This window comes from Haloarcula sp. HT12 (assembly GCF_055271655.1).
Genome location: NZ_JBUXKW010000002.1, coordinates 434059 through 489880, shown reverse-complemented (window position 1 = coordinate 489880; position 55822 = coordinate 434059). Strand labels below are relative to the sequence as shown.

The following is a 55822-nucleotide window of genomic DNA, read 5'->3' as shown; positions in this document are numbered from 1 at the left end:
CATCTTGTTGACGGCGACGATGAGTTCACCGATGCCCAGGGTGCGGGCCAGGAACACGTGCTCCTGGGTCTGCGGCTGGACGCCGTCGTCGGCGGCGACGACCAGGACGGCGTTGTCGGCCTGGGACGCGCCGGTAATCATGTTCTTCACGAAGTCGCGGTGACCAGGACAGTCCACGATGGTGAAATCGTAGGCGTCGGTGCTGAACTCCTGGTGGGCGATGTCGATGGTGACACCGCGCTCACGCTCTTCGGCGAGGTTGTCCATGACGTAGGCGAACTCGAAGCCGCCCTTGCCCTTCTCCTCGGCTTCTTCTTTGTGCTGTTCGATGACGTGCTCCGGTACCGATCCTGTCTCGTACAGGAGTCGGCCGACGAGCGTGCTCTTCCCGTGGTCGACGTGGCCGATAATGGCCAGGTTCTGGTGTTGTTCGTCGCTCATTGTTATCTCTCACGCGCAGAGGCGCTGTATCGGGTTTATTAGCTGGTGGTTCATAAAACGATTTCGAAAGCGTGTAAGCGTCAGGCCGTCGCTTTCTTGCGATTCGGCACGCCATGGCATGGTAGTGTGGCACCCGATAGCTCGACCGCCGGAGCGGCCGGTACCGACAGTCACAGCCGGGTTTGTGTCCTTCGGAGTGAGAAACGGGACTGGTGGCTGGGAACCGTGAGGAATACGAAGAACGACGCGGTCGCGTATGAGATCCTGCTGGCCCGTTACAGTCGGCCGATGTCGGCAAGCACCGCGCTCGCCGTCTCCGGGCCGCCGGCACCGCGCCCGGAGATATTGAGCTGGCCGGCGTGTTCGGTCTCTAGCTGCGCGATGTTGCGGGTCCCCGAGACGGCAAGCGGCGCGTTGTCCGGAACGAGCCGCGGGCCGACGCGGACCGATCCCTCGACGACCTCGGCGATGAGCCGAACGGTCCGCCCGTCGGCCCGCGCGAGTTCGAGGGCACTGCCGGATATCTCCTGAATCCCCTCGACTTCGGCGTCATCAAGCGTGTACTCCGTCCCGTTGCCAGCGAGGACGTTCGCGATAATGACGCCTTTCAGCGCCGCGTCGGTGCCGTCCACGTCGAAGGTCGGGTCGGCCTCGGCGACACCGAGGTCCTGTGCTTCCGCGAGGACGTGCTCGTAGTCGAGGCCTTCGGTCGCCATCCGCGAGAGGATGAAGTTCGCTGTGCCGTTGAGCACCCCGCGGACGGCGGTGATGTGGCTCGGGTCGAAGTCGTCGATGGTCGAGAGGACCGGCATCGCGCCGCCGACGGTCGCCTCGAACAGCACGCTCCCCTCGCTTTCGCGTTCGAGCGCGCGAACGTCGGCGTAGCGTTCGGCGACCGGTCCTTTGTTCGCCAGCACGGCGTGGCGGTCCCGTTCGAGCGCGGCCTGGACGTGGCTGAAGCCTGGTTCGGCGTCGCCGAGCGTCGTCGGCGTCGCCTCGACGAGCACATCGTACTCGGCCGAAAGCGCGTCCTCGGGCGCGTCACTGCCGACGACGCCGTCGGTTCGCTTCCTGTCGAGCACCTCGGCGGCGTCGATACCGTTGCTTTCGATGACAGCGCTGCTGGAGTCGGCAAACGCCGTGACGGAGTGCCCGTAGTCGCTCGCCAGTTCGGCGACGGAGGACCCGACCGCACCGGCTCCGATGACGGCGAGTCTCATGCCTCACCTCCCGCAGCGAGCGGTTCAATGACACGGAGGTCCTTGTCGTCGGCGACGGCGCGGATGGAATGCATCGTCTCGTCGACCGCACCTTCCTCGGTCGCCAGTCGGATGCGCGCGCTGGAGGCATCGTCCGTCCCCTCCGGTGCTGACAGCGAGAGATCGGTAACGGTTGCGTCAGTCGATTCGTGAATCCGAGAGAGTGTATCAGAGAGGTCTGTGTTGACGAGGTGGCCGGTGAGGATGATCGTCAGCGCCTCGCTGTACTGCTCGGCCCCGGCCTGGATGACGTTGATGCCCGCGTCCCGGAGTGCGTCGACGATTCCGTCGAACCGCTCGGGGGTCGCCTCCAGGTCGACCTCCACGGGGATGTGACCCCGCGGGGTCACGTTCCCCCGCTCGTGGAAGATAGAGAGGAGGTTCCCGCCGTTGGTGGCGATGGGCTCGAGCGCCCGCAGCAGTTCGCCCGGTTCATCGACCAGTTCCAGCCGAACTGTGTAGGACCGTACCTCGTCGGTCGAGTCGCTCATCGCCCGCTCACCTCCTGGGTATCTCGGCTCATTGTGGGAGACTCAGCAGGGGCACGTATAAGAAACCGTCCGTTTGGTCGCATCTATGGCAGAAAGCGGTCGTACAGGTCGTCGATCCACTCGTTGTACGCCTCGCCGCGGGTCGACCCCCAGGGATTGCGCGAGAAGTAGTACATCGCCGCGAACATCCCCGCGAGCGTCAGCGCCAGCCCCGTCGGCAGGACGAAACTCCAGATGAACGTCGACGTACCGGCGATGACAGCAGCCACGAGAAGATCCACAATCTGGTGCATGCGGTCGCTCATACCGCCCTGTTCGACGTCGGTGGACCTAAGCGTGGGGTCCAGCCCCACTCGTGAGAGACGCTGGCAAGTGAGCGCTACGTTTTTTTGGCTGACTGCGGAGGGGTCCACATGTGTACGCCCTCCAAGCTACATCGCTGTCGACAGGCGCAGCGCTGCTCGTCTTCGGTATCCTCACCGTCCTCGGAGCGGTCATCGGCGCACTCGGGAGCGCAGTCGCACGGCGGCTCTCGAACCCCGTCGCCAAGTACCGACAGCTGTATCTCGGGGTCGTGCTCCCGTTCGCCCTGCTGTCGTACGTCGTCTTCCGGCTGCTGGGATTCGGCTATGTAGTGGTCGGCGGGGGGACCGGGATACTCGAAACGCTGCTGGCGACGTTTGCGGAACTGTTGGCCGCCGGCGTCATCGGACTGGTCGCCTACGCACCAACCGTCCCGGGCGTCCGCAGCGTCCGGGACATCGGACTCTCGACTGGCCGGGCGCTCGTCCGGATGGGGCGATACGTCCTCGGGCTGTCCGTGATCGTGACCATCGTCGCCGCGCCGCTTGAGACCGGCCTGTCACCGGCCGCACTGCTGGCCGTCGTTGCCGGCCTCATCGTCGCCAGTCAGGCCGTAGCCCCCTGGCTCATCCCGTTCGTGCGGTCCGTCCAACGGCCGGATGACTCAACGACAGAGACGCTGGACCGCCTCCGGGACCGCGCGGGGCTGACCGTCCGCGACGTTCGGGTTCTCGATACCGAACAGGAGGCGACAGCGAACGTGACCGTCCGCGGACCGCCCGGATATCGCCGGCTCTTCGTGACGAGCACGTTCCTCGACGTGTTCGACGACGAGACAGCGACGGCGCTCCTCGCGGTCCAGGCCGGCCGTCAAAATGCCCGCGTGCTTGCCAGGATCGTCGGCGGCCTGCTGATCGCGCTAATCCCGCTGTTCGTGGCACTGGCCGACCTCGGTCCGCTGTGGCCGCTCGTCGGCGCGAGTCTCGGACTCGTCGTCGCAAGTCTGTGGGTCACCCGCCGCGGCGTCCGAGCAGCCGACAATTACGCGGCCACACGGGTCGGCCCGGACGCCGTCGCTGACGCCCTCAAACAGTACGCCGCCGTCCACAACATGGAGCCGTCCCGACGACGACTCGCGAACCCGTTCGCACGGTCGCCGCCGCTGGGGAACCGAATCGACCGGTTGCGGGAGCAAGCAGGTAAATAAGGCGGTCCCGTAGCGAAGCGAAGACAAGAGAACGGCGGACAAGCATACCGCGCGCCGCCGGCGCGCGGTTTCACTTCTCGCGACCAGCGGGAGCGAGAAGGGAGTTTTTAGCGTAGATTTTTACGAACCCGCTCCCCGCAGCGCACTCAAAGCGCGCGCGAGGAGAGGGGGTGACCTAAAAAGGTACTTAGAAGTAGTCGATAGCCGGGTTCAGTTCCTGCTTCATGCCCTTCCGCTCGCGGATCTCGCTGATCTTGTCAGGCTGCAGGTTGTCTGCGAGGACCTGGAAGCCGGCGTTCTCGGTGTTCCAGGAGGCACGACCTTCGGTGGCCGAGCGGATGTCGGAGGAGAAGCCGATCATCTCGTCGACCGGGGCGACGCCTTCGACAACCATCAGGTCGCCTTCCTGGTACATGTCGTCGACGCGGCCACGGCGGCCCTGGATCTCGCCGCTCGCAGCGCCCATGTGGTCGTTGGGCACGTCGATACGGACCTGCTGAATCGGCTCCAGCAGCTTGATCTGGGCGTCGATGAGCGCGTTGTGGACGGCCTCACGCACCGCAGGGATGACCTGGGCCGGACCGCGGTGGATGGCGTCCTCGTGGAGGCGAGCGTCGTGGAGGCGGAGCAGGGATCCCTGGACCGGCTCGGACGCGAGCGGGCCGTCGTCGAGCGCCTCTTCGAGGCCCTCGATGACGAGCTCCATCGTCTCGTTGAGGTGCTGAATCCCCTTCGTCTCGTCGAGCAGGATGTTAGTCCCGTGGATGTGCTCGATGTTCTGGGAGTCGTCCTTGTCCATGCCGGCCTCCTGCAGCGCTTCGCGGCGCTCCAGTTCGGGCATGTCCATCGACGCCTCGCCCATCTTGATGGTCTCGACGATGTCGTCGCCGAGCGGCTCGACGGAGATGTAGAAGCGGTTGTGGCGGTTCGGCGAGATACCCTCGACCTCGCGGCTGTTGCTCTGTGGGGCCTCTCGGTAGACGACAATCGGCTCACCGGTGTTGATCGGGATACCCTGGTTGCGCTCGATACGCTGGCCGATAACCTCCAGGTGCAGCTCACCCTGCCCGGAGATGAGGTGCTCGCCGGTGTCCTCGTTGATCTCGACCTGGATGGTCGGGTCTTCCTTGGCGACCTGCTGGAGCGTCTCGATGAGCTTCGGCAGGTCGTCCATGTTCTGTGCCTCGACGGACTTCGTGATGACCGGCTCCGAGATGTGCTCGATGGACTCGAACGGCGTCATCTCGACGCTGGAGACCGTGGAGCCGGCGATGGCGTCCTTGAGGCCCGTGACGGCGGCGATGTTTCCGGCGGGGACGCGGTCGACTTCCTCGCGCTCGCCACCCATGTAGATGCCGACGCTCTGGATGCGATTCTTGCCCGCGGTCCCGGAGACGTACAGCTCCTGGCCCTTCTCCAGCGTGCCGGAGAAGACACGACCGGCGGCGATCTCGCCGGCGTGGGGGTCGACACCGATGTCGGTAACCATCAGAACGACTTCGCCGTCCTCGTTGACCAGTCGCATGTCCTCTGCGAGCTCGGACTCGGCGTCGCCACGCCAGATACGCGGCACGCGCATCGGCTGGGCGTCGACGGGGTTCGGGAAGTGTTCACACACCATGTCCAGAACCACGTCGGACAGCGGCGTGCGCTCGTGGAGTTCCTGGCGCTTGTCGTTGCGCTCCAGTTCCATGATTTCGCCGAAGTCCATGCCGGTCCGCTGCATCGACGGCATCGAGACGCCCCACTTGTACAGCGCGGAGCCGAAGCCGACGGTCCCTTCCTCGACGGAGACCGTCCAGTCCTCGATGTCGTCCATCTCCTCGGTCATGCCGCGGATGAGGTCGTTGACGTCCTGGATGACCGCGAGCAGGCGCTCCTGCATCTCTTCGGGGCCTTCCTGAAGCTCGGAGATGAGGCGGTCGACCTTGTTGATGAACAGCGTCGGCTTGACGCCCTCGCGGAGCGCCTGCCGGAGCACCGTCTCGGTCTGGGGCATCGCGCCCTCGACGGCGTCGACCACGACGAGCGCGCCGTCGACGGCACGCATCGCGCGGGTCACGTCGCCACCGAAGTCCACGTGGCCGGGGGTGTCGATGAGGTTGATGAGGTGGTTCTGGTCCTCGTACTCGTGGGTCATCGAAACGTTGGCCGCGTCGATGGTGATCCCACGTTCCTGTTCGTCTTCCTCGGTGTCCATCGCCAGCTGTTCGCCGGCGGTGTCGTCGGAAATCATGCCGGCACCGGCCAGCAGATTGTCCGTCAGTGTCGTCTTTCCGTGATCGACGTGAGCAGCGATGGCGATGTTCCGGATGTGCTCCGGATCGTCCATCAGTGTCTCACATTCTTGGACGATTTTCTTACGTCGGCCCATTATACAGCTTTCTATCAACAGCAGGGTCAAAAGGATAGTGTTTCACTACGGCCGCGACCGCTCGAAATCCGCCCGTTCGCGTGGGATAGTCTCGCAATCCGCACGGACTCAGTGGCTTGCCGTGAGACCAGGGTCGGAGTCGGCTGCTGGGGACGAACACTGCCCCGAACCATGGATTAATAGCTGTGCAACCCATGAGAAGGTTACACATGGACGTGCACGTGCAGGGTGGGCCGGCCGAACCGTTTCTCGGGGCGAGGGACCTCTTCTCGACGGAACACGATCTGAACCGACCAGTGACTGTCCGGGTCCGGGAGGACCCCGACGAGCGCACCCGCGTCAGCCACAGCGACGACGCCCATCGGCTGACGATCTCCCGCCAGGCGGCAACGAGCGCGATGGCCCGCGAGCTGGCGTTACACGAGTACGCGCACATGCACCACCACGAACGCGGGCATCCGTCACACACCCAGTCGACGCGGGAAGCCATCTACCTCGCACTGGCAGGGCATTCGGTCGAACAGCGAAAGCTCACACACTGCTACCAGATCGCCAACCACATGAAAGACGTCTACGCCGACGACATCTGGATGCCGGTGGTACCCGGCGACAAGCTGGTGCCGTTTCTGGAAGCCAGCCTCGCGGCCGCGGTCGCGGACCGGCCCGGCGATCCGCCGACCTGGGGTCGCTCGACATCGCCGACCCGGATGCGCCACCCCAGCGAACCGGCCGCGCGGCTGACGCCGGCCGCGGACCCGGACATCACGGCCGTCAACGCGGCGTTTGCCCTTGCGCTGTGTGAGCGCCACGACCTGGTCGAGGCGGACCACCGGCTGTACGACCTCGCCCACGCCGCGGGGCAGGACGCCGAATCGGTCGATCTCGCGGAGTTCAAGCGCCACTTCGCGTCGCTCTCGCCCGAGCCGGACGAATCCGAGTTCCGGAAGGCGCTCGTCGACGTGACCCGCGCGTACGCTGGCGGCGGCGGCCGCGCGGCGGACTGACCCCACGATTACCGGCTCCCCTCGCCCACAGCGACGAGTCAATCAACAGAAGTGTTTTTGCAGTAACCTGTGAACCGGTCCACTATGACCGAGGCGCTTCGCGGCCGGCATCTCGACGGCGAGGCGGATGTCGTCGGCGAACAGATCCGGGTGTTACACGTCGACGACGACCCGGACTTCGTCGCTGTCGCGGCGGATTCCCTGGAGGCCGCGGACGACCGGATCACCGTCGAAACCGCGACCAGCGCACGGGACGGGCTCGACCGACTCGCCGAAAACGGGTTCGACGCCGTCGTCTCCGACTACGACATGCCGGAGATGACCGGCATCGAACTGCTCGATGCGATTCGGGAGACGGACCCGGACCTACCGTTTATCCTGTTCACCGGCAAGGGCAGCGAGGAGGTAGCCAGCGAAGCGATCTCGATGGGGGTGACCGACTATCTACAGAAGTCCTTCGGGGTCGAGGTGTACGAACTCCTGGCCAACCGAATCGAGAACGCGGTCTCCGAGTACCGCGCGAAGCGACAGGCCGCCGAATCCGAGCGCCGCGTCCGCGAACTCACCGAGGCGACCCACGACATCCTCTGGGAGTTCACGGCCGATCTGAGCGAGGCGCTCGTCATCAACTCCGCCTACGAGGATATCTGGGGGCGGTCAGTGGCCGACCTCCGGGAGGACCCCCACGACTTCCTGAACGGCATCCACCCAGAGGACCGCGAGCGGGTGAAAGACGCGATGCGGTGTCTCATGGACGGCGAGTCGGCCGACGTGGAGTGTCGCGTCAACGCCGACGAGGAGTATCAGCGCTGGGTCTGGATACAGGGCGAACCGATCACGAACAGCGACGGCGAGACGGTTCGCGTCGCCGGGTTCGCCCGCGACGTCACCGAACGGCGGAACCGCGAGCGCGAACTCGAAACCACCAAAAACCAGCTCGCGGAGCACAACCAGACGCTCCGGGAACTCTACGAGATCAGCGCTGACCCTGCGGCCTCGTTCGACGAGAAGATCCAGGCCGTACTGGATCTCGGACGACAGCGACTGAGGACCGCTGACGCGTTCCTGTCCTCGAACAACACCGACACCGACGAGTTCTCGATCCTCTATTCGAGCGGGGACGATGAGCGGCTCGCACCGGGAACTGTCGCGCCGCTGTCGGAGTCCTACTGCCGAGAGATGATCGATTCCGGGGGTGTCAAGGCGATCGCGGAAGCCTCCGAAGAGGGGTGGGCGTCGGACCCGGCGTACGAACGGTGGGACTACGAGACGTACATCAGCGGCGAGGTCCGGGTCTGTGACGCGCATTCGGGGACGCTCTGTTTCGTCGACCGGTCGCCCCGCGAGACCCCCTTCACCGAGGACGAGAAGACGTTCGTCCACCTCGCGGCACAGTGGGTGAGCTACGAACTCGAACGCCAGCAGCGCGAGCAGCGCCTCGAACGGTACAAGGAGTACACCGACGACATGCTGGACGCCATCGACGACGTGTTCTACGTCCTCGACAGCGACGGTCGCTTCCGGCGCTGGAACGAGAGCCTGCTGAACGTGACCGGCTACTCGGCCGCGGAAGTGGCCGGGACCCACGGGGCCGAGTTCTTCCCGGAGGAGCACCAGGACCTCGTCGGGGCCGCTATCGAGTCCGTGTTCGAGGACGGCATCACCCGTGTCGAAGTGCCGTTTATCACGAAATCGGGCGAGCAGATCCCCTACGAGTTCACGGCGACTCGCGTCGAGGATCCCGACGGGAACCTGATGCTGGCCGGCATCGGCCGGGACATCACCGAACGGAAGGCACGGGAACAGGAACTCACGCGGACGAAGGAGCTCCTCGACCAGGCCCAGCGGATCGCGAGCGTCGCCGGCTGGGAGATCGACGTGACGACCGAGCCGCCGGAGATGACGGTGACAAGCGAGTTCTACCGGCTACACGGGCTGACGCCGGACGACCAACTGAGCGTCGACTCTATCTTAGACCTGTACCACCCCGACGACAGGGAGATTGTCATGACCGAGTTCCAGCGGGCGATAGAAACAGCCGAGGGATACGACATGGAGGTGCGTATCGGCGACGACGACCAGTACCGGTGGGTCCGCGCACTGTGTGAACCGGTCAGCGAGAGCGGCGATGTCGTCAAACTCCGGGGCTCGATCCAGGACATCACCGACCGAAAGCTCCGCGAGCGCGAACTGGAGGAGACACGGGAGCGGATGGAGATCGCACTGGAGACCACCAACACGGTCGTCTGGGACCGCGAGTTCGAGTCCGGCGACCTGTCGTACTACCCTAATTCCGAGACGCTGTACGGCACCGACATCGACACGCTGGATGAGTTCTTGCCGCTCGTCCATCCGGAGGACCAGTCGGAGGTGGCGGCGCGCATCGAGACGGCGACCGAGACCGGGACGTACGAGGCCGAGTTCCGGATCATCCGTGACGGCGAGGTCCGTTGGATGGAGGCGAAAGGCCGCGTCGAATCCGACGGCGACGGGACGCCGGTTCGGGCAATCGGTATCGACCGCGATATCACCGAGCGCAAGCGCCGCGAGCGGGAACTCGAGGACACGAACGAACGACTTGAGGAGTTCACCAGCATCGTCAGCCACGACCTCAGGAACCCGCTGTCCGTCGCCGAGGGACGCATCGAACTGGCCCAGCAGGAGCGCGACAGCGAACACCTCGACAACGCCAGCGACGCGCTCGCGCGGATGCGGACACTCATCGACGATCTCCTCTCGGCGGCACAGGACGGGCAGTCGGAGGTCAACGCCGGCGTAGTGGCGCTCGCGGACACTGCCGAACAGTGCTGGCACAACGTCGAAACCGACGACGCCGAACTCACTGTCGAGACAGACGCCGTCGTTCGGGCCGACAGAAGTCGGTTAGAACAACTGCTGGAGAACCTGTTCAGCAACAGCGTGGAGCACGGGTCCACGAGCAGTCGGACTGCATCCAACGACGTGACGGTCACCGTCGGCGGCCTCGACGACGGGTTCTACGTCGAGGACGACGGCGACGGCATCGACGCAGAAGACCGGTCACGGGTGTTCGAGACCGGTTACTCCACGTCGGACGCTGGGACGGGGTTCGGGCTCTGGATCGTCGCGGAGATCGCTGACGCCCACGACTGGACGGTGACAATCGACGAGAGCAGCGACGGCGGCGCGCGGTTCGAGTTTACCGGCGTCGATATCGTGGAGTGACGGGCTGGCGCGTACGCGGTCCCTCTGTGGCCCGCCGAAGACCAATTAAAGCGGACGTTCGAAGGCCCGTCCGTGCAGCCCCGCTCACTCGCTGTCGGACTCGCCCTGGTGGGACTCGTCGTCCTTGGCGGCTGTAGCGCCTTCGGCACGGCCGGCCCGGACGCTGGCCCGCGGACCGTGACGCCAGCACCGGTCCCTACGCCGGACCCGAGCCTGCCGCCGGGTGTCACCGCCGACAGCGTCAGTGACCCCGGGCAGCTCGGGAACGCCCACGAGCGGCGACTTACGAACAGGAGCTACGCCGTCACAGTCGTCCGGGCAGTCAAGTTCGCCAACGGGACCACGGTGCGGCGGCTGGAGCGGGGCCGGCTGGTCGGAGACGACGGCACGGTTCGCTCGTGGCGTCACCGGACAGCGCGTGAGCGGGCCGGCGGCAATGCCATCGTCAGCAGACACGCGTGGACCAACGAGTCCGTCGGCGTTCTGCGTCTCCGGTATGCGAACGGGTCCACGCGGTACACCGTCGTGGAGTCCCGACAGCGGTATCCGTACCGCCGGACCGCGTACAACGTCGCGGAGACGTTATCGGACGAGAACGCGGCCGTCGTCGCCAGCGACACCGACGCCGATCCGCCGACGTACGCACTCGAGTCACGGAACCTGAGCGAGGAGTGGGCAACGAGCACCGACCTGGACCGCGTCGAAACGAGCAGTATCCGAGCGGTCGTCACCGGGACGGGCCTCCTCAAGCGGGCGTCGGTGCGCTACACCGGGACGCGCGACGGCGCGCCGGCCGTCGCCAACAGCACCGTTCGGTTCGACACGGACCCGGGAGCGGTCACGCGGCCGGCGTGGGTGGCGACGGCACTCGAACAGGAGAGCCGCGAGAACGGAACAAACACCGAGCGGACGCAGGCGACCGATTAGACCGGGACGAGCGGCGACAGCGCCAGTGCGACCCCGACGACGAGCACCGGGTAATCACGACGGTCGAAGGAAAGCGGCGGGAGCGTCGGGTTCCACGCGAAACAGCGGGCCCGCAGGGCAACCGAGAGCCGGTCCGAGCGGTCGAGCGTGCGTTCGAGCGACCGAACGGTGAGCAGCCTAGCACGGTCCCACAGCGGGCGAGCCTCGCCCCCGCGAGCGTGGATCGCGTCGCGCACCTCCCGAACGTCCGCAAGCACCAGCGGGAACAGCCGAACCACCAGCGCCATCCCGACACCGAGGATCTGACCGGGCTTGCCGGGAATCAGGCGCTGGACCGCCGCCCGCGTGTCCCGAACCGGCGTCGACGTGAGGTAGGCAGCGCTGACGAACAACACCGGGAGGATGCGCCCGACGTGTAGGGCCGAGCGCAGCGCCGGTTCGACCCGAAACCACGGCGGGCCGAGCGCCACGCCGGCGATGACCGGGGCCAGCGCCAGCACGGCGAGGACGACCCGATAGGATCGCAGGACGGCCAGCGGCGAGAGTCGCGCCGCCGCAAGCGTGCCCAGCGCGAACACGGTCGTCCCGACGAGCCACGGGAGCGTGGGATGGGCGACCGCGGCGATGGCGAGCCCGAACTGGACCAGGAGCTTCGATCGCGGGTCCAGCCGATGCGCGAACGTCGACCCGGGCCGATAGCTCAGCATCGCGGGTCTCGGACGCCGAGGTCCGGGAGCGCATCGAGCGCCGCCGACGGCGATTCGTCGAGAACGACCCGGCCCTCGTGGAGGACGACGAGGCGGTCGGCCCGCTCGTGGAGGTCCCGGAGGTCATGAGTGACGACAATAATGCCCGTCCCGTCGGCGGCCAGCGCGTCGAGGTGGTCGAGAACCGACTCCCTGGCCGGCCAGTCGAGGCCGGCGAGCGGTTCGTCGAGCACGAGGTAGTTCGGCGCCATGGCGAGCGCCCCGGCGATGGCGACGCGAGCCTGCTCGCCGCCTGAAAGGGCGTCGATCCGCCGGTCTCTGGCCCCATCGAGACCGACAGCCTCCAGCGCCGCGTCGACCCGGCGGTCGATCTCGGCCCTGTCGAGGCCGAGGTTCTCCGGGCCGAAGGCCACGTCAGCGCCCACGGTCGCGGCGACGAACTGGTCGCGGGGGTGTTGAAACACCATCCCGATTCGTGTCCGGGCGACGACGGGGTCGTCCGTCACGTCGGTGCCGTCGACGGTGACTGTCCCGGAATCCGGCGTCAGCAGTGCGTTGAGATGCCGGACGAGCGTCGTCTTGCCGCTCCCGTTCGGGCCGACGAGCAGGCAGTACTGGCCGTCCGGTACCGACAGGGTCACGCCGTCGAGGACATCCACGTCGTCGTACCGATGGCGCAGGTCGTCGACTGCGATCATCGACTGGCGAGGTAGCCGCCCTGCACGACGGCGACCGCGATACCGAGCTTCAGGAGGTCGAGCGGCACGTACGGGGCCATCACGGCGGCGGCGCGAGTGAGCGGCAGGCCGGTTACCATCGACAGCCACGGGACGCCGATGGCGTAGACGACGGCGACGGCCGCGACGAGCGCGACGGCCTGCACCGGGACGGAGAGGTCCGCGACCGACCGGGGCGTCGTGCTCCGGTGTGCGATTGCGCCAGCGACGACCGCCCCGACCAGAAAGCCGACGAGGAAGCCGCCGGTCCCCTGCCCGGCGATGACGTAGCCCAGACCCGCGTTCCCGTTCGAGAACACCGGGACGCCGGCGATACCGACCAGGATATACAGCAGCAGGGCGACACCGCCCCACAGCGGCCCCAGCACCAGGCCGGCGAAGAACATCCCGAAGGGTTGCAGCGAGAACGGCGGCAGCGTCCCCGGGAGCGGAATAGATATCTGTGCGAGCGCCGCGGTCAGCGCCGCGATCAGCACCGCCTTGGTGAACCAGCCGACGGTCTCGTCGTCGACGAGGTCGACGGATTGCTCTGTTGCCATGGGTCACCCTCTCTCGTCAACCGAAATATAGCCAGTGGTTCACGGGGCGGGATTCCACAGGTTGTCCATAACAGTCATTGTGAATACGAGACTTCCATTCATGGGATTGTCGCGGACAGTTGGTCACTGCAAGGAATGAACTGACCGGAGTGAGTCTCAATCTAGCCCTCCGATGAGCGTTGCTGCCTCTCGGGCGATAGTATCAACAGTGTCTCCTCTCAGTTGCCCTTCAATTTCAGCAACGTCAGCGTGTTTAATCGTGACCAGAACCCACGGATTGACGTAACTTTCACGAGGGAGTCCGCCACTTGTGAAGTCTGTTTCGGCAAGCGGGATTGCAGCAGAACGACGTGTTGTCGTGACAACCGCATAGACGGCTTCTTTATCACGAAATGGTGGCTCTTCTGTGCTCAGACAAACGTATGGGCGATATTCGTGGGGTCCCAAGAGGTCTGGACCTTTCACGACGGTGCCCCGGGCGTATTACTCAGTCATGCGTCTGTGTCAGCGTAGTAGTCGTCGGTTGTTGATGCCGAGCTTGCAGCCTGCTGTGCTGCGAACGAGGCGAGTCGGTCGTCGTCTGCAATAGCCCAGTAGCGGCCACGGTGGCGGACTAGTCCTCGATCTTCCAACCGTGACAGCACGACACCGACGCTCCCACGAGGAATGTCGGTCGCCTCGTAGATTTCAGTCTGTGTGAACGCCTGCTCGTCATTGGCTGCTAAAAAAGTGAGAATCCTGTGGGGCTGTGTTCCCTCCGTAATGTCGAGAGTATCTTCGGACTCATCCTCGAACCGGTCAATGTTGATTGGCATGTGTAGTGATATGTTATAGAATGTAATAAACTGTTTGGTGCGGTCAATCCACAGGCAAACTGAGCGGCTGTTTCAGCTATATAAGTGGATAAATAAACTGAATTCACAACGGCTGATAATACTCACTCGGCCGGCGTGACCCGAACGAGCACGTCGTCGCGCTCACGCGGGAACCCGTCGCCGGCCCGCCCGTCGCGGTTCGACGTGACGAGATACAGCCCGCCGTCGGGCCCCTGCTCGACGTGGCGAATCCGACCGAGTTCGTCGGCCAGCAGGGAGTGGGTCGTCGCGGTGTAGCCGTCGTCGGTCCAGTCGGCGTCGTACACCTCGGCACCCTGGGCCGGCGGACGGTCCTCGCCGGCCGGCGTCAGCGTCGTGACGAGGAGTTTCTGGCCTTTCAGGCCGCCAGTGAGCAGTCGGTTCCGCAGCGACGGCACGGCATCGCCGGTGTAGAACAGCGAGCCGGAGGGTGCCCACCCGCCGGCGTTGCCGGTGTTTGCGAGCGGTCGGCGGACCTCGGGGCCGGCATCGAGGTACTCCCCGTGTTCGCGGGTGTCGGGCCACCCGTAGTTCCCGCCGGCTTCGAGGCGGTTGAGTTCGTCCCGCCCGGTCGGGCCGTGTTCCGAGGCGACGACGGTGCCGTCGGGGAGCCAGGCCAGCCCCTGTGGGTTCCGGTGGCCGTAGGTGAACACCCGCGGGTCCCCGCCGAGGTCCGGGTTTCCGGGTGCGGGGTCGCCCGCGGGCGTCACGCGAAGGACCTTTCCACCGAGCGAGTCGGTGTCCGCGGCCAGGTCGCCGGCACCGGCGTCCCCCGCCGTGATCCAGAGGTAGTTCTCGGGGCCGAAGGTGAGCCGCCCGCCGTTGTGTATCTTGCTCCCGGGGATGCCATCGACCAGGACGGACTCCGTGGCGGCGGGGTCCTCGGCCGAGACGTCCATGGCGACGACCCGGTTGAACCGCTCGTCGTCGTCGGTCATCGTCGTGTAGTAGACGTACACCACCGGCGGGTCGGGGTAGGTCGGGTGGGCGGCGACGCCGAGCGTACCGCCCTCACCGCCGGTCACCCACCAGCCGTCGTCGCTCGATTCCGCGTCGATGACCGCGGCCGGTTCGGTGACCGTCCGGACGCTACCGTCCGCAAACGAGAGGACGCGGCCGACCCGCTCGGTGAGAAACAGCGTCCCGTCGGCGGCAAACGAGAGGTCCCACGGGATTTCGAGGTCCTCGATGAGCGGTTCGGTATCGAGCGACGTGTCTGTCGGCGACGTGGTCGGAGCCGTCCAGTCGGTGTCCGGTGCCTGGCTCCGCTCGTGGCTGACGGACACGTCGTACCTGTCCAGCGTCCGAGCCGGGCCTGTCGTCGTGGCTGTCGGCGTCGGGTCCGAAGAATCGGTCTGTGTCTCGGACTCACCGCGACAGCCGGCCAGCCCGGCCGCCCCGACGGTCGCGAGTGCGGCGAGATACTGACGGCGGGAACTGGCGTCGCGGCTGGGATTTCGCATAGATTTCACTGACGAGTAAAGAAGAATAAAGATGTCGGAGACGGCCGGGTTAGCGAGCGGCAGCCGCGACGCGTTCTTTCTCTTCTTTCTGGTTGACCGCGTAGGTCTGGACGTCGTCGTTGGCGGCACCGACCAGCTGCTGGGCGAGCGCCTCGGCGGCGCTCGTGGTGGTCTTGAACGAGCCACCGTAGACGCCCTCGGCGAGGAACTTCAGGGCCTGGTCGACGCGACGCTGTGGCGCGACGTCGACGGCCTTCGGGACCGAGATACCACCGTATTTCAGGCGGACGGTCTCCTCTCGGGGGGCGCTGTTCTCGACGGCACTGACGAGCACCTGAATCGGGTTCTCGTCGGTGCGCTCGTGAACGATGTCGAACGCCTCGGTGACGATCGAGGTGGCGAGTTGCTTCTTGCCCGTGTTCTCGTCGGTCTGCATCAGGCGGTTGATGAGCCGCTCGACGATGCTGATCTCGCTTTTCTTGAACTGTTTGTCGGCGTGACGCCCCATCGTGTGGGCGATCGGTGTGACGGTGATGTAGCGCTCGGTGGAGGGGTCGGAGTACTCGATGTCCGTAACCGTCCACTCGCCGAACAGCTTCGCGCGGGCCGTCTCCGGCTCGCTTTCCTCGGCCGCGTCAGCATCAGCGTCAGGTGTGTCTTCGGCACTCATGGTTATCGGACCGGTTTCTCCGCGTTCCCGCGAACGAGTTCGATGAGGGAGACGCCGTTGACTTTCTCGACCTTGTAGTTGACACCGGAGAGGTCGCCCATCGCGCGGCCCTTGGCCCCGCCGATACCCGCGATCGTGACCTCGTCGTGCTCGTCGATGAAAGAGATAGCGCCGTCACCGGGACAGAACGCGGTGACCTGCTTACCGTTCTTGATGAGCTGGACGCGGACACACTTCCGGATAGCGGAGTTGGGCTGTTTGGCCTCGATTCCGACTTTCTCCAGTACGATACCTCGTCCCTGGGGCGCACCCTCGAGCGGGTCGGACTTCTTGCCCAGGCCGCGTTCGCGACGCGCGTAGTCAGTGTCGGACCACCGGTGTTTCTGGCGGTCCTTCTTGAGCTTGCGCGCGGCGTACTTGCCGTTCGCCATAGTAGGCACTGGTACCTTTCGGAGGTACTTAAGACTCCTCTTTCGGACTCGGCCGGTAGCGCCGGCGTGTGTGGCGTTCTGTGCCATAGGTGTGACACGGGAAGGTGGTGGAGAATTACTTTTGATAATGAGGGGGATGGATTTACACCAGCAGTAAAGAAAGCGGTCAGCAAGACGCTACAAGCGATACATGAAGCTCACAACAGTCCTCCCAGCGGCGATTCGGAAGAGCTACCTCCGGAAGTTCGGCCTCGCTGTTGCGGTCATCGCGCTCGTCGTAACCAGTGCGGGGCTGGTGGCAGTGGACGCTGTCGGCGCGGACCTGACCGAACAGCGACAGAACGAACTGGAGACGACTACCCAGCAAGAGGCGAACACGATGGCCGGATGGATCGAACAGTCCCGCCGGACCACCCGATATCTGTCGAACCATTACCAGGTGGGCAGTTCGTCGACACAGGCCATGCGGGCGTTTCAGACGTCCGAGACACGGATCGGTGGCTCGCTCCACACGATCACGCTCGTGAACAGTTCCACGGGGGCCATAGAGGGCTCGACGAACGAATCGTACCAGGGCCGGACACTCGACGACCTGGGCATCCAGTGGCGAACGAGCAGCGGGACGCTCCTGTTGAGCGGCGAAGACGCGGTTTCGCAGTCACGCGTGTTCGAAGAGAACGGGGCACACTACATGGCGTTTATCAGCAACGTCCCTCGGACGAGTTACCGGACAATGCTCATATACGACGTTAGCAAGCGCTCCCAGTCGTTCGAGAACTCGATCGACGGGGGCGAGACCCACGTCATCGAGTACGACAACGACGGCAACGAAGTGATCTTCGCGGACAATACCTCGCGGATCTTCGACCGCTATGACGGCGAGACCGAACGGCAAGTGATAAACAATGGAGCAAACAGGACGACCGGCACGCTACAGGCGAACGGCGAAGTGTGGGGATACGCCAAGGTGGAGGCGATGAACTGGGTCGTCGTCAAGCGCGCACCAGTCGAGAGCGCCTACGCCCTGCGCGATACGATCCAGCGGGACACCTTCGCGCTCATCGGCCTGGCACTGTTCAGCTTCCTGGCGTTCGGAGCCTTCGTGGGCCGTGATATCCGCAATTCGCTCACGGCCGTCGCGTCGAGTGCCGAGGCCCTCGCCCGCGGCGAACTGGACGACCACAGGGAGACCAGCGAGCGACTCGACGAGATCGGTCAGGTCCAGAACGCGTTCGTCGACATCCAGTCGTACCTCGGGACCGTCGCCGCGCAGGCCGACGCGCTCTCCAGACAGGACTTCGACGACGAGGTACTGGACGACGACGTGCCCGGTCGACTCGGCGACTCCCTCGAAGCGATGCGCGGCGACCTCCGGCAGTTCATCGGCGACATCGAAACCGCAAAGCGCGACGCCGAGACGGCACAGGCGGAAGCCGAGGCGCTTGCTGATTCGCTCGAACAGCAGGCCGAGGAATTCTCGGCCGTGATGCGGAAGGCGGCCGAGGGCGACCTCACGCAGCGGCTCGACGCCGACACGGACAACGACGCGATGGCCGAGATCGCCGCCGCGTTCAACGACATGCTCGCCGAACTCGGCCAGACCGTCGTCCACATCCGGGAGTTCGCCGACGACGTCGATGGCTCCGCCGACCAGATCACCGCGAGCGCCACGGAGGTCCGCGACGCCAGCGAGGAAGTCAGCGAGTCCGTCCAGGAGATCGCGACTGGCGCGGAGACCCAGTACGAGAACATTCAGGAGACTGCCGACGAGATGTCCAGCCTCTCCGCGACAATCGAGGAGGTCGCGGCCCAGGCCGACGAGGTCTCGGCCACGTCGAACGAGGCCGCCGAGATCGGCGAGACCGGCAGCGAGCGCGCGACGGAAGCCGCGGAAGTGATGAACGATATCGAAACACGGGCCGACGAGACCATCGACCGCGTCGAGTCACTCGACGCGGAGATGGCGCAGATCGGCGACATCGTCGATCTGATCGACGACATCGCAGAGCAAACGAACATGCTCGCCCTGAACGCCTCCATCGAGGCCGCCCGGGCCGGTGAGGCCGGCGAGGGCTTCGCCGTCGTCGCCGACGAGATCAAGGGCCTCGCGCAGGAGACGACCGAGGCCACCGAGGAGGTCTCGTCCGTCATCGAAGACGTGCAGGACACCACCGGCGAGGCCGTCACCGACATCAGAGAGATGGGTGATTCAGTGACGGACGGCATCGACACTGTCGACGACGCCATCGAGTCGCTCGAACAGATCGTCGACCGCGTCGAGGAGGTCAACGACGGTATCCAGTCCATCAGCGACGCCACCGACGAGCAGGCGGCCTCGACCGAGGAGACCGTCGCCATGATCGACGAGGTCGGGACGATCAGCGAGGAGTCGGCCAGCCAGGCGGAGGGCGTCGCCGCGGCCGCGGAGGAACAGACCGCGACGATCAACGAGGTCACCGGTGGCATCGAGTCCCTCTCGGACCAGGCCAGCGATCTCAGCGACCTGCTGGCACAGTTCGACGTGGAAGCACACAGCGACACGGACGTGTACGAACACGACGACGGTGTGACCGACGACTGAGTGACAGGGTCCACAGCCCCCCGGCACTGCAGTCCGTCATGATTAAAAATATACCCCCGACCGCCTGGAATCAGGCGTGATAACTGGGGAGTTGGATTCTAGTACCGGCGCTTGAGTTGTTCAGACAGACCTGCGGTAGTATCTATGAACCTCGAACAACGCCTCCCAGACGTCGTCCGTCGAACGTATCTCCGGAAGTTGACGCTCATCGTTCTCTGTATCGCCCTGCTCGTCGCGGGTGTCAGCGTCACCGCGGAGCGGACGGTCGCAAGCGAACTGACCGAACAGCGCGAGAACGAACTGCAGACGGGCACCGTCCAGACGGCGGCCACGACCGAAGACTGGGTCCGCAGTCAGCGAAACGCCGCCCGTACCCTTTCGACCCTCTCCGACATTGAATCCGGGAGCCAAACGATGGTCAGGGGTGCGTTACAGCGCCAGGCGTTCTACCAGCCGGAATCGGTGTACGCTATCCACTACGTCGAAGAGGGGACGTTGGAAATCAAGCAGTCGTCGCTGAACGACCGACGCGACACGTCGCTCCGGACGGACGATTTCGAGTGGGAGGGCGGTAGCACCTCCTTCGCCGGGTCGAACTCGGTCGCGATGTCGACGGTGTACACCTACGACGGGCGCAAGCACATCGCCTTCGCGAGCCCGGTCGCACGGAGCGACAAGATGGTCGTCGTGGTCCACAACGTCACCGCGCGGACGGCCCAGTTCCGCAACTCCATCGACGGCGGTGAAACCCGGATTATCCGACAGGACGGCACAGTCCAGTTCGCCGAGGACGCCTCGACCATCGGCACGCAGTACGACGTGTCCACCAACCTGACCGCACTCGCAGCAGGAGACAGCGGGGTGGCCCGGAGCGGCGCATATCTTATCGCTGCGGAGCCCGTCGGTGACACGTCGTGGATCGTCGTCAAGCAGGCCCCGAAGTCGGCCGCCTTCGCACTGCGTGACAGCATTCAGGAGAGCTTCATCGCCATCATCGGCGTCTCACTGGCCGGGTTCACCCTCATCGGCGTCCTTGTCGGGCGCGGCATCATGCAGTCACTCAGACGGCTCTCCACGCAGGCGGAAGCGCTGGCGGTGGGGAACTTCGACACCGACATCGAGCAGTCCGACCGCCTCGACGAGGTCGGCGACGTCCAGAACGCCTTCTACGAGATGAAGACCTATCTCGACACCGTCGCCGCACAGGCCGACGCGCTCTCCAGACAGGCCTTCGACGACCCGGCGCTGGAGAAAGACGTGCCCGGCCAACTCGGAACGTCGCTGTCGAGCATGCACGGCAACCTCGAATCGTTCATCAGCGACCTCGAACAGGCCCAACAGGAGGCCGAAGAGTCCAAAGAGGAGGCGGAGCAGTTGGCCGGGACGCTCGAACAGCAGGCCGAGGAGTTCTCGGCCGTGATGCGGAAGGCGGCTGACGGCGACCTCACGCAACGACTCGACGCCGACACGGACAACGACGCGATGGCCGAGATCGCTGCCGCGTTCAACGATATGCTCGCCGAACTCGGCCAGACGGTCATGCGTATCCGGGAGTTCGCCGACGACGTCGACGGCTCTGCAGACCAGATCACCGCGAGCGCTGCGGAGGTTCGCGACGCCAGCGAGGAGGTCAGCGAATCCGTTCAGGAAATCGCTGACGGCGCGGAGACGCAGTACGAGAACATCGAAGAGACGGTCGACGAGATGTCAGACCTCTCCGCGACGGTCGAAGAGGTCGCAGCACAGGCCGACGAGGTTGCAACCACGTCGAACGAAGCCGCCGAGATCGGTGAAACCGGCAGCGAACGCGCGTCGGAGGCTATCGAGGTGATGAACGACATCGAGGCGCGGGCCGACGAGACCATCGACCGCGTCGAGTCCCTCGACGAAGAGATGGAGCAGATCGGCAACATCGTCGACCTCATCGACGACATCGCCGAGCAGACCAACATGCTCGCGCTGAACGCCTCTATCGAGGCTGCTCGGGCCGGTGAAGCCGGCGAAGGATTCGCCGTCGTCGCCGACGAGATCAAAGGTCTCGCACAGGAGACGACCGAAGCCACCGAGAAAGTCTCGACAGTTATCGAAGACGTGCAGGACACCACCGGCGAGGCTGTCACCGACATCAGACAGATGGGTGACTCCGTCACAGACGGCATCGACACTGTTGACGACGCCATCGAGTCGCTCGAGGCCATTGTCGACCGCGTCGAGGAAGTCAACGACGGTATCCAGTCCATTAGCGACGCCACCGACGAACAGGCCGCGACGACGGAGGAAGTCGTCGCAATGACCGACGAGGTCGGGACGATCAGCGAGGAGACCGCGTCCCGCGCGGAGAACGTGGCCGCGGCCGCGGAGGAACAGACCGCGACGATCAACGAGGTCACCGGCGGCATCGAGTCCCTCTCGGACCAGGCCGGCGACCTCAGCGAACTGCTCCAGACGTTCGATGTCGAGAGCGAAACGACGCACGACGCCGGAACGACACACAGCGACACCGACGTGTACGAACACGACGCGACGGATGTTCCGGTGAACGACGACTGAGACGGGCTGTCGGAGCGGGGTTCCCCGCGGAATGACTGGCCTGGTCAGAGACTGCGACAGTCCGTCCGAACGCGTCGCTCTCCAGTGAGCGCTCACGAAAGGTGAACCGAGCGAAGCGCCCGCTCAGGTCAGTTCGATGCCGTCGATCTCGAAGTGTCGTTTCGCCAGTTGCCGCGCGGCGTCGATGTTCCGCCCCTCACGGCCGATAGCGGCCCCGCGGTCTTCCTGTGCCACTTCGACGTAGGCGACGGTGTCGTCGTTCTCCGAGACGGTGACGTTGTACACCGCGGCCGGCGCGAGCGCGTTGGCCACGAAGTCCTCGGCTGTCTCGGCGGCTTCGACGAGTTTGACCTCGCGGCCCAGTCGCTCTTCGACGCGCTCGACCGTCTGGCCGCCCGGGCCGATGGCGTCGGCCATCTCCCCGCGCTTGACCAGATACACCACCTGGTCGTGGTCCTCGTCGACGACGCAATCCCGGACGGTGACGGCTGCCTCGTCCTCGAAGAGGGCGACCAGTCGACGCGCTTCGTCCGAGAGTTCGACCCGCATCAGTCCTGGGTCGTGCCCATCCGGAGGTTGACGTCGCCGGTGCCGAGCTTGATCGGCTTGCCGACGATGACGTTCTCCGTGACGCCGTCGAGTTCGTCGACCTCGCCGTGGATGGCGGCGTCGAGCAGGTGATTGACCGTCACCTCGAAGGCGGCACGGGCGAGCACGGAGTCTTTCGAGCCGGAGATACCGTGGCGGCCGATGGACTCGATGGTCCCCTCGTTGGTCATGATGTCGGCCACGAGCATCAGGTGCCGGACGTTCACGTCGTCGAGCCCCTGCTCTTCGAGCGTGTTCATCGTCTCGTTGATCAGGGTCTCGCGGGCCGCTTCGACGCCGAGTTCCCGGTAGATCTCGTGGATGTTGTTACACGTCGTCCGGGAGGCGTCGACGCCCTCGATGTCGAGCACTTCGCCGAAGTCCGACCCTTCGGTGTAGAGGACGAACTCCTCGCCGTTGTCCGTCTCCTCCTTGCGGATGACGACGCGGGTGATCTCCTCGATCCCCTTGAAGACGATCTCCCGCAGCTCCTCGACCAGCTGTAGCAGGTCGCGGTAGCTGGGCTCCTCCGGCCCGAACTCGATGACCGTGCCGGCCTGCCGGGTGGAGACTCCGAGGTTGGATTCGATGGTCTCGGCGATCTCCTCGGCGATGGCGTCCGTGTCGTTGACCGTCGGCCACCGCTCCAGCAGCGTGTCCTCGTTTAAGTCGATCTCGACGAGCATGTCCGCGACGTTCGTCGAGATGTCGCCCAGCGCGAGGATGCGCGTCGCCTCGATCTTCCAGACGACTTCGTGGGCGCGCTCGCGGTCCGTGGCGTATTCCTCGTCTAAGTGGACCGTCATCATCGGCGTGTCCGGCGTCTTCCGGGCGTCCACCAGCTCGATGAGCCGCGGCAGGCCCTGGGTCACGTCGATCTCGGCGACCCCCGCGTAGTGGAACGTGTTCATCGTCATCTGCGTTCCCGGTTCGCCGATGGACTGGGCCGAGACGGTCCCGACCGGGTCCAGCGGATCGACACGGGTGTCGAGGTAGCGTGACTCGACGGCCTTGGCGATGCGGTCGGCGTCGTCGACGCCGACGCCCCGTTCCTCGACGGTGCTGTACACTTCGTCTTTCAGCCGTCGGGGCAGCTCAGTGTCCTCGACGACGGCCTCGATGTCTGCTGATACGTTGTGCGCTGTCATTGTTAGTCGTCACCCTCGGCCATCCACCAGTCGTCCGCGTGTTCCGAGAGGTTGGTCCGCTCGGTCCGCGTGCCGAGGAAGCTCTCTTTCTGCTTTTCGCTTTCGAACTCCTCGTCGAGGACGCTGTCGGCGATCTGCTCGACGTCGACGATGTCGCCCTCCTGGTTCGAGGACACGTCGACCGGCGACGTGCCGTCCTCGCCGAACTCGAACTGGACGATAGTGTCCGAGGTGTCCCGGACGGTCCCGTCGTACTGTGTTTCGAGTTCGGAGAGCGCGTTGATGAGCCGGCGCTGGAGGTAGCCGGACTTCGACGTCCGGACGGCCGTGTCGACCAGCCCCTCGCGGCCACCCATCGCGTGGAAGAAGAACTCCTTCGGGCCGAGCCCGGAGCGGTAGGACGCTTCGACGAAGCCGTGGGCGTCCGCCGAAAGGTCGTTCTCCTCGAAGTGGCTAAGCGTGCGGTTCTCGTAGCCGCGGTTGATCCGCTCGCCACGGACAGCCTGCTGGCCGACACAGCCGGCCATCTGAGTCAGGTTCAGCATCGAGCCACGCGCTCCGGACTCGGCCATGATGACGGCCGGGTTGTCCTCGCCGAAGTGGTCCTCGGCGATGTCACCAGCGGAGTCACGCGCCTTGCCCAGTGTCTGCATGATCTTCATCTCCAGCGTCTCGTCGACGGTTCGACCGGGCAGCGATTCCAGGTCGCCCCGTTCGTAGGTCTCGATGAGCTCCTCGACGCGGTCGTACGCGCTGTCGATGGCGTCGTTGATCTGTTCTTCGGCCTCTCGCGGGATGGACTCGTCGTCGATGCTGATGGAGAACCCGAAGTGCATGATCGACCGCATCGCCAGCGCCGAGACCTCGTTGACGAGAATCCGGGCGCGGGTCCGGGAGTACTCCTTGGCGATGGTGTCGACGATCTCGCCGCCGAAGGCCCCGACGGCGTCCTCGTCGATGGTGCCGCCGGTCATCTGGCCGTCCTCGACGACGACGGTGTCGCCAGCCGAGGAGGTGAATTCGAGATTCAGGTCGTCGGGCAGCAGTTCCGAGAACAGCGAGCGGCCGGTCCAGTACTCCTCGCCGTCCTCGTCGACGCCGTCCGCCTCGGGCAGTTCGTCGATGCGAGTCGCCCGGAGGAGGTCAAGCGCCTGCGTCTCGTTGAACTTCGGATTCGTGTGTGTCAGCAGGTAGGTCCCGCTGATGTGGTCCTGAATCGCGCCGATGATGTTCTCGCCGAAGCGCGGGGAGAGCATCTGTTCCTGCACGCGCATGAGGACGCGGGCCTCGGCCCGGGCTTCCTCGTTCTGGAGGGCGTGCATGTTCATCTCGTCCCCGTCGAAGTCAGCGTTGTACGGCGGACAGACCGTCGTGTTCAGCCGGAACGTCTTGTACGGCATCACGACGACCTCGTGGGCCATGATGGACATCCGGTGCAGCGACGGCTGGCGGTTGAAGATGATGATGTCGCCGTCGACCAGGTGGCGGGACACTTCCCACTCCGGTTCGACCTTCTCGGCCAGTTCCTCACAGTTCTTCTCTGTCACCTTCAGCCGGCGGCCGTCGGGTCGCTTGACGTAGTTCGCGCCGGGATGGGCCTCGGGCCCGTTGGAGACGTAGCGTCGGGCCTCTTCGAGGTTACGTTCGGTGACGTTCATCGTCTGGGTCATCTCCTTGGCGACCCGGTCCGGGACGCCGACCTCGTTCAGCGACAGGGTCGGGTCCGGCGAGATGACGGTACGAGCCGAGAAGTTCACACGCTTCCCGGACAGCGAGCCCCGGAAGCGACCCTCCTTGCCCTTCAGGCGCTGGGAGAGGGTCTTCAGCGGGCGGCCGGAACGGTGTCGTGCCGGCGGCGTCCCCGAGATCTCGTTGTCCATGAACGTGGTGACGTGGTACTGCAGCAGTTCCCAGAGGTCCTCGATAATCAGCTGTGGCGCACCCGCCTCGCGGTTCTCCATGAACCGCTGGTTGATGCGGATGATGTCCACGAGCTTGTGGGTGAGGTCGTCCTCGGAACGCTGGCCGTTGTCCAGCGTAATCGAGGGCCGGGCCGTCACCGGCGGCACCGGCAGCACCGTCAGAATCATCCACTCCGGTCGGGAGCGGGCCGGCTTCATCCCCAGCACTTCGATGTCCTCGTCCGGGATGTCCTCGAACCAGTCCCGGATGTCGCTTGGCATCAGCTTGTTCATGTCCTCCTCGGTCAGGTCGACCGACAGCGCCTTCTCCAGGGCACGGCGGTCCTCCTGCCGGGGCCGGAATTCGCCGCTGAGGATCTCCTGGACGCGGCTGCTGTCGATGCCGGTCTCCTCGGAGAGCTCGATGGGCGAAATGGGGTCCTCGGATTCCTCCATCGCGGCGGCGATCCGCTCGGGGTAGTCCGAGGCCAGCACGTCCTGGACCTCGTAGTAGGTGGTCGGCTTCTCGTGTTTGATGTCGTACTGCTTCTCGCCACAGAAGGGACAGCGGTCCTTCTTGCGGGCCTGTCGGATAGCGGCCTTGGTCACGTCGTTGAGGTCGCGACCGAGGTCCTGGGTCCGGGTCAGTCGGTCGGCGAACTCCTCGCGCTCGTGCTCGTCGAGACAAAGCCGGGAGCACTCCCGGCAGGTCCCGCGCAGCAGCCGTCGGATGAGCTTCGCGAAGCCGACGTGGATGACGGGCGCGGCGAGTTCGATGTGGCCGAAGTGGCCGTTGCACGACCCGCTGTGTTTCCCGCAGGTCTTGCACTCCAGCCCGGGGTCGATGACCCCGAGTCGCGGGTCCATCAGCCCCATGTCGATGGGGAAGCCGTCGTCGTCGTACGTGTCGGCCGTGATCACTTTCGTGGCCGACATCTCTCGGTACTCCTCTGGGTCCATCAGCCCGAAGCTGAGCTGACCGATTTCCTGGGGTGTCTGTTGTGAGCTCATACTGCGTCCTCCAGTTCGATCCGCGGCGCGATACCGAGCGCCTTCATCTCGTCGAGCAGGAGCTTGAACGCGTAGGACATCTCGACCTCGTGGATGTCCGTCTCCTCCTCGCAGTTCGGACAGTAGATGCGCCGTTGCTCGACGTTCTCGACGGCGGTCATCCCGCACTGCCCGCAGACGTTGATCCACTCGCGGTCGGACTCATCGAGCAGGCGCTCCTTGAGCGCCATCGCCGCGCCGTGCCCGATGAGCACGTCCCGCTCCATCTCACCCACGCGCAGGCCACCTTCGCGGGCCCGCCCCTCGGTTGGCTGGCGGGTGAGCACCTGCACCGGCCCGCGCGAGCGGGCGTGCAGCTTGTTCGAGACCATGTGGTACAGCTTCTGGTAGAAAATGTCGCCGACGAAGATTTCGGCGTCGATCTTCTCGCCGGTGACGCCGGAGTACATCGTCTCCTTGCCCGACGAGTCGAAGCCGTGCTCTTCGAGCGAGCCGCGGAGTTCCTCCTCGTCCTCGCCAGTGAAAGCGGTGCCGTCGACGCGGCGGCCTTCGAGTGCGCCGACCTTCCCGCCGATCATCTCAAGGATGTGGCCGACGGTCATCCGCGACGGCAGCGCGTGCGGATTGATGATGAGGTCCGGGACGACGCCCTCCTCGGTGAAGGGCATGTCTTCCTGGGGTGCGATGTGGCCGACGACGCCTTTCTGGCCGTGCCGGCTGGCGAACTTGTCCCCGAGTTCGGGGATGCGTTCGTCACGCACCGAGACCTTCGAGAGCTTCGAGCCGTCCTCGCCCTCCATCAGCGTGACCGTGTCCACGACGCCGGATTCGCCCGAGCGCATCGTGACGCTCGTCTCCCGGCGCTTCTGGGGCGAGAGACCACCCATGTCGTCCGGCTCTTCGAGGAATCTTGGTGGTGAGGTCTTGCCGAGCAGGACGGCGTTCTCGCCGACCTTCGTCTCGGGGTTGACGAGGCCGTCGTCGTCGAGGTGTGTGTACGCTTCCTCGCCGCGTGCGCCGCGGACCTCGTCGTCGGGGATCTCGAAGCGGTCCTCCTGGCCGCCGGGGTAGCGCCGCTCCTCGCCCTCGTAGGTGCGGAAGAAGTGCGAGCGGGCGAGCGCGCGGTCGACCGACCCCTGGTTCATCACGAGTGCGTCCTCGATGTTGAACCCCTCGTAGCTCATGACGGCGACGACGAAGTTCTGTGCCGCGGGGCGGTCGTCGTAGCCGATCTGTTCGGTGGTCTGTGTCTTGACCATCGACAGCTGCGGGTAGTGCAGCAGGTGCTGGCGCGTGTCCGGGCGGATGCGGTAGTTCGCCGACGGCAGGCCGAGCGACTGCTTGATCATCCCCGACCCCATCGTAATCCGGGGCGAGGCGTTGTGTTCGGGGTAGGGAATCATCCCGGCACCGATACCGAACATCAGCTGCGGGTCGACTTCCAGGTGCGTGTGTTTCTCCGTGAGTTCGTCCTCGTCGACGCCGACGAGGATGTCCTCCTCTTCCTCGGCGTCGATGAACTCGACGAGGCCGCGTTCGACGAGCTCTTCGAACTCCAGCTCGCCGTTTTTGACCTGTTCGACCTCCTCGTCGGTCATCAGCGGCTCGCCGTCCTCGACGACCAGCAGCGGGCGTCGGGCACGGCCGGCGTCGGCGTTGATGATGACTTCCCCGGTCCGGTTCTTGACCGAGACGTTGACCATCTGGGAGACGTCCCCCCGTCGTCGCGCCTGTCGTACCTGTTCTGCGAGCTGTTCCGGGTCGGGGTGTGTGCCGACCAGACTACCGTTTACGTATACTTTGGCTTCGCGTCCCTGACTCATGTTAATCGTCCGCGGGCTGCTGTTCGATCGACTCGATACCGGGGATGCCCTGGACCCCCATCTCTGCGAGTTCCTGTTTGAGACCCTGTGGGTCCGCAACGTCCTGTGACAGCTCCATCGCCTGGGCGAAGTTCTTCACCAGCCCACAGTTGGGGCCTTCAGGCGTCTCGGAGGGACAGATGCGACCCCACTGGGTCGCGTGCAGATCCCGTGCTTCGAAGTGTGGCTGAGAGCGACTGAGCGGCGAGCGCAGTCGGCGGAGGTGTGACAGCACCCCCATGAAGTCGGTCCGGTCGACCAGCTGGCTCACGCCGGAGCGGCCGCCGACCCAGTTCCCCGTCGCAATCGGGTGTTCGAGCCGCTCGGTCAGCACGTCCGAGCGGACCACAGTGGAGACGGACAGCTGACGGTTCCGCATGTTAGCCCGTTCGAGCTGGTATTTCACGTCCCGGGCGAGCTTGTTCAGCGCCGTCCGGAATAGGTCGGTCATCAGGTCGCCGCTGACCTTCAACCGCTTGTTGGCGTAGTGGTCCTTGTCGTCGGATTCGCGACGGCCCAGTGCGAGTTCGAAACACGCCTCGGCCATCCGGCAGAGGTAGAACGCCTTGTTGATGCGGACCTCCTCTTCCTCGACGCCTTCCTCGTGCAGATGCGGGAGGAGATAGCGGTCGATGACGTAGTTGGCCCGTTTGAGCTGGTAGTTCTTGCCCTGTCCGGAGGCGACACGCTTGCCCAGCGTCTCGATGGCTTCCTCGGTCGTCTGGACCTCGGCCTCCTCTAAGTTCTCCAGCATGAACTTCACGATTTCCGGGTCCTCGCTGACGCGGTGGACGATCTCCTCGTCCGACTCCAGGCCCAGCGCGCGGACCAGCGTCACGAAGTCGATACTACCGGAGACGGACGGGAACGAGACTTCCAGCAGTCCGTCCCGCGTTCGTTCACACAGCACCAGCGCGCGGTACCCACGGCGCTGGGAGAACGTCTTGGCGACCTGCACTTCGTCGCCGTACTTGGTGTCGTACTCGGCCAGAATCTTGTTCGGGGCGAGGTCCTCGCTGGTCATCAGCACCCGCTCGGAGCCGTTGACACAGAAGTAGCCACCGGGGTCTGCGGGGTCCTCGCCGATGTCGATGAGCTCCTCGTCGCTGAAGCCCGCGATGTTGCACTTGTTCGAACCGACCATGATGGGCATCCGCCCGATCTTGGTCTCGGTCCGGTCGACGACTTCCTCCGGTTCCTCCTCGCCACCGCGGACGATGGCCATCTCCATGAACACCGGCGCGGAGTAGGTGATGTTGCGCAGCCGGGCTTCCTGCGGGTACAGCAGTTCCTCGCTGCCGTCGGCCTCACGAACCCGTGGGGTGACGACGCGAACGTCGCCCAGTTCGACCCACACCGGTTCCTGCCCCTCCTTGTCACCGATGTCGGTTTCGATGGTCTCTTTCTCGTCGACGACCTGCTGCATTCCTCGGTCGAGGAACGCGTTAAACGAGCGGAAGTGGTGTTCGGCGAGCCGTTCCTTGGCGAAATATTCACGCGATATAGCGCGGCGGTCTTGTGTGTCCATTATTCTACCACCAGTCGATAGACAACTGCGGTGTCGGTCGTCCGGGAGTCACGTTCGATCCGAACCACGTCACCGACTTCGGCGTCACCGGGCAGCGCCTTGTCGGTGCGCTTGATCTTCGGAAGGTCCGTCTTCTTGATTTCATACTCCGTGAGTACTGCTTCGAGGTCGTCCTCGTCGACGACACTGTGGTCTGGGACGAGGTCGTGTTGACTTACATCTACCATGTGTGTGCGTGTGCGTTTGGCCTGCTGCTGGAGAAGGTGGCTGTCACGAGATACTACAGGGCCGTACTGTCGGGGCGCATATAACACTTACCAAGTCGCTCTGCCGTGGCTATTGGACCCGCCCACCCTCGCGGGCTGCGAGCGTGTTTGCTCCTACCAATCACATGAAGCAGACCGGACATAGAACTTTGGGTCCCGTCATGTGCACTCATCCCGAGGCGGGTTTCTTTGGAAAGTCTTAATACTAACACCGGGATACGAAGAAGTGCAGCAAGGTGCCCGGATGGTGTAGTGGCCCATCATACGACCCTGTCACGGTCGTGACGCGGGTTCAAATCCCGCTCCGGGCGTTTTCTCTCTAACACAACTCCCCAGCGAGGCGTCTTGTCGCCGAACGACGGCGAGTTTGAGGAAACGTCGAAAAGGGATTTGAACCCCGGGAGACGAGCGCAGCGAGTCTCCAGACGGTTCAAATCCCGCTCCGAGCGTTTCTCTGAATTCAACTCGACAAGCGGCGCGTTTCATCGTGCTGCGTTGTGTTTTTGCTGTGTGGCCGTGAGATACTGAGCCCGATAAGTCACAGCACTGAACGGAGTTAGGAACCGCCTTCGGTCGTCGCAAATACCGTCCGGGTGCTCAGTGCATTACGGCTACGCTTCAATCACTGTCCAACACCCTAGTAAACACCGTCTACTAACCGAGAAAACGACACATACTGATGTTACAAGCGCGGTACAGCGTCAAATGTCCGGGGGGATTTCCCCAGACCTGTCATAGTGTCCGTCCACCGGAGTGGACGTGCTATCACTCCACGCGGTGTGGCATATGTTTTGTGTTGCGTGTAAGGCGTGCCGGCTGGTCGGTCCCAGCGACAAACTGTTTACGAGCCCCCGCAAAAGAAGGCCCATGGAGGACGTGGATGGCGAGGAAATGCCCGGCGCGATCGTCGAGGCGTTCCTCGAACGCGAGGAGGGCGTCCGGGCGCTGCTTGAGGAACTGGAGAAGCTCACTATCGAGGGTCGCCACGGGGAGGTCCGCGACCGCGTTCGCAATCTGGCCGACAGCGACGAATCGGTGTTTTACACCGTGGCCTTTAGCCTCACCAACTCACGGCAGTTTTTCGGTGACGTGGAGGCACAACTGGACGTGACTGCCGCGGACCGGCTTCGAGACCTCGCCGACACGTTTCCCGCGCTGGCCGAGCCGTTCAACATCGTCCGCACGGAGCGGGCGGACGACCGGCTGAACCCGGTGACGGACACGAGCTACGCGGTGAGCTACCACCGCGGCGTCGAGTCGCCGATGGTGACCTACAGCCCGCTGTCGGGTGAACAGGAGCTGTACGAGTCCCGCGGGACGCCGAGCGAGGTGTTGCGGGTCGCGTCCGATCTCACGGGGGCGACGACCGACGCGCTGGACGTGGCAATGGACAACGACTACTCGGTCAATACGGAGGAGCTGAGCGCGCTCATCGACCGCCGCGAGGAACTGGAGACGGAGCTGAGTAAACTCCGGGACCAGCTCGACGAGCTTCGCCGGACGCCGGTCTCAGACGAGTAGCGACTGCCGGTTCGGAGGTATCGATGCCCAGCGGTACGGAGAGCGAACCCGAGCCCCAGTGCCGCAACTGGGGCGTTTATGTGTCGCGACGGTAAAAGCACAGATACGATTTGCTATGGGAATGGACCGACTGGAAGATCAGGTCGAGAAGGAGGGGCGGGACTTGTCGATCCTCGAAGCCGTCATCGAGAACGGGCCGATCGGTATCGTCCGGCTCGCCGAGGAGACAGGGGTTCCGAAACACAAGGTACGGTACTCGCTGCGGATGCTGGAAGACGACGAACTCGTCGAGCCGACGCCGCAGGGAGCGGTTCCGGCTGAGAACATCGAGGAACGGGTCGCAACGATCAACGACGGCATCGACCGACTGATCGAGCAGTTGGACGGCCTGCGAGACGTGTTTTCGTCTACAGAATAGCGCCGCCGGGACGAGCAGTCGGCACCCGTTTCCGTGGCAAGAACCTTTTCGAGCGCCGACGTAATGCATCGGTATGGAGGTCGCTCTCATCAGCGATTCGCACATCCCGTCCCGGGAGCACGAAATCCCGCCGTCGTTCCGGGAACGCATCGAGGTCGCCGACCACGTCATCCATGCCGGTGACTTCGACAGCAAGGGCGCGCTCTCGGACATCCGCCACATGGCGACGACACTGACCGCCGTCTCGGGGAATATCGACCCGGAGATCGGGTTGCCAGAGCGGGCGATGGTCGAACTCGGTGGGGTCACGTTCGTCGTGACACACGGAACCGGATCACACCGGGGCTGGGCGGACCGCGTCGCGAGAGCGGTTCGGGAAGCGGCCGACAGCAGCGCCGTCGGCGTCGCCGGCCACACGCACGAACTGACGGACACTGTCTACGAGGGGGTACGGCTCCTGAATCCCGGTAGCGTCACGGGCGCATCGCCGGCCAGCCGCCCGACGATGATGACCGCGACAGTCGAGGACGGGACGCTCGGCGTGGCCAGACACGAACTGTAGCAAAACGCGGCAGGCGAGGGAGGCTGTGATCGGCCACCGGGGGATACCGGCAGCTGTTGCCACTGTTGGCCGGCTTTGCAGCGAACGCGGGTCTTTTTCCCGCAGGGACCGCAGGAACGGTATGGAAGTGTTCGCGGTCAAGGGGTTGCCCGAGGTCCGCCCCGGCGACGACGTGGCGGAACTGCTCGTCGAGCGGACCGACCTCCGTGACGACGACGTGGTCTGTGTCGCCAGCACCATCGTCTCCAAGGCCAACGGACGCGGGCGGTCGCTATCGTCGTACGAGCCAGGCGAGCGCGCCGAGCGCATCGCGGCGACCATCGAGGACATCGCCGACGAGGAGAAGGACCCGCGGATGGCCCAGGCGATTATAGAGGAGTGCGAGGAGGTGCTGGTCGAGGCTCCATTCATCCTCGGCGTGACGGCGTTCGGGCACATCACGGTCAACGCGGGTATCGACCGCTCGAACGTGCCCGGTGCGGACCTCCTCTTGCTCCCCGAGGACCCGACCGCAGCGGCCGAGGCCATTCGCGCCGGCATCCGCGAACGGGCGGGCGTCGAGGTCAGCGTCATCGTTACCGACACCTCGGGCCGACCGTTCCGCCTCGGCCAGCGCGGCGTCGCGCTGGGCTGGGCCGGCCTCCCCGCCTCGCGGGACTGGCGGGGCGAACACGACCGCGACGGCCGCGAACTCGAAGCCACGGTCCAGGCCGTCGTCGACGAACTCGCCGCCGCGGCCAACCTCGTCACCGGCGAGGGCGACGGCGGGACGCCCGCCGCAGTCGTCCGCGACTTCGACTTCGGCGACCACGCGGGTAGCGACCAGCTGTACCGCGACGAGGAGAAAGACGTGGTCAGACACGCACTCAGAGAGTGGTCACATGTACGCGATTGAACTCACCCCGGAACACCCGGTCGATCAGCTCGCCTCCTTCGCAGCACAGGCCGAATCAAACGGACTCGACGCCGTCTTCGCCAGCCATCACTACAACAACCGCGACCAGTTCATGTCGCTGTCGTCGATGGCCGAGCGGACCGACGACGTGTTGCTCGGTCCCGGCATCGCTAATCCCTACGAGACACATCCGGTGACGCTGGCCTCGCGGGTGGCGACGCTGGAGGAACTGAGCGACGGCCGGGCCGTCTTCGGCATCGGGCCGGGGGATAAGTCGACGCTCAGCAACCTCGGCTTCGACCACGACGACGCCCTGCGCCGCGTGCTTGAGACGTTCAAAACCGCGCGGAAGCTCTGGGACGGTGAACGTGTCGACCACGACGGTACCTTCGAGGCGGTCGACGCCGGGCTCAACTACGAGGTCGGCGAGATCCCGGTGTACGTCGGCGCACAGGGGCCGCACATGACCCGGATGGCGGCGAAACACGCCGACGGCGCGCTGTACAACGGGGCGCATCCGAAAGACCTCGCGTGGGCACGCGAGCAGGTAGCGGAGATGGCCGACGAGCGGCCCGAGGAGTACGGCGAGTTCGATCTGGCGGCCTACGCCAGCGTCTCGGTCGCCGAGGACGAGGCAAAAGCGCGGGAGGCCGCCCGCCCGCCGGTCGCGTTCGTCGCCGCGGGGTCGCCGCCGCCGGTGCTGGACCGCCACGGCATCGACCACGACGCCGCCGAGGACGTCGGGCAGGCGATTTCGGCCGGCGAGTTCTCGGCCGCGTTCGAGGGCGTGACCGAGGCGATGCTGGACGCGTTCTGTATCGCTGGGACGCCGGAAACAGTGGCCGAGCGGACGGCGGAATTAGAAGAACACGCCGACAGCGTGGTGTTCGCGTCGCCGCTCGGCCCGGATGTCGGGACGGCTATCGATTTGCTTGGGGCGGCCCTCGACCGCCGGAACCGCTGAACAGCGAGAGCACGGCCCCCAGCGTGAGGTACCCGAAGAAGGCGACCGAGACGGTCGTGATGACGGCACCGACGGCGAGCATGAGCGCCGCCAGCGGGTCGTTCAGTGCGACGTCGAGGAACCAGCCGGGCATGTCGATGACGCTTTGAAGCAGTTCCGACAGGAGTCCTTGCATTACCTGAACGTTAGCGTGGCCCTACTTTGCGTTTGCGTTCCCGGCGGGCGGTGGGCCACTGGCGCTGATACTGTCGGCTGTACCTTCGTGAGGATATTCGCCACCCCGATTTGGCGATATTCGCCACGTGATTACAGCCGACAGTATGAACAGCGAGGGTTTTGGGCCTCCCGATACTGGGACGAGATATGAGCGTTCGCGAGGAGTTCGACGAGTGGGCGGCCGAAGGCAAAGACAGAGGGATGGAGGACCGGCACTGGCACACCGCAAAGCACGTTCTCGCCCGGATGCCGGTCGAACCTGGTGATACGGTGCTCGACCTCGGGACGGGCTCGGGCTACGCGCTCCGCGCACTCCGGGATACGAACGACGCCGGCCCCTGCTACGGGCTCGACGGGTCACCGGAGATGCTCCGGAACGCCCGCGAGTACACCGATGACGACGGTATCGGGTTCCTGCGTGGAGACTTCGACGCGCTGCCGTTTGCGACCGACAGCATCGACCACGTGTTCTCGATGGAGGCGTTCTACTACGCCAGCGACCCGCCGCACACGCTCGAAGAGATCGCGCGGGTACTGCGCCCCGGCGGGACCGCCCACATCGCGGTGAACTACTACGAGGAGAACGTCCACTCCCACGAGTGGCAGGAGTTCATCGACATCGAGATGACACGCTGGAGCGGCCCGGAGTACCGCGCGGCGTTCCGCGAGGCGGGGCTGGCCGTGGCCGCCCAGGACACCATCCCCGACCGCGAGGTCGAGATTCCGCCGGCGGACGCGTTCCCCACGGACGAGTTCGAGACCCGCGAGGCGATGGTCGAACGCTACCGCGAACTGGGGACGCTGCTGACCGTCGGGGTCGCCACCGAATAGCGGTCGTTGCGAGTGCGGGTTCGTTATTCTTCGGAGGGAGATTCGCCGCCCGGGGTGGAGAAGTTCGTGAAGGGGCCCCGTGCGACAGTATGAGGGTTTGATTCCCGGAAAGTCAGGAGTCGCGCCACTTGTGGCCGCACTCGATGCAGGTGAACAGCCGAACCTCGTAGGAGCCGCCCGGCTTCGGCATCATCTCGTAGCGGGCACGGTCGCTGTCGCAGTCCTCGGCCGGACAGGGCTCTTGCATCGTCTCGGTGGAACCCTGAGTCGCATCGGCCACGGCGGGTGCCCCGTCGTCCCGCTGTCCGTCCTGGATCGCCATCGCCGCTTCCGCTTGCGAGTCCCGCGACGCTTCGTTCTCACAGGAGCGACACAGCCACGCGTCGCCCTCCGTGTGCATCATCGAACCACACTCGTCACAGAATTGCATGTTGCGTAGGAATACACGGTTTCGGATATATCTATCAACTTCCGATCCGTCATGGGTTTCAGGTACCTGCTCATGCTGACTGTATCGACCGGTTCTCCGTGCCCGCTCTTCGAGCAGATCGCGTTCAAGACTCACGCCCTGTGATGCCCGAATGTCCGCTACAATCCGCGATAAAAACTTCCGTATTCACAACAACAGATAGCGGGCGGAAAGCGGCCCGTCAACACGGAGAGGATCAGAGCGACCGGCAGGGTATTTGTGGCCCCAGGAGAAACCACGCCTATGGTCGAAGACGCCTCGCTGGACGACTTTCTCGACGCGAGCGACGAGAGCGAGGACGAGGGCGACGGCGGCGCTCCCGCGAGAGATGATACTGCAGAGACTGAAGACGGGGCTCCCGTCCCTGAAGCCTCAGCTGGCGCGGTCGAGCCCGCCGTGTCGACGTACGCGTGGTCGCCCGAGGGAGCGGCCTGTGCCGAGTGTGGCGAGGTCGTCGAGCGGCGGTGGACGCAGGACGGTCAGCTCGTCTGTGGGGCCTGTAAGTCCTGGTGAACCCCGCTACCGGGCGGAAATCGGATGTGTGTCGTTCTCACTCATCCACAGAGTTACATGCGCTCACGCCGTAGACGTGGCTACAACTGAACGGCCCGGAGCATGTGGCACCCCACACAAGATACTTACTGGTCGATAGGGCAGAATATTCCATCAGTCCCCGTGCCAAGCCGTCGTCCCACGAGACCGCGACTATGACAGACACTGACACCTCACGCAGTCAACAGTCGGACAGTCCCCTCCACGACGCGACACGCGTCGCCAATCAGGTGATCGAGAACGTCGAACAGGTCATCGTCGGACAACACGACGCTATCGAGCACATCGTGACGGCAGTGCTCGGCCGTGGCCACGTCCTGCTCGAGGACGTCCCCGGAGTCGGCAAGACGATGCTGGCCCGCTCCGTCGCCGCTTCCTTCGACGGCGAGTTCAAGCGGGTCCAGTTCACGCCGGACCTGCTGCCGACCGACGTGACCGGCGTCAACGTGTACAACCAGAAGACCCAGGAGTTCGAGTTCCGGCCCGGCCCAATCTTCGCCAACGTCGTCCTCGGCGACGAGATCAACCGCGCACCGCCAAAGACCCAGTCGGCCCTGCTGGAAGCGATGGAGGAGCAGCAGGTATCCGTCGACGGGACCACACACCCCGTGCCACAGCCGTTTACCGTCATCGCGACGCAGAACACGGTCGAGCAGAACCGGGCCTACGACCTGCCGATGGCCGAACTCGACCGGTTCATGACGAAGCTCCATCTGGGCTATCCAGACGAGGCGGCCGAGACGGAGATGCTGGGTGACGTAGTGGGCCACCATCCCATCGAGGAGCTCACCTCGGTCGCCACCCTCGACGCGCTCTCCGCCGCTCGGGAGACGGTGGCCGGCGTGACTGTCGAGGAGCCCATCCGCTCGTACGCGACCCGACTGGCGCGGTACACGCGGGAGAACGCGCAACTGGGCGTCAGCCCGCGGGGGAGCATCTCGCTGCTGCGGGCGGCACAGGCCCGCGCCGTGCTCGAGGGGCGCAGTTACGTCATCCCCGACGACATCCAGACGGAAGCGCCGGTCGTCCTCCCGCATCGCATCCGCACCGAGAGCAGCGAGCAGGACGCCCGGGCGCTCGTCGCGGAGGCACTCGATACCGTCTACGTCGAATGAGACCGACACGCCGCGGTTTCGCCGTCCTCGCCGTCGCCGTCGCCGCCCTTCTGGTCAGCGCCAGGTTCGGCCAGCCCGGGCTCACCGCCGTCGCCGGCCCGCTGTTCGTCGGCGTGTTCGCCGCCGCCGTACAGCTTCGCTGGAACGGTGCGCCGACCGTCGAACGGAGCCGACTCCGCCGTGGCTTCCCCGGCGAGACGAAACCCGTAGAGTTCCGCGTCGACGGCAGCGGCATCGCGACGGTCACCGACCGGCTCTCCGAGGGGTTGGAGGGGGAGACGACGGTCACCAAGTCCCTGCCGGCGACGGTGAGCTACCGGGTCACCTACACGGCCCGGGGCGAGCAACAGGCCGGTCCCGTCGAGGCGACGGTGACGGACGCGCTGGGACTCGTCGCGGAGCGCTACACCGTCGAAAGCAAGACCAACGTGCTGGTGTATCCGCCCGTCTACCGGCTGGGCGGGCAGGAGGCGTTCGCGCGAACGTTCACGCCGGAGCACGAGGACCGGCAGTCGTTCGACCGGCTGCGGGAGTACGTCAGCGGCGACTCGCTGCGGGACGTCCACTGGAAATCAAGCGCCAAACGCGAGGACCTGCTGGTCAAGGAGTTCACTGACAACCGCAGCGACAGGAGCCTGCTCGTCGCCGCGGAAGCCCAGCGGGGCCACGCCGACGCGATGGCTGCCGCGGCGGCGACCATCACGATGGCCGCCCTGGAGAACGGACTCGCGGTCGAACTCGCCGTCCCGAACGGCGCGGTCGACCAGGGGTACGGCGACACCCATCGGACGCGGCTACTCGAACTGCTGGCCCGGGCTGATGCGGGTCAGACCGACCGCGTTGACGACGCCGACGTGGTCGTCACGGCCAGCGGCGACGGCGTCACGGTGTCGGTCGACGGCCGCCGCCGGTCTTTCGCTGACGTGACCGCCAGCCGCGACAACCCCCTCGCGGGCGAGGTGAGCGGATGAGCGCCGCCATCACAGAGCGAATCCGCGACCGGGTCCCCTGGAGCGGGTCCCGGGTACTGGCGTTGCTCGCGGCGGCACTGGCCATCGGCGCCCCGCTGCGGACGATGTTCTACCTCAGCGACGTGGTCGGCGACCCGACCCTGTTTCTGGCACTGACCGCGCTCTCGCTCGTCGGTGCGACGCTGCTAGCCCGCGTGCTCAGACCGACCTTCGCGGTCGGTGTCGGCGCGGTGCTGTTCGCCGGCGGGCTCGGCGCGTACATCCTGAACCTCTCGACGGACCCCGCGGTGACGGAACTGCTTGCCGACACCGCCGCCCTGCTGACCGGGCGGTCACTGCTCCAGATAGCCCAGGTCAGGCTGTGGGTGCTGTCGTTCGCGCCGGCACCGGTGTTTCTGACCTGGTACTTCGCCCTGCGACGCTGGTACGTGACGGCGACGGTGGCGGCCGGCACGGCGCTCGCGTTTTTCGCCCTGACGACCGACGCCGGCGTGGTGACGACGCTGCTGGGCGTGGTCGGTATCGCGGCGACCATCGGCTTCGGGACGCTCGATACGCTGTCGGCGGACGAGCCGGCGGATCTGACGAAGCGACCCGGTGCGGTAACCGGCAGTGGCGAGGCGGGACACGCAGGCGACGACAGCGAGGGCATCGACACCGGACGACGCGCCGTCCTCGAACAGCTGGCGGCGATAATCGTCGTCCCGGCGGTGCTCTCGCAGGTACCGATCACCCGGGGCAGTTGGCTGTCGTACGACGACGGGTCGGAGGGCCAGACCGTCGAGGGCAGCCTCTTCGACGCCGGGGGGTCCCTCTCAGTGCTCGGGAGCATCTCGTTGACGCCGGAGATACGGTACACGGTCGAAAGCGAGGAGCCGCGCTACTGGCGGGTCGCTTCCTACGACCGCTACACCGGCGACGGGTGGGTGCGGACGGGCAACCCCCGCCCATACGACGACGAGCGCCTCGACAGCCCGGAGGGGGAGACCCGGACGCTCCGACAGGAGTTCCAGGCCGAATCGACCATTGGCACCGTCCCGGCCGCCTGGCGACCCGTCCGCTACTCGGGGGAGCCGTCGGTATCGGTCTCCAGCGAGGGCGGGTTCCAGCCGGACGGCACGCTGTCGACGGGCGACAGCTACGAGGTCAGAAGCGAACTGCTCGTGGCGACCCCAGACGGGCTGCGTGAGGCCGGCACTGACTACGACGAGGGGACCGCGGAGCTGTACACCCAGCTCCCCGACAGCACGCCGGACCGGGTCACGGAACGGACGGCTATCCTCACTGCGAACGCCGAAAACCCCTACGAGACGGCGCTGGTCGTCGAGCGGTGGCTGCAGGAGAGCAAGGGCTACTCGCTGGAGGTCGACAGACCCGACTTCAACGTCGCCGACACCTTCCTCTTCGAGATGGACGAGGGGTACTGCGTCTACTTCGCGACGACGATGGTGACGATGCTCCGGACGCAAGGCATCCCGGCGCGCATGACCGTCGGCTACACGTCCGGCCAGCGCATCGAGGAGAACCGGTGGGTCGTGCGCGGGCTCAACTCCCACGCATGGGTCGAGGTGTACTTTCCCGGCCAGGGCTGGGTGCAGTTCGACCCGACGCCGTCCGGACCGCGCGAGGAAATCCGACAGCAGCGTATCGAGGAGGCGAGTTCGGACGAATCGTCGCCCACTGTCGGCGACGGCGTCCCGGTTGAACGGTACACGCCGCCCAACACGTCGACGCCCGCCCCGCTGACCGAGACCAACGGTACCGAGGCCGAGCCGACTGAGACGCCAACAGCCACAGAAACCGGCACTGCAACTGGCACTGCAGGGGAGCCGGGATCGGGCAACGATGCGGGGCCGAGCTTGCCGGCGCTCCCGTCGCGCGAGGAGATGACGCTCGGTGTCGTCGCGCTGCTCGGCATCGCAGCGGGCGCACGCCGGTCCGGACTCAGCGAGCGGGCCTACCGGACGGTGTGGCTGCGCTACCAGCGCCGCGTGGACCCCGAGACCGATGTCGAGCGGGCGTTCCAGCGGGCCATGTACGTCCTTGCGAAGGAACACCGGGGCCGCAACGACGGTGAGACGGTCCGGGCGTATCTCGACGCGATAGGGGCCGACGACCGTGTCCATCGGCTGGCGACGCTACGGGAACGGCTCCGGTACGGCGGTGAGGTCGACGAAGCGATTGCCGACGAGGCCGTCGAAACCGCCGATGGAATCGTCTCCGACCGGTAGTCCCCGACAGTGTTTAATAGGTCGTGTTCGTAGGCGCGATTGTAATGTCGGAAGTCTGCTCGACGTGCGGGCTGCCTGAGGAGCTCTGCGTCTGTGAGGACGTCGCTAAGGAGTCCCAGGAGATTAACATCCGCATCGACGAGCGCCGTTACGGGAAGGAGGTAACGATTATCGAGGGATTCGACCCGAAAGACGTCGACATGGACTCGCTGTCCTCGGACCTCAAATCGAAGTTCGCCTGCGGTGGCACTGTCGAGGACGGGCAGATAGAGCTCCAGGGCAATCACACGGGCCGCGTCGAGGATTTCCTCCGCGACAAGGGTTTCAACGTCGCCTGAACTCCTGACTGCCAACGGTTCTCGTGAGAGCGGCGTGGCAAGCGACTGCTACGACCTGATTCCTGGTATCCGTGTGGGTGATTACGTGTGAGGCACATCCAGACCGGGTTTTGTGCCGTCGTGAGAACTTTCGGCAGTGACCGGCCGAGATAGGTGCTGATTCGTGGTAGCACGGCCCATGGTTGGCGGTCAACTATTTCAACCATGCGGCGGTAACTGTTCGCAATGTTCGTTGTACCCCGGCGGGTGGTGGCCGTCGGACTCGTGGTTCTTCTCCTCGGTGGGGGAATCACGCCGCTCCCGGTAGCGGCGACCCCGGACCACGCCGTGGCGACCGGTGCCAGCGCCGACACGGCGGCTGGCGGAGCCGGCGAGAACTGCAGGTATAACCCCGACACAGCGTCGCGGCAGAGCGACCCGACAGGCGAGTCGGGGCAGACACGGACGGCCACGGAAGCGTCGAATGACTCGATGGTCAGGAGCGGAAGCGCCGACACGCATCGACGCCAGCCGCGAGGGCAGGGCGGGGACACGTCGGGAGCGGACGCCGCGACAGCGGCCGGCATCAAGGCGGGAGGGGCCACATCGGGTGCGACACAGACCGGCGACGGTGACGTGATTCGACAGACACAGACGTACGCGCGTGTACCGGAACAATCGGGTGAAGTAGCGGTGACGCTGACCTACGAGGTCCCGGACCGGGTCGTCGACCTCGAAGCACACGTTCCAGCGGCGGCGACGGTGACCGACACGAACGGGTTCGAGCGCGTCAACGAGTCCGTCTACGAGTGGGACGAGACATCGGAATCGGCGACGATCAGCTACCGGATCAACCCGAACCAGACAATCGAGAAAAGCGGTCCCGAGGGTGCCGAGGGTCGGTACATCAGTGCCGATGCGGGCGAGTGGGCGCTGCTCACGCGGTCACTGACGCCGACCCGCTGGCGCTACACCGGTCGGGAGCCCGTCAGGTACAGCCGCACGGTCGAGACGGCGGGGCCGGGGGCCGCGGGCGAGGAGATCGTGTACCTCGGCGACGTGGCGACCTTCGAGGAGACGGCCCACAACCAGACGTTCACGCTGGTCGTCCCGGAGCGGGCGACGATGACAGCCTCGCCGATTTCGGTCCTCGATTCGATGGCGAACGCGTCGAACGCGCTCCGGGTCGGCGACCGTGACGAACAGGTGTTCGTCGTCGCCGCGCCCTCCGGAGCTGTCGAGTGGGGCGTCGAGGGGTATCAGATCGGCGACGCGGACATGTGGGTCCAGTCCCGGCAGTCGCTCGATACCGCCAACAACGTCTGGCTCCACGAGTACGTCCACAGCCGGCAGGCCTACGAGACGACGCGGGAGACACGATGGACGGTCGAGGGGTGGGCGACGTACTACGCCGCCGTCCTGACACTGGAACAGGACCGGATCGCGTTCGACGAGTTCCGGGCACAGCTCGCGGCCGGCGAACAGTCTGTCTACAGCGACGTGGCGCTGACGGACCGGTCGAGCTGGACGAACGACGCGAACTACAGGAAGGGCGCGCTGGTCGCCGGGCGGACCGACGTCCATATCCGCTCGGCCACCGGCCGCAATCAGACACTCCAGGCTGTGTTCCAGTCGCTGAACGGTCATCAGGACCCGGTCACGCAGTCGGAGTTCCTCGCCGAGGTGGAGGCCGCTGGCGGCGCAAGCGTCCGGAACACGACCGCAACCGAGACGGAGACGACCACGGCGGTGTCGATGTGGGACGAGACGACCCACCAGCGGTTGTTCGGCGCGATTCCCGCCCGTATCGGCTACAGCCTCCCGCCGGTCGACCGTGCGGACGCCTACCGGGCGGACAGTGTGTACCGAACGAACGCCCCTGTCGGCGGGAGCGAACCGATTCAACTGGCGACGAACGAGACGCTCGCTGTCGACGCGGTTGTCGAGAACGCCGGCGGCGAGACGGGGGCGTACAACGTGACGCTCGCGCTCAACGAGACCGTCGTCGCCGCGAAACAGGGGCAGATCGAACCGGGGGCACGGACCGAGGTCGAGGTGACACACACGTTCGCCGACCCCGGTCGGTACGTGGTGAGCGTCGACGGTGACACCGTCACGGTCGTCGTGTCGGAGCCGGCAGCGGCCAGGGTGACAGGCGTCTCCGTCAGTCCGCGCGAAGTCGGGCAAGGCGGCAGGGTTGACGTGGCCGCCACCGTCGCTAACGAAGACGAGATTCCCGGAACAGCGGCGATAGCGTTCCGCCGTGACGATGTTGTGTTCGCCGAGCAACGACTGTATCTCCCGCCACAAGCGACGACGACGGTCACCCGGACAGTTACCCTCGATGAACCCGGGACGGTGTCGCTGTCTGCGGGTGACGGACAGACCACCAGAGCGGTCGACGTGACCGTCTCGACCGAGACAGCGGAACCGACGCCGGCGGAGACGGAGACGAGCGCGGACGCACAGACCACGGCCGGTGCGGGCGACGGTTTTACCGCGCTCGTGACAGTCCTCGCGGTGCTGTGTGCAGCCCTGATCGCCCGACGGCGTGATTCCTGACACGGACGCGAAGGGAACAGTTATTGCGGACGGCCGGCCGTTGTCAACCGTGAACGTCGGAATCGCCTACGCCGTCCTGTCGGCGCTGGTGTTCGGGGTGTACCTGTTCGTGATGAAGCGGTGGTTCACCGAGTACCCGTCACCGGTGTTCCTGCTGCTTACGTACAGCCTGGTTCCCGTCGTGTACCTCCCGGTCGTCTTCATCAGCGGGGAACCCTTCCTCCCGGCTGGAAACCGCGCTAACGTCCTCGCCTCGGTGCTCGCCGTGACCGGGGTGACAGCAGTTGGGCTGCTCACCCTCTTTCGGGCCATCCGTGTGGGCGAGGTCTCCTACGTCTCGCCGATCAGCAAAATCGTCCCAGTGTTCGTGTTGCCCCTGGAAGTCGGACTGCTGGGCCAGCACCTCTCGGCGCTGCAGGTCGGCGGCGTCGTCGTCGCAACCACCGCCGTCTACGTCGCCAACTGGCAGGGGACGGCGTTACTGGCCCCGCTCGAACGGGCCCGCCAGTCCCGGCCCGCCCAACTGGCGCTACTATCGGCCGCGACGTTCGCGGTCGTCGACGTGAGCAAGCGGGTGCTGATGCAGGAACTGGCTATCGAACCCACGACCTACATCCCGGTGATGGCCGTCGGCATCGCCGTGTTGATGGTGCCGCTCGCGTTCCGATACCAGGTCCCGCCGAGGTGGCGGGCGGACCTCCCGAAGTTCGTCGTCGCGGCGGTGTTCGTCGCCTACGCGAACCACGTCGTGTTGCTGTCCTTCCAGTTGCTCCCGGCGAGTATCGTCTCACCCATCGTCAACGGGCAGGCCATCGTCGCCGTCATCCTGGGCGCGATCCTTCTCGACGAGTCGCACTTCCGGGCGCGCCTGGCCGCTGCGGGGCTGGCTATCGTCGGGATCGCGATGATATCGGTCGGGTAGAAAGGTCAGGCCGATTTTCGCTCCGAGGAGCAGCCAACCTGTACCGCATAGCTCGACTGGAGCCACGCGGTCGGGTTCTCGGTGTCGTAGACGACGACGTCGCCGCCGCCGGTGGTGAAGCTGCCGTACTGCTCGTCGGAGTCGGTAGTATCGCGCGACGCTGGTTCCATTGTGGTACAAGGGCACATCTGACATAGCGCTACATAAATGTTTCTCAAATGTGGTATGGAGTATTATTAGCATACTAGGATTCGGTCGCACAGTATAGTCCAACTGAGAGACCAGCACCGATATGTGGCCGCCGGTGGAGCCATCGGATATGACACGAGCGGACGCCCCAGTGACACCGCCAGTCGTGCTGACCGTCGCCGGTAGCGACTCCGGCGGCGGGGCCGGCATCCAGGCCGACCTCAAGACCATCGAAGCCTGTGGCGGCTTCGGGACCAGCGCGATCACGAGCGTCACGGCACAGAACACCACGGGCGTACAGGGCCAGCATCTGCTCCCGCTCGAAGAGATCGAGGCCCAGATCGAGGCGGTCGTCGAAGATTTCGACGTCGCCGCAGTCAAGACGGGGATGCTCGCGACGAGCGAGGTCATCGAACTGGTCGTCGACCGCGCCGCCGACCTGCCGAACCTCGTCGTCGACCCGGTGATGGTGGCGGCGTCGGGCGACCGGTTGCTAGCGGCCGAGGCCGAGGACGCCTACGAGTCCCTCATCGCCGAAGCGACGGTCGTCACGCCCAACGCCGACGAGGCCGCTGTCCTGACCGGCCGCGACGTTGACGACCCCGAGGCCGCGGAACGAGCGGGGAAGGATCTCGTGGAAATGGGAGCCGACAGCGCGCTCGTGAAGGGCGGCCACGTCCCGGGCGACGCCGTCGTCGACACCCTCGTGACCGAGGACGGGGTGACGACGTTCCGCCACGACCGGGTCGACACCGAGGCCACCCACGGCTCCGGCTGTACGCTCTCCTCGGCCATCGCGACGCAGTTGGCCCACGGTGACGGCCTGTCGGCGGCGGTCGGGAGCGGCATCGACCTGCTTGCGAGCGCGGTCCGGTACAACGTCGACGTTGGAGAAGGCCCGGGCGCGGTCCACCACCTCGTCCGGACGCGCAACGATGCCGCGCGACATCCGACGAGCGAGGCCGTCGAGCGGACTGTGTCGGCCCTCGTCGAGGCCGACGTGTCGGCACTGGTCCCCGACCGAGGGATGACCGTCGCCGGTGCGACCCCCTACGCGGAGACGCCGGAGTCGGTCGCCGCCGTCGAGGGCCGCATCGCCCGCACGATGGACGGCGTCCGGCCGAACCGCGGCGTCCGCTTCGGCGCGTCGACGACGGTCGCTCGCGCCTTGCTGGCCGCGAGAGAGCACGCCCCGGAACTGCGGTTCGCCGCCGACTGCCGGCTGACCGATGCGGTCGAGGACGCGCTGGCGTCGCTCGATGGCGCTGTCGCGGCATACGACCCCGATGAACGGCCGGATTCGGTTCCCGACGACGCCACGGCGCGGTGGGGCGTCGACCGGGCGTTCGAGACCAGCGACGGGACGCCCGTGGCCGTCGTCGGCCGCGCGGGCGTGGGTATCCACGGGCGCGTGACACTGTTCGCGGCGACCGACGACGACCTTGTCTCGCGTGTCGAACGCGTACAGGGAGCGGTCGAAAACGACGCGTGACCGGCGGCAGTCCGGCCGAGGATCCGCGATACGGAAACCCGGCTACCGGAACTCGACGGAGAGCGTCGAGCCGCCGTGTTCGGATTCCGTCACGGCAACGCTCGGGACCCGTACCGGGAGGCGCGACCGGATCGCCGCTGTAACCGTCGTCAAGTGCTTTCGCGCAGCGGTGTACAGCCCGGTGACCGTAAGGAGGGCGATCAAGGCGCTATCGGCCCAGATGCCCGTCGCTGGCGAGAGCACAGCGACCGCGACACAGGCCGCTGCGAGCAGGAAATCCTCCGGTGCCCCGGAGTAGCGGACGTATCGGCGGGGCCGGTGCCATCGGCCGAGGGCGTGGTTGTACACCGCGATGTCCGTCGTCGGGTTCCAGGGCTCGGCCTCGGGGCTGCCGGCGAACACGTCCGAGAGCGAGTGGACGGCACCCGCGCCGACAGCGACGCCGGCGAGGACCAGCGGCGTCGACCCAGCGAGAAGGCCACCACCCAGCAGCCCCGGTGCCAGGACCGAGAAGTACACCGGGAAGTGGAGCGTCTTCCGGTGGCTGGCGAACACGTCGGAATCGGGCGCGAGACCGCCGGCGAACGCGGCCACAAGCACCAGCGGCGGTGCGGCGTACTCGGAGAGCGCGGGGACGGCCAGCGTGGCGATGGCGACCGTCATGAACGCGTGCGTCGTCGCCATCATCGTGGTACTGACAGCTACCTTCGTCTCAATAGACATAAATACTGCGTCGGACGGCGCTGGCCCCACAGAGATGCCCTACTTAGCGGAACAGACCGAGAGAACCGTATTACTCGCTCGGCTCGGAACCGCCGGTGACGGCGACCACCCGGTCCCGCAAGACGAAGACGACGACCGAGAACACCGGCAGCGCTGTCACGACGGCGAGAAACGTGCCGAGGTGGCCGCCGGCCAGTCGTTCACCGGCGTACGATGCCGCGAGAAACGACGGCGCTCGGCCGACGACGACCAGCGCGAGGAATGTCCGAAGACGCAGATCCGAGATACCGGCGACGAAACAGAGCAGGTCGTCAGGAAACGTCGGGAGCAGGAAGAGGACGAACAGCCCGACAAGGCCGTTCCGAGCGAGGAACTGGTCCCACCGGGCGAGCGGCGCCGGCCGCGTCACCCGTTCGACGTACGGCCGGCCGTAGCGGCGGGCAAGGCCGAACGCCGCTGCACTCCCCAGACAGACCCCGAGCAGGCTGTAGGCCGTCCCGGCCCTGAGGCCGAAGAGGTAGCCCCCGACGCCGCCGAGAAGCTGGCCCGGAATCGGGGCGAGGAGTACCTGAAGCGTCTGCAAGGCGACGAAGGCGTGGGGTGCGAACGCGTCGAAAGCCGCGAGCTGGCGACGCAGCCACACCGGGTCGAACAGGCGCGGCGCGGCCATGTGAAGCCCCATAGCCAGGGCAGCGAACAGACCCAGTAACGCCAGCGTCCGCAAAATCGCATCACGTCGTGCTGCTTTCGACCTGAAGAACCGCGTCGGGTCGTCGGGTGGGTTCGGTGTCACGGTCAGAACAGTGTCAGCGTCTTCCGGGTGGCGTTCTCGACGACCTTCGAGATGTAACGCGACCGCGACGGCGACTGCCGGACGGCAGCCGTTCGGCCGGCCCGCATCGCCGCGAGCAGCGTGTCAGTCGTCAGCGATTCGCCGGGGCGAAGGTCGACTGCCGTCGCCGCGCGGCCGATACCACCGGGGCGGTGGGCGTCGCTCCCACCGAAGGCCGGATAGCCCGCCGTGCGCGCGAATCGCGTCGCTTGCCTGTTCCGGATGTTCGTCAGCGCGTGGGCGTTGTACACCTCGATGCCGTCGACGCCGTCGATAGCGGCGCGGCTGGCTCCGTGGCGTGACCGCTGGAAGGGGTGGGGGACGACGGCCACGCCGCCGCGGTCCTGAACGGCACGGGCGGTGTCGACGAGCGGTCTGTCCGGTTCGGGCGCGGCGTCCACCCCGAGCGCGAGCAGGTGCCCGTCGGCGGTCGAGACCTCACAGCCGACGACGACCAGCAGGTCCTCGGCCAGATCGGCGGCGACCTTCGCGCCCTCGACCGTGTCGTGGTCGGTGACGACGACCGCGTCGAGCCCCTCGGCGTTTGCACGTGAAAGAAGGGTTTCGGGCATGGTACATCCGTCGTAGGAGGCGGCCGTGTGGAGGTGCGTGTCGACGTGAACCGTCCGGCCGGTCGGTTCGTCCGGCGACCCCGACCGACCGGTCATACGTATCCGAGTTCCAGCGCCAGCGCCAGGCCACCCGCCACCAGCGCGACGACGGCCGCAAGCGCGTGGCTGAGGTCCGTTTTGTACGCCTTGTAGTCAGACACCATCAGCGGACAGGCCAGCCCCACGAGCACCCCGGCGACCCATCCGTTCCACAGCCCCACAAACGTCGCGAGGAAGTAGTTCGAGACGACAAGCAGGTTCGTGTGAACGACCGTCGTACCGTGATAGTAGCTGTCGCCACCGTCGGAGCCGAAGCCCTCGTTCGTGTGGCGGATCAGTCTGAGACCCCCGAATGAGAAGAGGAGAAACCCGACGACGAGACTGGCAAACGGCGACGGCGAGAGTGAGACGTGATACAGGAGCGCCGCGGGAAGCAGATACGCGAAGATATCGATAAACGAGTCGATCTGCCGGCCGAACGGGGATGAAGTGCCTGTGCGCCGCGCGTACCAGCCGTCCACTTTGTCGAGGAAGAACGCGGTGAACATCACCAAGATGCCCCAGTTGGGCTCACCCCGGAAAAACAGCAGCGCGCTCCCCCAGCCGACGAACAGGGCCGCGAGGCTGATGTAGTCGGCACCGGTGAGCCGACCCACGATGTCCGTCCGGTCGACCGTATCGGCGACCCGTCGGTCGGCGAGGTCCACGCGGTTCCAGACGCCCCGTATCGCTTCTCGCAGTGGCTCGGTCATCGACCCGTCTGAACCGTCGACCGTTCAAAGTATAAACCTTGCCTGAGAATTATTTACTTAGTAGGAATCTATATATCTACGTTCAGCTACCCAGTAGTCGAGGGGCTCACAAGTCGCGGACTGACCGCCAGGAGAACGGGCCGACGGCGGCGTAGCGTCTCGCCCGCGTCGCACGGAACCCGAGCCGTTCGAACAGCGCCCGCGACGGCCGGTTATCGAGTGCCACGAGCGCCGTCGCACCCTTTGCCCCCTCATCGGCTGCGTGTCGGCACGCCGCGGCGACCATCGCCGTCGCCGCCCCTTGGTTCCGAGCGCTCGGGGCGACGAACACGCGCCTGATGTACGCGCCGTCGAACGACAGCCGCCGGTCGAGGGGCGCGATGTGATGTGTCGCCCCGACGGAACAGAACAGGTAGCCCACCGGATCCCCGTCGACGGCGGCGGCGACGACGTCCTCACCCTGCATGAGATCGTCGACCGGTGGGTCCAGCGACGCGACGCGGGCCGGGTCACAGCGCTCGACGACCACGCCGGTGTCTGTGGGTATCGGCTCCGCGAGCGGCCGGGTGTACTCGTACATCCACGTCGCCGTGATGCCTGCCCGGGCGAGCGCGTCGTAGGCGGACCGACCGTATCGGTTCCGAGTCAGTCGCCACAGTCCCGTCATAGCGCCCTCCCGGGTCGTTCGTTCGCCGTAGATGGTCCGCAGTAGCGTCCCTTGATAGCACGCTCGGCCATCCCGCCACCGGCGTCATCCGAATCAGTCACGTCAGTACCGATGGGCCGCGCCGTCGCATAATCCGTTACTATGATATCTATATAGAGTTGGGTTTCTTGACAGTTCGACCGACGTGGGTGTGCGCTGCTCCGACACAGACGGTGGCCGCGTTTAACCGCGAGCAACGCATACCCGGACGTATGAGTGAGACACAGTCGAACGAGCGGATCACGGTCTTCTCAGACTACGTCTGCCCGTTCTGCTATCTCGGGCGCGAATCGCTGCGGCAGTACCAGTCGACGCGCGAGGACGACCTGGAGATCGACTGGCAGCCCTTCGACCTCCGGAGCGGGAAGCGCAACCCCGACGGCTCCATCGACCACTCCGTCGACGACGGCAAGGACGAGGACTACTACGAGCAGGCCAAGCAGGGCGTCCGCCGACTCCAGGAGAAGTACGGCGTCGAAATGGATCTGGATATCGCCACTGACATCGACTCCCTGCCCGCCCAGGTCGCGTCCTACTACGTCAAGGAGCACGACGACTACGAGACGTGGCTGGCGTTCGACGTGGCCGTCTTCGAGGCGCTGTGGCAGGACGGGCAGGACATTGGCGACGAGGACCTGCTGGTCGAGCTGGCCGAGGACGCGGGCGTCGACGGCGGCGAGATCCGGTCGGCGCTGTCGGACGACACGCTCCGGTCTGAGGTCCGCGAGAAGTTCACGGCGGCCCAGCAACAGGGTATCACCGGCGTCCCGACGTTCGCCTACGACGGCCACGCCGCCCGCGGCGCGGTGCCGCCCGAGCAGTTAGAACGGCTGGTCGAAGGGACCTGAGCGGCGACCGAAGCGGGACCGTCTGGGCGGACCTCACGCGACGCGGTTCCGAAGCGACTCGCCGCGGTCGATCCGTTCGATGTTCTCTTCGACGAGGGCCGCGATGTCCTCGTGATAGCGGTTCGTGAACGCGGCGACGTGTGGCGTCACGATGACCGACTCGTGGTCCCAGAGCGGATGGGTCTCCGGCAGCGGCTCTTCCCAGTGGGCGTCGAGGGCCGCCCCAGCAATTATTCCGTCGTCGAGCGCATCAAGCAGCGCGTCTTCGACGACGACCGGTCCCCGGGCGACGTTGACGAGATAGCTGTCCGCCCGCATCGCTTCGAGGAGGGCGGCGTCGACCATGCCTTCGGTCTCCCCGGTGAGCGGGCAACACAGCACGACGAAGCGTGCATCGGCCACGGCGGCGTCCAGTTCGTCGGGCGTGTACACGCGCTGGACGTTCTCCGCGGGGTCCCCGGAGCGGCGAACGCCGACGACGTCCATCCCCAGCGCGTCGGCCCGGTCGGCGACGCCCTGACCGATGGTCCCGAGGCCGATCACGCACACCTGCTCGCCGGTCAGTGTGAACGGTGCTTCGTAGGGCTCCTGCGTCCAGTCGCTGTCACCTTGCCGGTCCCGATAGACGTGGAGGCGACGGGCGAACGCCGTCAGATAGCCGACGACGGTCTCCGGGACGGTGTCGCCGTGGATACCGGTGCTGTTGGTCAGTGCCGTCCCGGTGGCCTCGTAGGCCTCGACGTCGAACTCGTCGTAGCCCGCGCGGACCCCGTGGACCCAGGCGGCGTCCAGAAACGCGTCCCGCGGGGAGAACGTGACGACGCAGTCACCGGCGCCGAAAGAGGCGTCGTCGCCGACGGTTTCGACGGGGACGCCGAACCCTTCCAGCGCGGCGACCATCGCTTCCAGCGGACAGGCTTTCGCGACCGAGTCGTGGACAGCGATTCTGGCGATATCCATACCCGTCCCTGCGTCGGGGGCAGTATAGTCCTTTTCCGGAACGCGGCGAGGCGTTGAACCGATCAGTCCCAGCGACTATCGAGTGCGTCGACACGCATCTCGATGTAGCGGCGGGACCACTGCTTCGAGAACCGACGCAGGGATCCAAAGAGCCCGTCCGTGTCCGCGGCGTCGGTAGGAACGTCTTCATCGTAACTCGACCGGCCGCCCGACTCCATCGGTCCCTCTGGAAAACTCATAACGATACATGTTACCACGGGCTGTGAAATAAATAGTAGGGATATTAGGATAGGAGGATTATCGCTCGCTTTTGCTGTCTTCACCGAATTTTTACCATCATTTTTGAAACAAACACAGACAACAAGGGATTTAAACGATAGTTCACAATGCTGGGTTCACGCGTCAATGACCACGTCGTCACCGTCCAGTCGACTCCAGAAGGGGTTTCTCAAGTACCAGCATGTCTTCGTATTTCTGGCACCACTGCTGTTCGTCGTCGGTGTGTACGCCATTGCACCGACGCCCGCGGACGCCGGCACTGGCTACTGGTTCGAGTACTGGTGGCTCTGCATCGCCTTCGTCACCGGTGCCACCATCGTCAATACGGTTGGTATCAGCGGGTCGGCACTGTTCGTCCCGTTTCTCATCTTCATCTTCCCGCTACTCGCCGGGGAGACGCTGACTCCGGAAACACTGGTGAAGGTCGGACTCATCAGCGAATCGTTCGGCCTCTCCAGTTCGGCACTCGCGTTCATCCAGTACGGACTCGTCGACCGACGGCTCGCGCTGAGTCTCGTCGCCGGAAGTGTCCCGTTCGTCATCGCCGGTGCCTTGCTTTCGTTCGTGATTCCGGAGCCGCTGTTTCACGCGTTGCTCGGCATCGCACTCATGGCAGCGTCGTACCTGCTATTCAAGGCCGACCTCGGCCACGAGGAACCGGGCGAGACAGGCGACAGTGACCCCGACGTGTCAGCTGACGGTGGCGATACGACGCTTCCGGACGACGCCAACAAACTCGGGCCGGCCGGCGTCGAAACGGCTGAAAACGGAGCAGTGACGCGCGTCGACCGCGACGGCAACGACTACGGCTACACGCGCGGCGGCTACCTCGAACGCTTCGCGAACTACAGCATCGGCGGCGTCTTCCAGGGGCTAGCCGGCTTCGGCGTCGGTGAACTGGGCATCATCTCGATGCTCCGAACCGACGTTCCCGTTCGGGTCGCTATCGGCACAAACCACATCGTCGTGGCGCTGACGGCCGTGCTGGCATCGCTCGTCCACGTCTTCGGCGGTGGCCTCGTACCGGGCGCACACTCGATGGACCTCGCATCGACGCCGTGGAACATGGTCGTCTGGACCGTACCCGCGACCGTCACCGGCGGCCAGATTGCACCGTACGTTTCGACCGCACTGGATACCGGGACGATCAAGAAGTTCGTCGGTGGGCTGTTCGCAGTCATCGCCGCCGCGCTGTTCCTGATGGCGACGGGTGGCTTCTAGACCGATGTACGACACCATTCTCCTCCCGACCGACGGCAGCGACGGTATCGGTGCGGCCGCGAGACACGCCGGAACGATTGCAGGCCGGTTCGACGCGACGGTCCACGTGCTCTCGGTCGTCGACACCCGAAACCGGTTCGAGAGCCCGTCGAGCGGTCTCTCGGCCGACGCGTGGATCGAGGCAGAGCGCGAACGCGCCGAGGCGGCCATCGAAGCGACCGTCGCCGAGTTACCGGACGGCGTTTCGGTCGAGACCACGCGGCGAGAGGGCGTCCCGAAGACGGAAATCGTCGACGCCGTCACGGAGATTCCGGCGGATCTCGTTGTGATGGGGACCCACGGCCGGACCGGACTGGATCACTATCTCATCGGGAGCGTCGCGGAGACGGTCGTCCGCGAATCGCCGGTGCCGGTGCTGACCGTCCAGCTATCGGACGAGTGAGCACGGTGCAGAGGCCTGTGTGACCGCATCAGCCATCGACCAGGTCTGGCCGGGACGGATCAGTCGCCCGGTGGTACGCAGACAGCACGAGCGCGTGGAACGCGACGAGAACGCCGACACCGACGACGATGACTGCGACCTGCAGCGGCGTCGAGAGCAGCCCCAGTGAGACGATGAGCGTCGTCGCACAGGCCGGCGCGTGGACCGTGTCGGTGGCGATCATCCCCCAGCTCGTGGCGACAATCGAGAGCGTCGCGCTCGCGACGAGGCGGAACCCGGCCATCGAGAACGCGGTCGGGTCCGCGACGAGCGAGACGCCGCCAGCGAGCAGGCTGTACGCGAACAGACCCGCAACGCCGCCGATGAGATGGCTCACGACGACGCTGACCAGCCCAGTCCGGTCGCCGTCCCGCTGAAACGCGAGGATGAACGCAGAGGGGCCGAGACTCGGGAAAATGAACGGCTGTCCGCTCGCCCACGCGAGCGTCCCGAGAACGACGAACAGCACGCCGGCGTACAGGCTCGTCCCGATCCGATGCCGTCGCATTGCTCCCGGTAGGAAACTGGATGGATAAGACAGTCACGGTCCGACAGAGCGACGGCGTAGTCCCGAGTGGGGACAACAGCGGCCGACAGCTCCAGTCAGAGAGCCGTAGTTGGCGTGCCGTCCTCGCTCGGGGCCGACGGCGGCATGCCGTCGGTCTCGCGGAGTTGCTCGAACGCGACCGCGATAACTGCGGTGCTGTACAGCGACACCAGGGGTTGTATAACGATGGTCGGAAGCTGCGCGGCCGACTGTGGGAGCGCCAGCGCGCCGACGAGTCCGACGACACCGCCGACGAGCGCCCCAGCAGCGATGACGATGAACAGCAGTCCGAACAGCGCCAGCCGGTCGCCCTCGGTGAGCCGGTAGCTCTTCTTGAGTGCGGCGACGAAGTTCCGGTCTTCGACGATGACGTACGGTACCATGAAGACGAACGCGACGTACGCGAATATGCCGGGGATGAGTAGCAAGAGCGACCCGAAGAACACCAGCAGGCCGTAGACGATCCCGCCGACGAATACGTTCACCATCGCGAGCGGGACGTTCCGCGTGAAGGCGCCATCGGGGAAGTGTTCACGCGCATTGGCCACGAACGTCCGGAAGGATACGATGGTGAGATACAGCGAGATAACGAAGCCGACAGCGATACCGGCACCGGCGACGGACAGCGGGATATCGAGGGTGAGCGGCAGGGCTGCAGCGATCTCACCGTACCCCAGTCTGGTGTAGGTAGTCGCTAGGATCGTGTTAAACAGTGCCTGAAAGCTAATCAGGAGGGCGAAAAACGCCGCGAGTAGTATCGCGCCGGTACGACTGAACAGGCGGTACCCCGCCTCTTGGAGGGTGGAACCGATCTGGAGGGCCATCAACCGACCGTTTCAACGAGCGGGTGTAAAAACGTTTTCTCAGTATGATAATTCAACCCACTGGGGACGGGTCTATTCTGACGGGTTCTCGACGAATTCGATAAGCTCCTCGGCCGGTACGAAGCCGTCGGCACGGCGGTCGATAAGCTCCCCGTCGGCAAACAGCAGGAACGTCGGGACGCTCCGGACATCGAACGCATCGACGGCGTCGAGATCGTTTTTCGGATTGAATACGACCACCGTGGCGTCAGTAGCTTTCGCGGCGATATCGAGTATCGGCTCCATCGACTTGCAGATGGTACAGCCGGTCGTCCGGACCATCACCAGCACGCGGTCGGTCGTCGCCAGTACGTCGTCGAGTTCGCTCCGTGTTTCGACCGTTCGAACGCTGTGTTCCGTTGTCGTGTCCATACGGACGGTACGTGCCACAGCGCGAAGAACCCCGCGACGGGCACACCGTCCGGTCAGCTGTGACGAGGATACTAGCCCGTCATTCATCGATTTCCCGCACGACAGCGGCGGGGTTCCCCTGGGCGACGACGCCGGCGGGAACGTCGTCGGTGACGACCGCGCCGGACCCGATGACGGCGTCGTCGCCGATGGTGACGCCCGGATTGATGACTGCCTGCCCGCCGATCCAGACGTTGTCGCCGACAGTCACGGGCTTCCCGTACTCGACGCCGCTACGTCGTTCCGCCGGGTCCAGCGGGTGCGTCGCGGTGTAAATGTGGACGCCCGGGCCGAGCAGGCAGCCGTCGCCGATAT

General features: G+C 65.5%; 56 protein-coding genes and 1 tRNA gene (2 of these 57 running past the window's edge). 24 read left to right on the top strand and 33 right to left on the bottom strand.

Annotated elements, in window-relative coordinates; all coding sequences use genetic code 11:
• The 4 genes from tuf to ACY9XZ_RS07670 all read right to left on the bottom strand — a co-directional run.
• On the bottom strand, positions 1-441 hold the beginning of the coding sequence (tuf, locus tag ACY9XZ_RS07685; protein WP_312616528.1) for a translation elongation factor EF-1 subunit alpha. Its footprint begins 825 nt before the window's first position; 441 of the gene's 1266 nt are visible here — the first part of the coding sequence; it begins with the start codon at positions 439-441; its stop codon lies off the left edge, out of view.
• A 275-nt stretch (positions 442-716) separates the two neighbouring features.
• Positions 717-1661, bottom strand: a complete 945-nt coding sequence (locus ACY9XZ_RS07680; protein ID WP_463456453.1) for a homoserine dehydrogenase — start codon at positions 1659-1661, stop codon at positions 717-719.
• Positions 1658-2191, bottom strand: coding sequence for an amino acid-binding protein (locus tag ACY9XZ_RS07675; protein WP_463456452.1), 534 nt, complete (start codon positions 2189-2191; stop codon positions 1658-1660). The genes ACY9XZ_RS07680 and ACY9XZ_RS07675 overlap by 4 nt, the downstream gene beginning before the upstream one ends.
• Positions 2192-2274: 83 nt before the next feature.
• Entirely contained in the window at positions 2275-2496 is a 222-nt protein-coding gene (locus tag ACY9XZ_RS07670; RefSeq protein ID WP_463456451.1) for a hypothetical protein, read from the bottom strand.
• 152 nt (positions 2497-2648) lie between these two features.
• On the opposite strand from ACY9XZ_RS07670, the gene ACY9XZ_RS07665 reads away from it, so the two are divergent.
• Positions 2649-3701, top strand: coding sequence for a peptidase (locus tag ACY9XZ_RS07665; RefSeq protein WP_463456834.1), 1053 nt, complete (start codon positions 2649-2651; stop codon positions 3699-3701).
• A 187-nt stretch (positions 3702-3888) separates the two neighbouring features.
• On the opposite strand, the gene ACY9XZ_RS07660 is transcribed toward ACY9XZ_RS07665, so the two are convergent.
• Positions 3889-6075: an elongation factor EF-2 gene (locus tag ACY9XZ_RS07660; RefSeq protein WP_463456450.1), complete on the bottom strand. Its 2187-nt coding sequence runs from the start codon at positions 6073-6075 to the stop codon at positions 3889-3891.
• Positions 6076-6284: 209 nt separating this feature from the next.
• On the opposite strand from ACY9XZ_RS07660, the gene ACY9XZ_RS07655 reads away from it, so the two are divergent.
• The 3 genes from ACY9XZ_RS07655 to ACY9XZ_RS07645 all read left to right on the top strand — a co-directional run bounded on the left by ACY9XZ_RS07655 (position 6285) and on the right by ACY9XZ_RS07645 (position 11210).
• A complete protein-coding gene (locus tag ACY9XZ_RS07655; protein ID WP_463456449.1) occupies positions 6285-7079 on the top strand; it encodes a DUF5781 family protein in 795 nt (264 codons plus the stop codon).
• An 84-nt stretch (positions 7080-7163) separates the two neighbouring features.
• A complete protein-coding gene (locus ACY9XZ_RS07650; RefSeq protein ID WP_463456448.1) occupies positions 7164-10283 on the top strand; it encodes a PAS domain S-box protein in 3120 nt (1039 codons plus the stop codon).
• A 72-nt stretch (positions 10284-10355) separates the two neighbouring features.
• Positions 10356-11210, top strand: coding sequence for a hypothetical protein (locus tag ACY9XZ_RS07645; RefSeq protein ID WP_463456447.1), 855 nt, complete (start codon positions 10356-10358; stop codon positions 11208-11210).
• Here the strand turns inward: ACY9XZ_RS07645 and ACY9XZ_RS07640 are convergent.
• From ACY9XZ_RS07640 to ACY9XZ_RS07605, 8 genes are all read right to left on the bottom strand, one after another.
• A complete protein-coding gene (locus ACY9XZ_RS07640; RefSeq protein WP_463456446.1) occupies positions 11207-11917 on the bottom strand; it encodes an energy-coupling factor transporter transmembrane component T family protein in 711 nt (236 codons plus the stop codon). The two genes, ACY9XZ_RS07645 and ACY9XZ_RS07640, sit on opposite strands and share 4 nt — an antisense overlap.
• Positions 11911-12615, bottom strand: a complete 705-nt coding sequence (locus tag ACY9XZ_RS07635) for an energy-coupling factor ABC transporter ATP-binding protein (protein ID WP_463456445.1) — start codon at positions 12613-12615, stop codon at positions 11911-11913. The genes ACY9XZ_RS07640 and ACY9XZ_RS07635 overlap by 7 nt, the downstream gene beginning before the upstream one ends.
• Positions 12612-13193, bottom strand: coding sequence for a biotin transporter BioY (locus tag ACY9XZ_RS07630; protein ID WP_463456444.1), 582 nt, complete (start codon positions 13191-13193; stop codon positions 12612-12614). The genes ACY9XZ_RS07635 and ACY9XZ_RS07630 overlap by 4 nt, the downstream gene beginning before the upstream one ends.
• Positions 13194-13349: 156 nt before the next feature.
• Positions 13350-13658 carry a hypothetical protein gene (locus ACY9XZ_RS07625; protein ID WP_463456443.1) on the bottom strand — a complete coding sequence of 103 codons (309 nt, stop codon included), beginning with the start codon at positions 13656-13658 and terminating at the stop codon, positions 13350-13352.
• A gap of 26 nt (positions 13659-13684) precedes the next feature.
• A complete protein-coding gene (locus tag ACY9XZ_RS07620) occupies positions 13685-14008 on the bottom strand; it encodes a MarR family transcriptional regulator (RefSeq protein WP_463456442.1) in 324 nt (107 codons plus the stop codon).
• Between the two features lie 122 nt (positions 14009-14130).
• The gene (locus ACY9XZ_RS07615; protein ID WP_463456441.1) at positions 14131-15510 is read right to left on the bottom strand and encodes a PQQ-dependent sugar dehydrogenase; all 1380 of its coding nucleotides are present in this window, start codon (positions 15508-15510) and stop codon (positions 14131-14133) included.
• Positions 15511-15559: 49 nt separating this feature from the next.
• Positions 15560-16180, bottom strand: a complete 621-nt coding sequence (locus tag ACY9XZ_RS07610; RefSeq protein ID WP_463456440.1) for a 30S ribosomal protein S7 — start codon at positions 16178-16180, stop codon at positions 15560-15562.
• 2 nt (positions 16181-16182) lie between these two features.
• On the bottom strand, positions 16183-16611 hold the full coding sequence (locus tag ACY9XZ_RS07605; RefSeq protein ID WP_004515440.1) for a 30S ribosomal protein S12: 429 nt from the start codon (positions 16609-16611) through the stop codon (positions 16183-16185).
• 190 nt (positions 16612-16801) lie between these two features.
• On the opposite strand from ACY9XZ_RS07605, the gene ACY9XZ_RS07600 reads away from it, so the two are divergent.
• Entirely contained in the window at positions 16802-19192 is a 2391-nt protein-coding gene (locus tag ACY9XZ_RS07600) for a methyl-accepting chemotaxis protein (protein WP_463456439.1), read from the top strand.
• A 144-nt stretch (positions 19193-19336) separates the two neighbouring features.
• Positions 19337-21742, top strand: coding sequence for a methyl-accepting chemotaxis protein (locus ACY9XZ_RS07595; RefSeq protein WP_463456438.1), 2406 nt, complete (start codon positions 19337-19339; stop codon positions 21740-21742).
• A 123-nt stretch (positions 21743-21865) separates the two neighbouring features.
• On the opposite strand, the gene ACY9XZ_RS07590 is transcribed toward ACY9XZ_RS07595, so the two are convergent.
• Genes ACY9XZ_RS07590 through ACY9XZ_RS07565 form a run of 6 tightly spaced genes read right to left on the bottom strand, consistent with a single transcriptional unit; the run spans position 21866 to position 30007 of the window.
• Positions 21866-22291 carry a NusA-like transcription termination signal-binding factor gene (locus ACY9XZ_RS07590; RefSeq protein WP_004515442.1) on the bottom strand — a complete coding sequence of 142 codons (426 nt, stop codon included), beginning with the start codon at positions 22289-22291 and terminating at the stop codon, positions 21866-21868.
• Entirely contained in the window at positions 22291-23478 is a 1188-nt protein-coding gene (gene rpoA2 / locus ACY9XZ_RS07585; protein WP_463456437.1) for a DNA-directed RNA polymerase subunit A'', read from the bottom strand. The genes ACY9XZ_RS07590 and rpoA2 overlap by 1 nt, the downstream gene beginning before the upstream one ends.
• A gap of 2 nt (positions 23479-23480) precedes the next feature.
• The gene (locus ACY9XZ_RS07580) at positions 23481-26390 is read right to left on the bottom strand and encodes a DNA-directed RNA polymerase subunit A' (protein WP_463456436.1); all 2910 of its coding nucleotides are present in this window, start codon (positions 26388-26390) and stop codon (positions 23481-23483) included.
• Positions 26387-28213, bottom strand: coding sequence for a DNA-directed RNA polymerase subunit B (gene rpoB / locus ACY9XZ_RS07575; RefSeq protein ID WP_463456435.1), 1827 nt, complete (start codon positions 28211-28213; stop codon positions 26387-26389). The genes ACY9XZ_RS07580 and rpoB overlap by 4 nt, the downstream gene beginning before the upstream one ends.
• Position 28214: 1 nt before the next feature.
• A complete protein-coding gene (locus tag ACY9XZ_RS07570) occupies positions 28215-29780 on the bottom strand; it encodes a DNA-directed RNA polymerase subunit B'' (RefSeq protein WP_463456434.1) in 1566 nt (521 codons plus the stop codon).
• Positions 29780-30007: a DNA-directed RNA polymerase subunit H gene (locus tag ACY9XZ_RS07565; protein ID WP_463456433.1), complete on the bottom strand. Its 228-nt coding sequence runs from the start codon at positions 30005-30007 to the stop codon at positions 29780-29782. The genes ACY9XZ_RS07570 and ACY9XZ_RS07565 overlap by 1 nt, the downstream gene beginning before the upstream one ends.
• A gap of 277 nt (positions 30008-30284) precedes the next feature.
• Between ACY9XZ_RS07565 and ACY9XZ_RS07560 the strand changes: the two genes are divergently transcribed.
• The 6 genes from ACY9XZ_RS07560 (at position 30285) to ACY9XZ_RS07535 (ending at position 34406) form a co-directional block, all read left to right on the top strand.
• A tRNA-Asp gene (locus ACY9XZ_RS07560) sits at positions 30285-30357 on the top strand.
• Between the two features lie 556 nt (positions 30358-30913).
• Positions 30914-31567, top strand: a complete 654-nt coding sequence (locus ACY9XZ_RS07555) for a hypothetical protein (protein ID WP_463456432.1) — start codon at positions 30914-30916, stop codon at positions 31565-31567.
• Between the two features lie 121 nt (positions 31568-31688).
• Positions 31689-31985: a winged helix-turn-helix transcriptional regulator gene (locus tag ACY9XZ_RS07550; RefSeq protein ID WP_463456431.1), complete on the top strand. Its 297-nt coding sequence runs from the start codon at positions 31689-31691 to the stop codon at positions 31983-31985.
• Positions 31986-32058: 73 nt separating this feature from the next.
• Positions 32059-32547: a metallophosphoesterase family protein gene (locus tag ACY9XZ_RS07545; protein WP_463456430.1), complete on the top strand. Its 489-nt coding sequence runs from the start codon at positions 32059-32061 to the stop codon at positions 32545-32547.
• 121 nt (positions 32548-32668) lie between these two features.
• Positions 32669-33442: a coenzyme F420-0:L-glutamate ligase gene (locus ACY9XZ_RS07540; RefSeq protein WP_463456429.1), complete on the top strand. Its 774-nt coding sequence runs from the start codon at positions 32669-32671 to the stop codon at positions 33440-33442.
• Complete coding sequence (locus ACY9XZ_RS07535) at positions 33429-34406, top strand: 5,10-methylenetetrahydromethanopterin reductase (RefSeq protein ID WP_463456428.1); 978 nt, start codon at positions 33429-33431, stop codon at positions 34404-34406. The genes ACY9XZ_RS07540 and ACY9XZ_RS07535 overlap by 14 nt, the downstream gene beginning before the upstream one ends.
• Here ACY9XZ_RS07535 and ACY9XZ_RS07530 read toward each other — a convergent pair.
• Complete coding sequence (locus ACY9XZ_RS07530; protein WP_463456427.1) at positions 34363-34581, bottom strand: hypothetical protein; 219 nt, start codon at positions 34579-34581, stop codon at positions 34363-34365. The genes ACY9XZ_RS07535 and ACY9XZ_RS07530 overlap by 44 nt on opposite strands.
• A 188-nt stretch (positions 34582-34769) precedes the next feature.
• Here ACY9XZ_RS07530 and ACY9XZ_RS07525 point away from each other — a divergent pair, with 188 nt between their 5' ends.
• Positions 34770-35453 (top strand): class I SAM-dependent methyltransferase, encoded by a 684-nt coding sequence (locus ACY9XZ_RS07525; protein WP_463456426.1) that lies wholly within the window; start codon positions 34770-34772, stop codon positions 35451-35453.
• A gap of 112 nt (positions 35454-35565) precedes the next feature.
• Here the strand turns inward: ACY9XZ_RS07525 and ACY9XZ_RS07520 are convergent, their stop codons facing one another.
• Positions 35566-35883 carry an RPA12/RPB9/RPC11 RNA polymerase family protein gene (locus ACY9XZ_RS07520; RefSeq protein ID WP_463456425.1) on the bottom strand — a complete coding sequence of 106 codons (318 nt, stop codon included), beginning with the start codon at positions 35881-35883 and terminating at the stop codon, positions 35566-35568.
• Positions 35884-36165: 282 nt separating this feature from the next.
• Between ACY9XZ_RS07520 and ACY9XZ_RS07515 the strand changes: the two genes are divergently transcribed.
• The 7 genes from ACY9XZ_RS07515 to ACY9XZ_RS07485 all read left to right on the top strand — a co-directional run bounded on the left by ACY9XZ_RS07515 (position 36166) and on the right by ACY9XZ_RS07485 (position 44592).
• A complete protein-coding gene (locus ACY9XZ_RS07515; protein ID WP_463456424.1) occupies positions 36166-36435 on the top strand; it encodes a DUF7573 domain-containing protein in 270 nt (89 codons plus the stop codon).
• Between the two features lie 194 nt (positions 36436-36629).
• Positions 36630-37589 (top strand): AAA family ATPase, encoded by a 960-nt coding sequence (locus ACY9XZ_RS07510; protein WP_463456423.1) that lies wholly within the window; start codon positions 36630-36632, stop codon positions 37587-37589.
• On the top strand, positions 37586-38560 hold the full coding sequence (locus ACY9XZ_RS07505) for a DUF58 domain-containing protein (protein WP_463456422.1): 975 nt from the start codon (positions 37586-37588) through the stop codon (positions 38558-38560). The genes ACY9XZ_RS07510 and ACY9XZ_RS07505 overlap by 4 nt, the downstream gene beginning before the upstream one ends.
• Positions 38557-40791, top strand: a complete 2235-nt coding sequence (locus ACY9XZ_RS07500) for a transglutaminase TgpA family protein (RefSeq protein ID WP_463456421.1) — start codon at positions 38557-38559, stop codon at positions 40789-40791. Before ACY9XZ_RS07505 ends, ACY9XZ_RS07500 begins: the two co-directional genes overlap by 4 nt.
• Before the next feature lie 44 nt (positions 40792-40835).
• A complete protein-coding gene (gene yciH, locus ACY9XZ_RS07495; protein ID WP_004516073.1) occupies positions 40836-41129 on the top strand; it encodes a stress response translation initiation inhibitor YciH in 294 nt (97 codons plus the stop codon).
• A 225-nt stretch (positions 41130-41354) separates the two neighbouring features.
• Positions 41355-43670 (top strand): peptidase, encoded by a 2316-nt coding sequence (locus ACY9XZ_RS07490; RefSeq protein WP_463456420.1) that lies wholly within the window; start codon positions 41355-41357, stop codon positions 43668-43670.
• A 40-nt stretch (positions 43671-43710) separates the two neighbouring features.
• Complete coding sequence (locus ACY9XZ_RS07485; RefSeq protein ID WP_463456833.1) at positions 43711-44592, top strand: EamA family transporter; 882 nt, start codon at positions 43711-43713, stop codon at positions 44590-44592.
• A 5-nt stretch (positions 44593-44597) separates the two neighbouring features.
• Here ACY9XZ_RS07485 and ACY9XZ_RS07480 read toward each other — a convergent pair whose 3' ends face one another.
• Complete coding sequence (locus ACY9XZ_RS07480) at positions 44598-44762, bottom strand: DUF7331 family protein (RefSeq protein WP_004590650.1); 165 nt, start codon at positions 44760-44762, stop codon at positions 44598-44600.
• Between the two features lie 122 nt (positions 44763-44884).
• Between ACY9XZ_RS07480 and thiD the strand changes: the two genes are divergently transcribed.
• Positions 44885-46273 (top strand): bifunctional hydroxymethylpyrimidine kinase/phosphomethylpyrimidine kinase, encoded by a 1389-nt coding sequence (gene thiD / locus ACY9XZ_RS07475; RefSeq protein WP_463456419.1) that lies wholly within the window; start codon positions 44885-44887, stop codon positions 46271-46273.
• Between the two features lie 42 nt (positions 46274-46315).
• Here thiD and ACY9XZ_RS07470 read toward each other — a convergent pair whose 3' ends face one another.
• The 5 genes from ACY9XZ_RS07470 to ACY9XZ_RS07450 form a co-directional block, all read right to left on the bottom strand.
• Positions 46316-46996 carry a metal-dependent hydrolase gene (locus tag ACY9XZ_RS07470; RefSeq protein ID WP_463456418.1) on the bottom strand — a complete coding sequence of 227 codons (681 nt, stop codon included), beginning with the start codon at positions 46994-46996 and terminating at the stop codon, positions 46316-46318.
• 70 nt (positions 46997-47066) lie between these two features.
• The gene (locus tag ACY9XZ_RS07465; protein WP_463456417.1) at positions 47067-47789 is read right to left on the bottom strand and encodes a TVP38/TMEM64 family protein; all 723 of its coding nucleotides are present in this window, start codon (positions 47787-47789) and stop codon (positions 47067-47069) included.
• Between the two features lie 2 nt (positions 47790-47791).
• A complete protein-coding gene (locus ACY9XZ_RS07460) occupies positions 47792-48496 on the bottom strand; it encodes a CehA/McbA family metallohydrolase (RefSeq protein WP_463456416.1) in 705 nt (234 codons plus the stop codon).
• On the bottom strand, positions 48493-49191 hold the full coding sequence (locus tag ACY9XZ_RS07455; protein ID WP_463456415.1) for a CDP-alcohol phosphatidyltransferase family protein: 699 nt from the start codon (positions 49189-49191) through the stop codon (positions 48493-48495). Before ACY9XZ_RS07455 ends, ACY9XZ_RS07460 begins: the two co-directional genes overlap by 4 nt.
• A gap of 106 nt (positions 49192-49297) precedes the next feature.
• On the bottom strand, positions 49298-49858 hold the full coding sequence (locus ACY9XZ_RS07450) for a GNAT family N-acetyltransferase (protein WP_463456414.1): 561 nt from the start codon (positions 49856-49858) through the stop codon (positions 49298-49300).
• A gap of 251 nt (positions 49859-50109) precedes the next feature.
• Here ACY9XZ_RS07450 and ACY9XZ_RS07445 point away from each other — a divergent pair, with 251 nt between their 5' ends.
• On the top strand, positions 50110-50745 hold the full coding sequence (locus ACY9XZ_RS07445; protein ID WP_463456413.1) for a DsbA family oxidoreductase: 636 nt from the start codon (positions 50110-50112) through the stop codon (positions 50743-50745).
• A gap of 33 nt (positions 50746-50778) precedes the next feature.
• Here the strand turns inward: ACY9XZ_RS07445 and ddh are convergent, their stop codons facing one another.
• Together ddh and ACY9XZ_RS07435 are read right to left on the bottom strand one after the other, a co-directional pair.
• On the bottom strand, positions 50779-51705 hold the full coding sequence (gene ddh, locus ACY9XZ_RS07440; protein ID WP_463456412.1) for a D-2-hydroxyacid dehydrogenase: 927 nt from the start codon (positions 51703-51705) through the stop codon (positions 50779-50781).
• Between the two features lie 62 nt (positions 51706-51767).
• The gene (locus ACY9XZ_RS07435) at positions 51768-51944 is read right to left on the bottom strand and encodes a hypothetical protein (protein WP_463456411.1); all 177 of its coding nucleotides are present in this window, start codon (positions 51942-51944) and stop codon (positions 51768-51770) included.
• Between the two features lie 166 nt (positions 51945-52110).
• Here ACY9XZ_RS07435 and ACY9XZ_RS07430 point away from each other — a divergent pair, with 166 nt between their 5' ends.
• Together ACY9XZ_RS07430 and ACY9XZ_RS07425 are read left to right on the top strand one after the other, a co-directional pair.
• On the top strand, positions 52111-53205 hold the full coding sequence (locus ACY9XZ_RS07430; RefSeq protein ID WP_463456410.1) for a sulfite exporter TauE/SafE family protein: 1095 nt from the start codon (positions 52111-52113) through the stop codon (positions 53203-53205).
• A 4-nt stretch (positions 53206-53209) separates the two neighbouring features.
• Positions 53210-53647: a universal stress protein gene (locus ACY9XZ_RS07425; protein ID WP_463456409.1), complete on the top strand. Its 438-nt coding sequence runs from the start codon at positions 53210-53212 to the stop codon at positions 53645-53647.
• A gap of 28 nt (positions 53648-53675) precedes the next feature.
• On the opposite strand, the gene ACY9XZ_RS07420 is transcribed toward ACY9XZ_RS07425, so the two are convergent.
• The 4 genes from ACY9XZ_RS07420 to ACY9XZ_RS07405 all read right to left on the bottom strand — a co-directional run.
• Entirely contained in the window at positions 53676-54194 is a 519-nt protein-coding gene (locus ACY9XZ_RS07420) for an HPP family protein (protein ID WP_463456408.1), read from the bottom strand.
• 95 nt (positions 54195-54289) lie between these two features.
• Positions 54290-55057, bottom strand: a complete 768-nt coding sequence (locus tag ACY9XZ_RS07415; RefSeq protein WP_463456407.1) for a hypothetical protein — start codon at positions 55055-55057, stop codon at positions 54290-54292.
• 72 nt (positions 55058-55129) lie between these two features.
• A complete protein-coding gene (locus tag ACY9XZ_RS07410) occupies positions 55130-55468 on the bottom strand; it encodes a thioredoxin family protein (protein ID WP_463456406.1) in 339 nt (112 codons plus the stop codon).
• Between the two features lie 79 nt (positions 55469-55547).
• Positions 55548-55822 carry the 3' end of a sugar O-acetyltransferase gene (locus ACY9XZ_RS07405; RefSeq protein WP_463456405.1) on the bottom strand. The gene runs 286 nt beyond the window's last position, so the window shows 275 of its 561 coding nt (coding positions 287-561); the start codon falls outside the window, past its right edge; the stop codon is at positions 55548-55550.

Coding starts and splice junctions, on each gene's coding strand:
- ACY9XZ_RS07660 (WP_463456450.1), bottom strand. CDS start 6,075: ATGGGCCGACGTAAGAAAATCGTCCAAGAATGTGAGACACTGATGGAC.
- ACY9XZ_RS07460 (WP_463456416.1), bottom strand. CDS start 48,496: ATGACCGGTCGGTCGGGGTCGCCGGACGAACCGACCGGCCGGACGGTT.
- ACY9XZ_RS07455 (WP_463456415.1), bottom strand. CDS start 49,191: ATGACCGAGCCACTGCGAGAAGCGATACGGGGCGTCTGGAACCGCGTG.
- ACY9XZ_RS07420 (WP_463456408.1), bottom strand. CDS start 54,194: ATGCGACGGCATCGGATCGGGACGAGCCTGTACGCCGGCGTGCTGTTC.
- ACY9XZ_RS07525 (WP_463456426.1), top strand. CDS start 34,770: ATGAGCGTTCGCGAGGAGTTCGACGAGTGGGCGGCCGAAGGCAAAGAC.
- ACY9XZ_RS07570 (WP_463456434.1), bottom strand. CDS start 29,780: ATGGACACACAAGACCGCCGCGCTATATCGCGTGAATATTTCGCCAAG.
- ACY9XZ_RS07530 (WP_463456427.1), bottom strand. CDS start 34,581: ATGCAAGGACTCCTGTCGGAACTGCTTCAAAGCGTCATCGACATGCCC.
- ACY9XZ_RS07580 (WP_463456436.1), bottom strand. CDS start 26,390: ATGAGCTCACAACAGACACCCCAGGAAATCGGTCAGCTCAGCTTCGGG.
- ACY9XZ_RS07520 (WP_463456425.1), bottom strand. CDS start 35,883: ATGCAATTCTGTGACGAGTGTGGTTCGATGATGCACACGGAGGGCGAC.
- ACY9XZ_RS07670 (WP_463456451.1), bottom strand. CDS start 2,496: ATGAGCGACCGCATGCACCAGATTGTGGATCTTCTCGTGGCTGCTGTC.
- ACY9XZ_RS07500 (WP_463456421.1), top strand. CDS start 38,557: ATGAGCGCCGCCATCACAGAGCGAATCCGCGACCGGGTCCCCTGGAGC.
- yciH (WP_004516073.1), top strand. CDS start 40,836: ATGTCGGAAGTCTGCTCGACGTGCGGGCTGCCTGAGGAGCTCTGCGTC.
- ACY9XZ_RS07535 (WP_463456428.1), top strand. CDS start 33,429: ATGTACGCGATTGAACTCACCCCGGAACACCCGGTCGATCAGCTCGCC.
- thiD (WP_463456419.1), top strand. CDS start 44,885: ATGTGGCCGCCGGTGGAGCCATCGGATATGACACGAGCGGACGCCCCA.
- ACY9XZ_RS07540 (WP_463456429.1), top strand. CDS start 32,669: ATGGAAGTGTTCGCGGTCAAGGGGTTGCCCGAGGTCCGCCCCGGCGAC.
- ACY9XZ_RS07425 (WP_463456409.1), top strand. CDS start 53,210: ATGTACGACACCATTCTCCTCCCGACCGACGGCAGCGACGGTATCGGT.
- ACY9XZ_RS07470 (WP_463456418.1), bottom strand. CDS start 46,996: ATGTCTATTGAGACGAAGGTAGCTGTCAGTACCACGATGATGGCGACG.
- ACY9XZ_RS07555 (WP_463456432.1), top strand. CDS start 30,914: ATGGAGGACGTGGATGGCGAGGAAATGCCCGGCGCGATCGTCGAGGCG.
- ACY9XZ_RS07435 (WP_463456411.1), bottom strand. CDS start 51,944: ATGAGTTTTCCAGAGGGACCGATGGAGTCGGGCGGCCGGTCGAGTTAC.
- ACY9XZ_RS07630 (WP_463456444.1), bottom strand. CDS start 13,193: ATGGCAACAGAGCAATCCGTCGACCTCGTCGACGACGAGACCGTCGGC.
- ACY9XZ_RS07640 (WP_463456446.1), bottom strand. CDS start 11,917: ATGCTGAGCTATCGGCCCGGGTCGACGTTCGCGCATCGGCTGGACCCG.
- ACY9XZ_RS07430 (WP_463456410.1), top strand. CDS start 52,111: ATGACCACGTCGTCACCGTCCAGTCGACTCCAGAAGGGGTTTCTCAAG.
- ACY9XZ_RS07655 (WP_463456449.1), top strand. CDS start 6,285: ATGGACGTGCACGTGCAGGGTGGGCCGGCCGAACCGTTTCTCGGGGCG.
- ACY9XZ_RS07610 (WP_463456440.1), bottom strand. CDS start 16,180: ATGAGTGCCGAAGACACACCTGACGCTGATGCTGACGCGGCCGAGGAA.
- ACY9XZ_RS07620 (WP_463456442.1), bottom strand. CDS start 14,008: ATGCCAATCAACATTGACCGGTTCGAGGATGAGTCCGAAGATACTCTC.
- ACY9XZ_RS07590 (WP_004515442.1), bottom strand. CDS start 22,291: ATGCGGGTCGAACTCTCGGACGAAGCGCGTCGACTGGTCGCCCTCTTC.
- ACY9XZ_RS07515 (WP_463456424.1), top strand. CDS start 36,166: ATGGTCGAAGACGCCTCGCTGGACGACTTTCTCGACGCGAGCGACGAG.
- ACY9XZ_RS07505 (WP_463456422.1), top strand. CDS start 37,586: ATGAGACCGACACGCCGCGGTTTCGCCGTCCTCGCCGTCGCCGTCGCC.
- ACY9XZ_RS07680 (WP_463456453.1), bottom strand. CDS start 1,661: ATGAGACTCGCCGTCATCGGAGCCGGTGCGGTCGGGTCCTCCGTCGCC.
- ACY9XZ_RS07550 (WP_463456431.1), top strand. CDS start 31,689: ATGGACCGACTGGAAGATCAGGTCGAGAAGGAGGGGCGGGACTTGTCG.
- ACY9XZ_RS07650 (WP_463456448.1), top strand. CDS start 7,164: ATGACCGAGGCGCTTCGCGGCCGGCATCTCGACGGCGAGGCGGATGTC.
- ACY9XZ_RS07490 (WP_463456420.1), top strand. CDS start 41,355: ATGTTCGTTGTACCCCGGCGGGTGGTGGCCGTCGGACTCGTGGTTCTT.
- ddh (WP_463456412.1), bottom strand. CDS start 51,705: ATGGATATCGCCAGAATCGCTGTCCACGACTCGGTCGCGAAAGCCTGT.
- ACY9XZ_RS07605 (WP_004515440.1), bottom strand. CDS start 16,611: ATGGCGAACGGCAAGTACGCCGCGCGCAAGCTCAAGAAGGACCGCCAG.
- ACY9XZ_RS07675 (WP_463456452.1), bottom strand. CDS start 2,191: ATGAGCGACTCGACCGACGAGGTACGGTCCTACACAGTTCGGCTGGAA.
- ACY9XZ_RS07510 (WP_463456423.1), top strand. CDS start 36,630: ATGACAGACACTGACACCTCACGCAGTCAACAGTCGGACAGTCCCCTC.
- ACY9XZ_RS07480 (WP_004590650.1), bottom strand. CDS start 44,762: ATGGAACCAGCGTCGCGCGATACTACCGACTCCGACGAGCAGTACGGC.
- ACY9XZ_RS07615 (WP_463456441.1), bottom strand. CDS start 15,510: ATGCGAAATCCCAGCCGCGACGCCAGTTCCCGCCGTCAGTATCTCGCC.
- ACY9XZ_RS07415 (WP_463456407.1), bottom strand. CDS start 55,057: ATGGCCCTCCAGATCGGTTCCACCCTCCAAGAGGCGGGGTACCGCCTG.
- ACY9XZ_RS07635 (WP_463456445.1), bottom strand. CDS start 12,615: ATGATCGCAGTCGACGACCTGCGCCATCGGTACGACGACGTGGATGTC.
- ACY9XZ_RS07545 (WP_463456430.1), top strand. CDS start 32,059: ATGGAGGTCGCTCTCATCAGCGATTCGCACATCCCGTCCCGGGAGCAC.
- ACY9XZ_RS07450 (WP_463456414.1), bottom strand. CDS start 49,858: ATGACGGGACTGTGGCGACTGACTCGGAACCGATACGGTCGGTCCGCC.
- ACY9XZ_RS07565 (WP_463456433.1), bottom strand. CDS start 30,007: ATGGTAGATGTAAGTCAACACGACCTCGTCCCAGACCACAGTGTCGTC.
- ACY9XZ_RS07445 (WP_463456413.1), top strand. CDS start 50,110: ATGAGTGAGACACAGTCGAACGAGCGGATCACGGTCTTCTCAGACTAC.
- ACY9XZ_RS07410 (WP_463456406.1), bottom strand. CDS start 55,468: ATGGACACGACAACGGAACACAGCGTTCGAACGGTCGAAACACGGAGC.
- ACY9XZ_RS07600 (WP_463456439.1), top strand. CDS start 16,802: ATGAAGCTCACAACAGTCCTCCCAGCGGCGATTCGGAAGAGCTACCTC.
- rpoA2 (WP_463456437.1), bottom strand. CDS start 23,478: ATGACAGCGCACAACGTATCAGCAGACATCGAGGCCGTCGTCGAGGAC.
- ACY9XZ_RS07595 (WP_463456438.1), top strand. CDS start 19,337: ATGAACCTCGAACAACGCCTCCCAGACGTCGTCCGTCGAACGTATCTC.
- rpoB (WP_463456435.1), bottom strand. CDS start 28,213: ATGAGTCAGGGACGCGAAGCCAAAGTATACGTAAACGGTAGTCTGGTC.